This window comes from Morganella morganii H1r, from assembly GCF_000633515.1.
Taxonomy (GTDB): Bacteria; Pseudomonadota; Gammaproteobacteria; order Enterobacterales; family Enterobacteriaceae; genus Morganella; species Morganella morganii_B.
The window spans coordinates 1-57671 of sequence record NZ_AYMP01000021.1 but is presented as its reverse complement, the minus strand read 5'-3'; the positions used below and the strand labels follow the sequence as shown (position 1 = coordinate 57671).

The window sequence follows — 57671 nt, the reverse complement described above, 5'->3', positions numbered from 1 at the left end:
TCGGCGATATTCAGCGATTCCGGAAGGGCGATACGGTAAGTGCAGAACACTTTTCTCAGGTTCATGTCCACAACGATGGTGTCGAGCTGTAAATTTTTCGGGATGGAAAACCCGAGACCGGAGCTGATAAACACAAACAGGTTCTCCACCGGAACATAAAACAGCACATGCTGGCGTTCAATTTCAGTGGCGGAGACCAGACCGAACAGTTTCAGCGGCAGTTTATTACCGGCTTTAAGATGCGGAATTTGCAGTGTCGGGTGGGCACCGCACCAGTAATTGAGGTTATCCGGTGTCTGCGGCGGGAGTGATGATACCGGGTCATAATGACCGGCATACTCTGCCCGTTCCTGCCAGGTCCGGCCGAAAAAGCCGAAACCGTCCGGACGGAGTATCTGACTGATATGCTCTGCCGGGATATCAGGGGATTCTATCTGATGTGCCGGTAGTTGTGTTTTATCACACTGCGCCAGAAATTCCGCCGGATACCAGCCCATACCAATCGGGTTTGCCGGAGAGGTAAAAACGCGGTTACCGGTGCTGTATGTCCCGCCGGAGGCATATTCATAACGGATATCAAGATAACGGATAGGTTCAGATTTTGTCAGAAACCACTCGTTATCCTCTTTTATCCAGTAACGGGGGCCGAATATGCGCAGGACTTTCTGATATTTTCCGATCTGAATACCGACATCAAAAACCGGTACCGGATTATTCTCCGGTACAAATGCGGTGGCGTTAATAACAATATCGGTTTTCGGTTTATAAGGGGCTAAATCACTTTCATATTCAATACTGGTATCAACCATTTCACTGTAACTGATATCCGTATAATTCAGCATGGATTGTTCCGGGGATATCACCAGCTGACTCTGACCATCACGGTTATTTATCCGGATATCATACGTAATACGTGACGCAACAATATGAAATGTATCATTTTGCTGATTGTCGCTGTCAAAATTCAGTGCCGGAAAAATAGTATGATTGACAAAATTCATAACATTAGCCTTTATAACAGATAAAAAATCACAACAATACGTAATTTCCCTCAGGCTGATGTAATACAGGGCAGATAGAATAATCTCCTATGTATAAACACGGTATTTTTACGAATTCAGCCGGTTTTTAATACCGATTAATGTAACCTTTTTCCGGGAAAATAATATAAGAGTTAGCCGATATTCTTTTTATTATTTACGGGGTTTGGAGAGCAAGGAACAGTAAGCAAAGTTCAGTAGTCTTTTTATATAGTTATTGTTTTATTTATCAATAAATTATGTATCCTCACTGAACGTTCTCAGTTCCCCCTTACTGATGGATTTCGTAAAATAGCTATTATTCCGGAAATATTCGATGGTTTCCGTCCATGCTTTGGATAACGAATCAGCTACTGCCTTCCTGCATTCCGCTGCGGCATATAGGCTTTGGAAGCTTTCGTAATTCGAGATGAATTTTGATTTGTCCTTTTTTCGCTTTCGCGGAGATGCACGCAATTGCAGATTCAGCCTGGGCTCACACTGGTTGGCGACCCAGAGAACCTCATGAATTGAGTGACCTCCGTCGTAATTCAGAAACATGGTGATACCAAGCAATGCTGATTGCGGATCAATGTGTTTGCCCTCGTCCCGCAAGTGCGCAATGATGCCCAGCATAATATTTGTTGAACCGGAAACACCGTTCGCATAAGGAATACCATGTAATAGCGCTTGTTGTACCGGCATGGGAATATTGGCGGTTCGCGGACGAGTCTGCAAGGAGGGCCGGTTAGTCGTCGTCATCCACACTTCACTGACGGCTGCTGGTTGATGACGGAGTGTAATACCTGCCGTAGGTACAGGTATGACACTGTTATGATTATTCACCCTGATCCGACCGTTATTTTTGTGTATATGTGTCGAATAATTTTTATTCGTTTTGCATATCCAGTCCATGTTGATACCTGACTTCTTTAACGCATTGAATACTTTAACTGAAAGATAAGGTATAGCGATACACTGCTGTCCGTTTTCTACGTTGCTCCGCAAAAGTTTTTGGAGAAGCATATCGGAACCCGGCCATGTTGACCGGGCAAGCATATCGATACTATCTACTTTTCCAAACCAGAAGCGGGCATCATTCGCTACCTGCTTTTGCAGATAACGGATGACATTCTGCCGGATACGCAGAGGTAAACCAGCCACCAGGTCTGCTACACCGCCTCCTATTTTTTGCATGTTCGACAAAATATCTTCCGGTGGATTATCTACCAGGTTCGCGATCCAGCGAGACTCAAACACTCGTCCATAAATGTTATCGTGCAAGCGGGTCAGCGGGATACCCTGCACGGAAGCCGGTAGTTGACCAAGCAGGCTTTTCGATTTAGAAGCTGAATCGCTCCCGGGTCTGCAGGCAGCAACATCGGCCAGTTCTGAAAGCCCGTTACTGCGTAGTACATCGCTGTCACGTTGCAATGCATTTGTTGTAGCTTTAATCGTCAGGTTATGTTCCATCCACCGGGTTTGCTGCCCTTTGAGCAACCCCGTTATTAAGCTTCTGGCGGATTCGTCTGTTGTTGTGGTCATTGCTTCCTGCAACATGCTGATCCAATGTATGGTCACTTCTGTCGGTGTCCGGCAAATTTCGTCCCGTGACGCCATTGATGGCCCTAGTGCACGATATTTACTTTTTAACTCGTTTTCGAATGCGGATGTTGACATTCTCCGCAGATCAGCTGCCGTCACACCGGAATTCCCGCACAGCTCTTTGAGATAAGGTTTGAAAGCCGGGCACGTATTGATATAGTTAGTTGCGTTGGTTTCGCGCTCGCGTAACGCCGGCGTTGCTGTGACTTTGTCCTTTTTTTCCAGATAGAGAGCGCTTCCCGTCATGGTCGTTCGCATGAGCAGGACATCTGTATCTGACACGTTTCTGGTGAGCAAACAGCAAAGCCCGGCGACGGAGGGGGGTTCATCAGATAACCCATTGTGAGCTTCAACCTCGCGATGACTGATTACTTCAAGAGTGGTCCGTTGCACCACCGGATCTGGCATGATGGGCTCAATTGCCTGCTTGCTGAGGGCTAACTGTTGCTGGTTTGCACCAATGCAGGTAAGTATTGTATGGGCTGTTAAGCCATTGATGACCCGCCCCGGTTTACAGTGAAGTCCAAGCAGGAGACGCGCAGACTCAGCCTCGTATTCGCCAAGTCCGTCACGGATTGCATTGATGAACGCGGCGTTGGCTTCCTCGTTGTGATGCAATTCGTGCCTGGAAAACGCGCAATGCCGGAAGATCGGGATCCCCGCCAGATACGAGAGAATCTTTCCGCCGATGGAATAGGGCGTTGCAATAACACCTGATTCATTCAGCTGCTTTGATGATGTTGTGCTCAGCCGGACTGAAGGGCTGGCAGGAATAGACGAGAGTAAAGCAGTCATATCAATTCACAGCCTTTTCGTGTCAATTTTTTCACTGAACCGGCATACGGAATCACGTGCCCGTCTGATCTGCCCGGAGAACTGTTCCATTGCGGCGATGAGTTCCTCTGCAGTCCCGGCATGAGACCACCGTTGTAATATCAGCGATCTTGTCGTTTCCTCAACGGAGATTACGGGGAAATCTGACTTAACTGCGTTGAGGTTGGATATCAGGCAAGCCGCAAGCAGCCGTTCTGAAGTTTCATCCGGAAGCGAATCCACAAATCCGGTCAGTACGAAACCCTCACGTACCTCTTCAACCAGGACAACGGTCTCCCCAAACGTAAAAGTAAGACAACCTTCGTCAAAAGTCAGCCCTTCGAAGCCGGGCCGTGATCCCAACTCCGGGGCTATTTGGTGTAAGCGGGAGTCTGTTATTTTCTGATGCATGGTGATCCGGAATAGCTAACTATGTAAAAAGTATATTTTCCTGACGAAACCTTAGATTTCGGTAAGCAGCCGGGAATTAACTCAGTCTCCTCTTATTAATAGACCGAATACCAAACATAAACTATAAGATGAAAACCTGAGAGCTTAGATAACTGGTTGTGAAGCGACTCCGGGTAACGATACTGCAGGCAGTAAATAAGTGTTTATCAGGCAGAAAAATTGAGACAGGCCGCTCCCCGGGCGCCGCCGGAATCGCCGTAACGGGCTTTATGAATAGCAGGCAGTGAGGCAACACCGTAGAGGTACTGCGGCAGGTATTCCGGCAGCAGGCGGTAAATCTCCTCAAATTGTGATAATCCGCCGCCGATCACCAGTAAATCAGGATCAAAGACACTCAGTACATTCCCCAGATAGTGTGCGAGCAGCGACATATACCGCTCAACGTGCAATTTTGCATTATGCTCACCATCGTAGTAACGGGTGATAATATCAACCGCACTGAGTTTTTCACCGTAAAATGCCGTGAAAATCCGCTCAAATCCCGGGCCGGAAAGATAGGTTTCAAAACAGCCGGTTTTTCCGCAGCCGCAGAGGGTCTCCGGAACCTGATGGCCGAGAAGTTTATCCCCTTCCAGTGTCATATTGATGTGGCCGATTTCACCGGCAATCCCGTTTTTCCCCGGTAACACGGTGCCGTTAATCACAAAGCCGCCGCCGACACCGGTGCCGAGGATCAGTCCCAGTACTGTCGGGTAGTGGCGGAATGCCGGATCCCAGGCTTCGGAGAGTGCAAAGCAGTTGGCGTCATTTTCAATTTTTACCGGGCGCTGCAGTATCGTTTCCAGATCACGGCGCAGCGGCTGATACTGTGCGGCGGGCACATTGGTGGTAAATACCGTTCCTTTTTCATGATTCACAATACCGGGAACGCCGATGCCGATTTTTCCTTTGCATCCGAGTTCGGTATCCGCCTGTTCTGTCAGCTGCCGGAATGCCTCAAGCAGCGCGGCGTAGCTCTCTTTCGGTGTTGCGATACGCTTTTGCCAGACCGGTTCCAGTGCTTCATTAAAAACGGCAAGCTCAATTTTTGTCCCGCCCATATCAAAACCGTAATACATGATGATTCCGCCCTGTTCTGATCACTGTTGTGTTATCCCCAGCATAAAGCACCGGCGGCCGGATGAGAACCCGCTGCCTGATATAAGTCCGGCTTCTGAACAGCGGGGGATCATCAATAAATTCACTTGCACCGTTATTCATATTTTGTCAGGTTAAGTGTATTGCAAACGCAGTTCAGATGAGAATAAAAGGAAACATCACGATGAAAAATGTGGGATTTGCCGGCTGGCGCGGGATGGTGGGGTCGGTGCTGATGCAGCGCATGACAGAAGAGCGGGATTTTGACGGGATCCGTCCGGTATTTTTCTCAACCTCGCAGAGCGGCGGGGAAGCGCCGTCATTCGGCGGGCACCGCAGTACGTTACAGGATGCATTTGATATTGACGCACTGCGCTCACTCGACATTATTATCAGCTGTCAGGGCGGCGATTACACCAATGACGTCTATCCGAAGCTGCGTCAGAGCGGCTGGGATGGTTACTGGATTGATGCGGCATCAGCACTGCGGATGAATGATGACGCTATCATTATTCTCGACCCGGTGAACGGTAAGCATATAGAAGAAGGGCTGAACCGCGGGATTAAAACATTTGTCGGCGGTAACTGTACGGTCAGCCTGATGCTGATGTCACTGGGCGGCCTGTTTGAGGCGGATCTGGTGGAGTGGGCTTCTGTGGCGACCTACCAGGCGGCATCCGGTGCCGGCGCGCGCCATATGCGTGAGCTGCTGGTACAGATGGGGGCACTGAACGCCCATGTGGTGAAAGAGTTACAGGACCCGGCTTCCGCGATTCTGGATATTGAACGCAAAGTCACTGAGTTTACCCGCAGCGGGGCATTACCGGCAGAACAGTTCGGCGTACCGCTGGCCGGGAGCCTGATCCCGTGGATTGATAAGCAGCTGGATAACGGCCAGAGCCGTGAAGAATGGAAAGGGCAGGCAGAAACCAACAAAATCCTGTCCCGTGGCCAGAATATTATTCCGGTGGATGGCCTGTGTGTCCGTATCGGCGCACTGCGCTGCCACAGCCAGGCATTTACCCTGAAACTGAAGAAAGATCTGCCGGTTGCGGAGATTGAGTCTCTGCTGGCTGCCCATAATGAGTGGGTGCGTGTGGTGCCGAATGATCGCGATATTACCGTGCGTGAACTGACCCCGGCGGCGGTTACCGGCACACTGAAAACACCGGTCGGGCGTATCCGTAAACTGAATATGGGGCCGGATTATATCTCAGCATTCACGGTGGGTGACCAGCTTCTGTGGGGGGCTGCAGAGCCGTTACGCAGAATGCTGAATATTTTATTAAAATAATAATAATAATCTGATATTTAGTGTAAATTCAGACTCATGTGTTGGTTTTTTCACATGAGTCATTTTTTTTATTTGTGTTTTGCTTTTTTTGCAGTATCAGCATCTTCTTACTGACTAAACCGGTTAAACAACAGTCTGAATGTGTTTTTTACGGTTGAAAAACAGATATCAGACCTATATTGCCGGGATTATAGTTACATTCCGTTTATTGTTTGTTATTTGCACAAAATGTGCCGGTAACACTTTATTCCTCTCCCTTTTTTATTTTCCTGTTAAAACTGTACATATAATGTGTTGTACATTTCCGGTACCGTTTTATAGCGTTTATTTATTCTTTATGAAAACTAAAATCCGGGTTACCAGCCAAACAACCTGGCATCGTGTTTATATTCAGCGGTATGTTTTAAATGACCGGCTATATCTGTATCTTTCCTGCTTTTTTGTCTGTGATTCCCGATTTTGTAAAAGTAGCTTGATTCGGGTAGGAAAAAAAGACACCAATCTATGATCATCCTTATTACACTATTTTTCCGGTCATTCATTCTTTTTTTATTAATTTTATTCTGTGACGTGTTTATATAAAGATGTATTAATTTCACAAAAACGTAACGTAATAAATAAATGTTTCTTTTGTGTTAATCCTGATTTTTAATCAGTTCTATTTATTTATTACTATCGAAAAAAGACGAATAACATAAGAAATTGTAAATATTAACTCATTTTACAGATTTGAAAATTGTGTATTTCATAAGCTAATATACATAAGTTACTTCACTGAACGCACGGTTTTAAGCGGGTGTTTCTCTGTGTTCCCGCCATTATCCGCGAGCAGGATAACAATAGAGTTAATTAATTTTAACTATCAATAAGTGATCTGAGAAGGAGGTTTTATGTCTCTTCATGCGGTGAAAGGTAAAAATAGTTCAGAATTTATTGATATTTACGCATCAACGGACTCGGATGCAAAACTCCCTAAATACAAAATGCCGGAAGACAGCAGTGACCCGCGGATTATTTACAGTGTGGTCCGCGATGAATTACTGCTGGATGGTAACTCACGTCAGAATCTGGCGACATTTTGTACAACCTGGGTTGAGGATGAAGTCAAACAGCTGATGACAGACAGTGTCGATAAAAACATGATCGACAAAGACGAATATCCGCAAACCGCTGAAATTGAAAGCCGCTGCGTGCATATTATTGCTGACCTGTGGAATTCCCCGCAGGCACAGGAAACCATCGGCTGCTCTACCACCGGCTCCAGTGAGGCAGCAATGCTCGGCGGGCTGGCAATGAAATGGCGCTGGCGTAAAAACCGCGAAAAACAGGGGAAAGAGACCGGTAAACCGAACCTGGTAACCGGCCCGGTACAGGTGTGCTGGGAAAAATTTGCCCGCTATTTTGATGTTGAACTGCGTCAGATCCCGCTGGAAGGTGATGCCCTCGGTATGCAGCCGTCTGATCTGCGCAAATATTGCGATGAAAACACCATCGGCGTGGTGGCAACACTGGGGGTGACGTTTACCGGGATTTATGAGCCGGTGGCGGAACTGGCAAAAGAACTGGATGCAATACAACGGGATACCGGTCTTGATATTCCGCTGCATGTTGACGGTGCCAGCGGCGGGTTTATCGCGCCGTTTATCCAGCCGGAACTGGTGTGGGATTTCCGGATTGAGCGGGTGAAATCCATTAACAGCTCCGGACACAAATACGGCCTGTCACCGCTGGGTGTCGGCTGGGTGGTCTGGCGCAGCAAAGAAGACCTGCCGGAAGAGCTGGTTTTCAATGTCGATTATCTCGGCGGCAATATGCCGACATTTGCACTGAATTTTTCCCGTCCCGGCGGGCAAATCATTGCACAGTATTATAACTTCCTGCGTCTGGGACGAGCCGGTTATACCAAAATTCAGCAGGCGTGTGCAGATACTGCGCAATGGCTTGCGGATGAACTGAATAAGCTGGGGGTTTTCGACCTGGTGTATGACGGCCGCGGCGCACTGCCGGCGGTGGCTTACAAGCTGAAACCTGGCGTAACACAGTTTAATCTGTACGATCTTTCCGACCGCATCCGCACACGCGGCTGGCTGATAGCCTCGTATCCGCTTCCTGCGGACAGAGAGAAAACTGTTGTTCAGCGTATTATGGTCCGCCACGGTGTCAGCCGTGACCTGGCCGCACTGCTGCTGGATGATATCAAGCGGGCTATCGATCACTTCAGGCAAAATCCGGTGGTGAACTCCACGGCTAAAGCAACCTTCCATCACGGTTAATTAACAACGACCTCCGGCTGGCATCCGCAGCCGGAGGCTCTCACTCATTATCCTCCGGGGTGCTTTTATGACTGATACTTCAACCAAAAAACCGTCTTCCGGTGCAGCCAAACTGACTGTCGGCACACTTATCGTCATGAATATTGTGGCGGTGGTGAGCCTGCGTGGTTTGCCTGCCGAAGCGGAATACGGTCTCAGTGCGATTTTCTATTATCTGTTTGCGGCGGTGTTCTTTCTGATCCCCGTCTCTCTGGTTGCCGCTGAACTGGCTACCGGCTGGTCGGAGAAAGGCGGGGTGTTCCGCTGGGTCGGCGAGGCTTTCGGGCCGCGTCTGGCATTTCTGGCGATGGCAATGCTGTGGATTGAGGTGACGGTCTGGTTCCCGACCGGGCTGACATTCGGGGCGGTATCACTCGCCTTTATCAATCCGCATCAGGCATTTGATGAAGCGCTGGCGGCTAATAAATTCTTTGTGCTCGGTGTTGTCCTGTTTATTTACTGGCTGGCAACGTTTATTGCCTTTAAAGGGGTCGGCGCATTTGCCCGGGTATCAAAATGGGGCGGGATTATCGGGACGATTGTTCCGGCGATCATTCTGATTGTACTCGGTTTCTCCTATCTGTTCAGCGGCCAGACGCCGCAGATTGACCTGGCGTGGGATCAGGTTCTGCCGGATTTCTCAAATTTCGATAACATTGTGCTGGCGGCCAGTATTTTCCTGTTTTACGCTGGGATGGAAATGAACGCCATTCACGTGAAAGACATTGATAACCCAACCAAAAACTACCCGAAAGCCATCATTCTGGCTGCGGCGGGTACGGTGGCTATCTTTGTGCTGGGCACACTGGCGATCGCCTTCATTATCCCTCAGTCCGATATCAGCCTGACTCAGAGCCTGCTGGTGGCTTACGATGACATGTTCAAATGGGCACACATTCCGTGGATGGGGCCGATTGTTGCCGTCATGCTGGCTATCGGCGTGCTGGCGAGTGTCGTGACCTGGGTTGCCGGGCCGTCCTCCGGTCTTCTGGAAGTGGCGAAAGCAGGTTACCTGCCGCACTGGTTCCAGCATACCAACAAGAACGGGATGGCAACACATATCCTGCTGGTGCAGGCTGTGCTGGTCTCTCTGCTGGCGGTGCTGTTTGTGGTGCTGCCGTCCGTACAGGCGGCCTATCAGATCCTCAGTCAGCTGACGGTTATTCTCTATCTGATTATGTATATGCTGATGTTCAGCGCCGCAATTTACCTGCGCTTCAGTCAGCCGCAGCGTGCCCGCCCGTACCGTATTCCGGGTGGTAATGCGGGGATGATTATCCTCGGCGGTATGGGGCTGCTCGGTTCATTAACCGCGTTTCTGTTCAGCTTTATCCCGCCGGCACAGATTGCGGTCGGCAGCCCGGAAGTGTATGTGGGGGCGCTGATCGGACTGACCGTTCTGTTCGTTCTTCTTCCGTTTGTTGTTTATCAGATCCGTAAACCAGGCTGGCGTGATCCGGACAGTGATTTCGCACCGTTTACATGGGAAAACAAAGGAAAAGCATCATGACAGATTTAACAGCAATCAAGCAGGCGGTGACCAATGCCTGGCAGCAGTTTCATCAGGCTCCCGGCGGTGCGAATGCGGACTATATTCCGTTCCTGGCCAATATTCCGTCCGACCTGGCGGCAGTTGCGGTAGTCACTGTGCAGGGCGATGTGATCAGCAGTGGTGATGCTGATTACCGGTTTGCCATTGAGTCAATTTCCAAAGTCTGCACGCTGGCACTGGCGCTGGAGGATATCGGCCCGCAGGCCGTTCAGGATCAGATTGGTGCCGATCCGACCGGGCTGCCGTTTAACTCAGTGATGGCGCTGGAACTGCATAACGACAAGCCGTTGTCGCCGCTGGTGAACGCCGGTGCGATAGCGACCGTCAGTGCGGTAACCGCAAAAACCGCTGATGAACGCTGGCAGCGCATCCTGACGATGCAACGCCGTCTCGGGTCGGAGAATATTGCACTGTCGGATGAACTGAATCAGTCGGAGCAGACCACCAATTTCCATAACCGGGGCATATCCTGGTTGCTTTATGCGGCTCAAAACCTCTATTGTGATCCGATGGAGGCCTGTGATGTGTATACCCGTCAGTGCTCCACACTGCTGACCACCAAAGAGCTGGCCACAATGGGGGCGACACTGGCCGGACACGGCAAAAATCCGGTAACCGGTGAGCAGGTGCTGAATCCGGCGCATACTCCGTTTGTCCTGGCGGAAATGACCATGGAAGGGCTGTATGGCCGCTCCGGTGACTGGGCATACACGGTCGGGTTACCGGGCAAAAGCGGGGTCGGCGGGGGGATCCTCGCAGTGGTACCGGGTGTGATGGGTATCGCGGCATTTTCACCGCCGCTGGATGATGACGGAAACAGCGTCAGAGGCCAGAAAATGGTGGCGTCGGTTGCCGCCGCACTGGGATATAACCTTTACCGGTAATCCCGCTGACAATGATAACGCCCGGGCTTCCGGGCGTTATCAGCTATAAACTAACGCCGGTGGCTGCATCTATTTTGTTTCAGGAGTCGGGTATGAAGTCAGTGTCATCAGAAAAGCCGTTAACGCTGTTACAGGTTATTGCGCTGGGGATAGGCGCGATGGTCGGTGCCGGGATTTTTGCCCTGCTGGGGCAGACCGCGCTGATTATGCAGTCTGCAACATGGATTGCCTTTGCCTGCGGCGGTCTGGTTGCGTTATTTGCCGGTTATGCCTATGCCCGGTTATCTGCCTGCTATCCCTCGCCGGGCGGCATTATTGATTTCTTCCGGCTGTCATTTCCCGCTGTGCTGACGATTGCCTTATCCTTTTTGTATCTTGTCACGCTGATCCTGACAGTGGCGATGGTGGCAAGGGCGTTCGGGGCCTATGCCGTTCAGCTTTTTCATCAGGGAAATGAATCGGCCTTATTACCGGAAGTGTATACCGCGCTTATTATTATCGCAGTCGGTCTGATGAATATCACCGGCAGCCACGCTGTCGGTAAAGTTGAAGTCCTTCTGGTGGGCACCAAACTGGTGATTATTATCGCCCTGGTGGCGACGGGCGTATTTACCATGGATACAACACTGCTGAATATCAGCACGTTTTCCGGAGATACTCTTTTTTCCGCCGTCGGGCTGACCTTTTTCGCCTATGCCGGGTTCGGTATGATGGCAAATGCCTCAGATAAAGTGGCAGACCCCGGCCGGGTGATGCCGAGGGCATTTATGATCGCCATTTTATTTACGATTGTGCTGTATATCAGCCTGGCGCTGGTATTGCTCGGCAATCTCTCGCCATCTCAACTGGTGCGCTATGCCGATACCGCTGTGGCTCAGGTGGCTTACCCCGTATGGGGGAAAACCGGTTTTGTGATTGTGGCCGCCGCCGCGCTGCTGGCGACAACATCCGCCATTAATGCCACGCTGTTCTCCGCCTTCAATATCACCGACAGAATGTGCAGCACCGGTATTCTGCCGGATGCCTGGGGAAAAACAGTATTCCGGCAGGGAACAACAGTGAATATTCTGCTCATTCTGCTGACACTGTTGCTGGCGCTGTTCCTGAATCTCAGTGATCTGGCAAATGTCGCCAGTTTTACGTTCCTCCTGTGTTATCTGATGGTGCTGGTGGTGGCGTGGCGTCAGAGCGCGGTTATCCGGGCATCAAAACTCATTACCGGGACCGGGATTGTCCTTGTCACTGCGGTATTGGCCGGGTTTGTGGTGACGTTGCTGAGCGGAGGGTTTATTTCTGTCAGTGTGATTGCTGCGGCACTTATTCTCTGTCTGGCTGCCGGTTATCTGCGGAAACGGAGCCGGAAAGATGAATGAATGGCTCGATAATATTCTGCTCAATTATGTGACTTTTGTGTCGCTGTTCAGCCCTCCGGCAACCATCACTGCCGCCACGATTATCCTCGGCCGGATTGACCGGAACATATTGTGGCAAATCGCCTGGAAAATTGCGGCGGGATACACGCTGGTCATGCTGGTGGTTATCTGGCTGGGGAACTGGCTGCTGACGGCTCTCGGGCTGAGTGCGGATGCCCTGACCGTCACCGGTGGCATTGCGCTGCTGGCACAGGGATGGCCGATGCTTATCCGCGGGGTCAAAGAGGAGCACAGTGATATTCCGGTCAGTGTGACACCGCCGAAAGATATTATGCGGCTGGCAATGGTACCGCTGCTTTTTCCGCTGTCGATGGGCGGCGGCACGATAGCGGTCGGAATTTCGCTGGCCGGACACAGTGATTCCCTGTCCGGGCTGATACAGCTTTCTGTGGTGATCCTGTTGATGCTGCCCACTATTGCCCTGACTTTTCTGGCAACCGGGCCGCTGCACGGACGTTTATCCCCCGGGGTGATGGACACCCTGGCGCGGATCTCCGGTATTATTCTGGTCACACTGGCGATTCAGTTACTGGTCTCGGGAATGGTCGGTCTTGTTACCACAAATCTGAAGCATCTTACGGGGTGATTTGACCAGTCCTTATGTATATTTAATCAGGTCTGTAACCTCAGTGAACTTGCCATATAATAATGCATCAATGATGTCATATTGCTAACCATTGTAATTAAGTACTAATCACTAATGCAGTTATATGTTGGGTTTTCTTATTTACTTAATGTGTTTTTTTTGTATCCTGTTCATAGGAAAATATATATGGAGGATATATGAATAATATAATTAAGTCAGGTGATGATTACTTTATCATAGAAAAAATAGTACCAAATGCAATTGTATCATTACCATTTGCAGCAACGTCATATCAAATATATCGGGTCGTTTATAATGTATCATCTGAGCATGAGCTTTATATAGATGATGAAAGAGTCGACTCACTATCTCCAACATTTAAACAAAAATTAAAATATATTTTAGGATACGAGCCAACAAGCAAAGAAACAAAAAAATAAAATTAGTTTTTGCTGGCTATTACACATCACTTATCGCCATGCCAAAGTCCGCAATAATACCCATTCCGGACATTTTAACAAAACCAAGAATCCTTGTCTTAGAGATGTTAAATTATGGAGATGACGACATAGAGAATATAAAACTCTACGGTAATAGTAGTATTACATTTTATTCTACAAATGGCGGGCTTGATGATCCAATAGCAATGGCTCGTTATAATAAGAAAACAAAAAAACTAACTCAGATAAGTAGTCCGGGTGAATTTTCAGAATTAATGAGAGTAATTTCAGGGCAACTATAAAATGATAAAATATAAAAAGGAAGTTTTTGTTTTCATAGTTTTATCAGTTATACTGTTCTTTGTGAATATGAGTTATTTCAATGAAATGGTCTTGTTTTCAAAAAATGCAACTCAAATATATTATACAAATGAAAATAATGTATTTAATTTTACGATGTTGAATTCATTATCATTTTCATTGATTTCAATTTTCGTATTTATAATTTTACTTAAATTGACGAAACTAACTATAAGCAGGGTTATATTGTTTTATATTGCTGCTTATTTTATTTTGCTTATAACGCTATCCATTAAAAAAATAACAACAGCAAGCTCTGTTGATTTTTATATTGAAAAGTATCCACTGTACCTGATGTTTACTTATCTGTTCTGTTTTATTATCTCATCACTTGTTATTATAATAATAAATTCAGCTAAATATAAAAAAATAACAGATAGCATGGATATGCGTCTTAAATATTTTATTATTCTTTTGTTTCAATTTATTTGGTATATACCGGTTCTTTTTCTTTTCCATGATAGTTCATTAATCCTTCTTTTTATTTTTATACTACCGATAATATTCTACAACATAGCATGCTTAAATCATTTCAATAAAAATAAAATGATAGTACTTTGGATTTTCATCCCTTTCATTGCCATATTTATTCCTTTTTTCCTAAGGAAATAATAATCACATCAATAGGATATGAAACTTTGTTAAATGAGATAGTTGAAGCTGGTGTGACTATTCTGAATGAACCGACCGAAATGTTCCGTGTCATAAAAAATAAAGCCCGGAAAACCGGGCTTTATGGGGTCTCAGAGAGAGGAAAAAATTATACGTCGATGTTTGCTGCTTTCAGGGCGTTCTCTTCGATAAAGGCACGGCGCGGTTCAACATCATCACCCATCAGTGTGGTGAATAACTGATCCGTTGCAATCGCATCTTTCACCGTAACCTGCAACATACGGCGGGTTTCCGGGTTCATGGTGGTTTCCCACAGCTGTTCCGGGTTCATTTCACCCAGCCCTTTATAGCGCTGCACAGCCAGACCACGGCGTGATTCTTTCATCAGCCAGTCAAGGGCCTGTTCAAAGTTGCTGACATTCTGACGGCGCTCACCACGGACAACATAAGCACCTTCTTCAATCAGACCACGGATAAGCTCACCCAGTTTGGAGATACGGGCATATTCGCTGCCGTGAACAAAATCGAAATCCAGATTGTAGTCAGTATCAACACCGTGGGTACGGATAGTCAGTACCGGCTCAAACAGCTGGCGCTCTTTGTTTTCCGCAATGCGGTAGCTGTAGGTGCTGCCGTGCTCTTCATGACGGGTCAGGCGCTCAGTCAGGCTCTGTGCCCAGGCTTCAACCTCGGTTTTGTTCAGCAGCGCGGATTCTTCCAGTTTCGGCTGGTAGACCAGGCTGTTTAACAGTGCCAGCGGATAGAGACGCTCCAGGCGGCGGATAATTTTGTGTGCGCCGTTGTATTCGTGCAGCAGTTTTTCCAGATGTTCGCCCTGAATCGGCGCTGCAGTTTCGTTTACATACAGTGCCGCGCCATCCAGCGCGATAGAGACCTGATACTGCTCCATCGCTTCGTCATCTTTAATATACTGTTCCTGCTTGCCTTTTTTCACTTTATACAGCGGTGGCTGTGCGATATACACATAACCGCGCTCAATGATTTCCGGCATCTGACGGTAGAAGAAGGTCAGTAACAGGGTACGGATGTGTGAGCCATCGACGTCGGCATCGGTCATGATGATGATGCTGTGATAGCGCAGTTTGTCCGGGTTGTATTCGTCGCGGCCGATACCGCAGCCGAGTGCGGTGATCAGGGTGGCAACTTCCTGAGAAGCCAGCATTTTATCAAAACGCGCCTTCTCAACGTTCAGGATTTTACCTTTCAGCGGTAAGATTGCCTGGTTCTTACGGTTACGCCCCTGTTTTGCAGAGCCGCCCGCAGAGTCCCCTTCCACTAAGTACAGTTCGGAGAATGCAGGGTCGCGTTCCTGGCAGTCCGCCAGTTTACCCGGCAGACCGGCTAAATCCAGCGCGCCTTTACGGCGGGTCATTTCACGGGCGCGGCGTGCGGCTTCACGGGCACGTGCGGCATCAATAATTTTGCCGACAATGATTTTGGTGTCGTTCGGGTTCTCATCCAGATATTCAGACAGCTTTTCGTTCATCAGGGTTTCAACCGCCGTTTTCACTTCGGAAGAGACCAGCTTGTCTTTGGTCTGAGAGGAGAATTTCGGATCCGGCACTTTGACGGAAATGACTGCCACCAGCCCTTCACGGGCATCATCCCCGGTGGTGCTGACTTTGGATTTTTTATTCAGCCCTTCTTTCTCAATATAACTGTTGAGGGTACGGGTCATGGCGGCGCGGAAACCGGCGAGGTGAGCACCACCGTCGCGCTGCGGAATATTGTTGGTGAAGCAGTACACGTTTTCCTGGAAAGAGTCATTCCACTGCATGGAGACTTCCACGCCGATATCGTCTTTCTCGGTGGAGAAATAGAAAACGTTGTTATGAATCGAGGTTTTGGCGCGGCTTAAATATTCCACGAATGCTTTGATACCGCCTTCGTAGTGGAAGTGATCTTCTTTGCCGTCGCGTTTATCGATCAGACGGATCGATACACCGGAGTTCAGGAAGGAGAGTTCGCGCAGGCGTTTTGCCAGAATGTCGTACTGGAATTCAGTCTCGCCTTTGAAGGTGTCCATGCTCGGCCAGAAACGCACGCGCGTCCCGGTTTTGTCAGTTTCACCGACAATGGTCAGGCGATCCTGCGGTTCACCGTGGCGGTAGATCTGCTCGTGAACTTTGCCGTCACGGCGGATAACCAGTTCCAGTTTTTCAGACAGGGCGTTAACAACAGAGACCCCGACGCCGTGCAGGCCGCCTGAGACTTTATAGGAGTTATCATCGAACTTCCCGCCGGCGTGCAGAACAGTCATGATAACTTCTGCGGCGGAGACGCCTTCTTCTTCATGGATCCCGGTCGGGATCCCGCGGCCGTCATCCTGTACGGAGACTGAATTATCATTGTGAATGGTCACAACGATGTCTTTACAGTAACCGGCGAGGGCTTCGTCGATAGCGTTGTCAACAACCTCGAAGACCATGTGGTGTAAACCGGTTCCGTCATCGGTATCACCAATGTACATTCCCGGGCGTTTACGCACTGCGTCCAGCCCTTTTAATACTTTGATACTTGAGGAGTCATAGGTATTCGACATCAACGTTTCCCGCTCATCTAATCCTGATTATTGAACCTGTATTTTACCTTTTTCCACGACAAAGAGGCGACTGTTTTCATCCGCCATATCACTGACCTGTTCAGGGGTGATGGCACTGACAAAAACCTGTGCCTGTGTGGCTTTCAGCCGGTGAGCCAGTAAAAGACGGCGTCCGGCATCCAGTTCGGAGGCAAAATCATCAAGCAGATACAGGCATTGCTGCCCGCTCTGACGGGTGAAATATTCACCCTGTGCTAACCGCAGCGCACACATCAGCAGTTTTAACTGACCACGTGAAAGTAAATCTTCCACCGGCACCCCGTCCGCCCTGATCCGTAAATCCGCTTTATGCGGGCCGGAGGCGGTGTAGGTCAGTGCGCGATCCCGTTCAAACTGGCGCTGCAGAAGCTCTGAATAATCGGTCTCTTTATCCCATCCGCGCTGGAAAGAGACACTCAGCGAAAATTCAGGTAAAAACTGCTGACAGGTCTGCTCAATATCCTGAGCAATTGCTGTCACATAATGCTCCCGCCACTGACTGACCTGTTCAGCAACCGGAATCAGCTGCTGATCCCAGTGGCGGATCTGACCGTAATTCGATACCTGGCGGAGGGCGGCATTGCGCTGTCTCACCAGACGTTTTAAATCACTCCACAGCGCAAAAAATTGCGGCTCATTGTGGAAACAGCCCCAGTCAATATAAGCGCGGCGGAATTTCGGCCCGCCGTTGAGCAGGGTAAAACCTTCCGGAGTGATAAGCTGCATCGGCAGTAATTTTGCCAGCTCGGCAATTTTATGGCCGTCGGTGCCGTCAATGCGGACCTTGCTGTCACCCTGGCGGTTTTTACTCAGGCCGACGCTGGTGGCCCGGTCTGTCTGTTCCTGCCCGAGTTTGCCGTGCAGGATAAATTCGTCGTTATCATGGCGGATAACACGCCCCGCCTGTACTGAGCGGAATGCCCGGCCGTGGCCGAGTGTGTAAATGGCTTCCAGAACACTGGTTTTACCGCTGCCGTTCGGGCCGACCAGAAAGTTAAACCCGGCGGCCAGCGGTAAATCCGCATTTTCGATATTGCGAAAATCACGGATAAGTAAACGCGAGAGGATCATCGTGTTACAGGCGCATCGGCATCACAACGTAAGCGGCTGCATCACTGGCGTCATCTTCAATCTGCACGCTGGAGGTGGCATCGGTCAGTTTCACCGAGACATCTTCACACTTCAGTGTGTTAAGAACATCAAGGACATAGCTGACGTTGAAACCGATTTCCATGTCCGTTCCGTCATAGGTGACGTCCACGATCTCTTCGGCTTCTTCCTGCTCCGGGTTATTGGCGGTAATTCTGAGCTGATTGTTGCTCAGGTAAATCCGCACGCCGCGGAATTTCTCGTTCGATAAAATCGCCGCACGGGAAAAAGCCTGCTTCAGCATATCACAATTTGCCGTCAGCGTTTTGTCCGGGTTTTTCGGCAGGACACGGCGGTAGTCCGGGAAGCGGCCATCCACCAGCTTGGAGGTGAAAATAAACCCGCCGACATGGGCGCGGATATTATTGCTGCCGATTTCCAGTTTCAGCAGGGCATCGCCGCCGTCAAGCAGGCGCATCAGTTCGATAACCCCTTTACGCGGCACGATCACCGAATGGTCCGGCAGCGCCTGTCCGATATCCAGCGAGCAGACCGCCAGGCGGTGCCCGTCGGTGGCGACGGTGCGCAGCACAGAGCCGCTGGTTTCAAACAGCATGCCGTTTAAGTAGTAGCGGACATCCTGATGTGCCATGGAGAACTGGGTGGATTCAATCAGGCGTTTCAATGTTGCCTGCGGCAGGGAGAAAGTGACATCACTCTGCCAGTCATCCAGATTCGGGAAATCCGAGGCCGGTAACGTGGACAGCGAGAAGCGGCTGCGCCCGGAGCGGACCAGAAGGCGGTCACCGTCAAGCTCAACACTGATTTGCGCGCCGTCCGGCAGACCCCGCCAGATATCCAGGAACTTCCGTGCCGGTACCGTGGTTTCGCCGTTTTCATGCGGCTGATCCAGCGGAACGGCGGCCATCATCTCCATCTCAAGGTCTGTCCCTGTGAGATGCAGTACGCCATCAGAGACTTTCAGCAGTAAGTTACCCAGAATCGGTAGGGTCGGGCGACCGCCCAACGGACTGCTGACCTGTTGTAAGGGTTTTAACAATTGCTCACGTTCAATGATAAATTTCATAGCGCTATGATGATAATGTCCGGATTAAGTTAGAAAAATCTTCTTTGATGTCGTGGCTTTCCTCACGCAGCTGCTCGATCTTACGGCAGGCGTGCAGAACGGTCGTGTGGTCACGGCCGCCAAAAGCATCCCCGATTTCTGGCAAACTGTGGTTTGTCAGCTCTTTTGCCAGTGCCATCGCCATCTGGCGCGGCCGGGCGACAGAGCGCGAACGGCGTTTGGAGAGCAGATCAGCCACTTTAATTTTATAATACTCAGCAACCGTTTTCTGAATATTATCGATGGTGACCAGTTTCTCCTGCAGCGCCAGCAGATCGCGCAGCGCTTCACGCACAAAATCGATGGTAATCGCCCGCCCGGTAAAGTTGGCGTTGGCAATCACCCGGTTCAGTGCACCTTCCAGTTCACGGACATTGGAGCGCAGACGTTTCGCAATAAAGAAAGCCACTTCATCCGGCAGGCGGATGTTGTTTTCATCGGCTTTCTTCATCAGGATGGCGACCCGCGTTTCCAGTTCCGGCGGTTCAATGGCAACGGTTAATCCCCAGCCGAACCGCGATTTCAGGCGATCTTCCACCCCGTTAATTTCTTTCGGGTAGCGGTCGGAGGTCAGGATTATCTGCTGATTACCTTCGAGTAAGGCATTAAAGGTATGAAAAAATTCTTCCTGAGAACGCTCTTTGTTGGCAAAGAACTGAATATCATCTATCAGTAAGGCATCGACAGAACGGTAGTAACGTTTGAACTCTTCAATCGCATTGTTCTGTAAGGCTTTGACCATATCCTGCACAAAACGTTCTGAGTGCATATAGACCACTTTGGCGTTGGCTTTGCTTTCCATAATGCTGTTGCCGACGGCATGTAATAAGTGGGTTTTACCCAGACCGGTTCCGCCGTATAAGAACAGCGGATTGTATGCGCCACCCGGGTTATCCGCCACCTGACGGGCGGCTGCGCGTGCCAGCTGGTTAGATTTACCTTCCACAAAGCTGTCAAAGGTGTGCTTCGGGTTGACGTTGGAACGGTAAGCCACATCCGGCTCCGCACTGTTATCATGCCAGCTCGGGCGTAGTGCGGGGGCTTTTTCCCGCGAAGGCGGCTGTTTCATCGTCCGTGACGGGGGAATACTTCTTTCCGGTGTGCTGACCGCACCGGCCGGTTTATTACCGACCTCAAAGCGCAGCTGCGGAATGTCATTGCCGCAGAAATCGGACAGGAGCGCATTAATGTTATTAATGTACTTCTCCCGTACCCAGTCGAGCACAAACCGGTTTGGGGCATAGAGCGCCAGAGTGTCATCACTCAGCTCAGCCTGAAGGGGGCGTATCCACATACTGAATTCTGTGGCAGGTAATTCATCCTGCAAACGGGCAAGACATTGCTGCCAAAGCGAAAGAGACACGGTGAACTCCCCTAAACAAGACCAGTCAAAGAAACAGAATAAGATTTTTCACGCAGACACAGCACATACAGACGTATTGTCCTCTGCATGTTTCAACGGACACTTCCGTGTACAAAAGTGAGGCTGTGTTATGGACGATCATTCCCTGCACCGGCGATCACCGCACGGGTGAAAATGATCGTGACGACGGATCATATCGCAAAAGCGGGACAAGATCCTCATCCTTTTACACAGTTTTCCGGGTTTTTATCCACAGGGGCTGCCAGCCCGTCCGGAGCGGGATTCAGGCCGGAGTATAACGAATCCCGGCGGGAGAATACAGCGGGAAGATCCCGTTTGGGGATAAGTTTTGGTGAATTATCCTCAGGCAGAAAAACGGCACTCAGGATCCGGTGTGCGATCGAATATTCACGGATCGCGGATCGATCCTTGCGCTTTGCCGGGGAGTCCGTATAATCTTGCACCCTGTGCGCGTTATCTGTGTTTTGATACGGTGATGTGTGCAGGCAGGTTATGGGTAAATGCAATTATGTGCAGAAATCTGTGTTATCGCGCCATCTTTGATTGACGGACAGGCCCGGATTTTATTACAATCTCGCATCTTTCCATATTGATGTTGCGATAAGGCACAGAGGTCAGCCACTTTCCGTGATGGCCCTTTCAGCAGAAAGATGAGAATCCGCCGCTGAATTTACTGTTTGCCGATGCGTTTACTGAATCAGTAATAATTTAAAGTTTAGGTAGAAACCGCTATGAAACGCACTTTTCAACCGTCCGTACTGAAGCGTAACCGTTCCCATGGTTTCCGCGCTCGTATGGCCACTAAAAATGGTCGTCAGGTTCTGGCTCGCCGTCGTGCTAAAGGCCGCGCTCGTCTGACCGTTTCTAAGTAATAAAGCTAACCATACGTGGTTAAGCTCGCTTTTCCGAGGGAGTTACGTTTGTTAACTCCCGAGCATTTCAACTTTGTCTTCCGGCAACCACAACGGGCAAGTACTCCTGAAATAACACTTCTGGGACGCCGTAATGAGCTGGAACATCCCCGCATTGGTCTTACCGTTGCTAAAAAAAATGTTAAACGGGCTCATGAGCGCAACCGCATCAAACGGTTAGCGCGTGAATACTTTCGTCTGCACCAACATGAGTTGCCCGATATGGATTTCGTGCTTCTGGTAAGAAAAGGGGTATCGGAGTTGAGTAATCGCGAGATTACGGAAGCATTGGGTAAGTTATGGCGTCGTCACAGTCGCTTGGCGCACGCTTCCTGATCCTGTTAATCAGAGGTTACCAGCTGGTGATAAGTCCGCTGCTGGGACCACGTTGCCGCTTCACACCAACATGCTCGCAATACGGAATTGAGGCATTGCGCAGGTTTGGTATGATAAAAGGCGGTTGGTTAACGGTGAAACGCGTATTAAAATGCCACCCTTTACACGAAGGTGGTGATGATCCTGTCCCACCTAAAAATGATGATAACAGAGAACATTAACGATGGATTCGCAACGTAATCTTCTATTCATCGCTTTGCTACTCGTATCCTTCTTTGCATGGCAGACGTGGGAAAGTGATAAGACACAAGCACTTAACGCGGCTGTTCAGGCAACGCAGCAGACGACAACGCCAAGTGGTGAAAGCAGCGGGCAGAACAAATATATTACGGTCAAAACAGATGTGCTGTCACTGAACATCAATCTGCGCGGCGGTGATATTGATGAAGCTGACCTTTTGGCTTACCCGGCAACCTTAAAATCCGCAGATCCGTTCCGTTTACTGGAAACAACTCCTGAATTTGCCTACCAGGCAATCAGTGGTTTAACCGGTGTGAATGGCCCGGATAACCCGAATAATTACAAAGATCGCCCGCTGTATACCACTGAACGCGATACTTTTGTGCTGCCGGAAGGCCAGGATGAACTGCGTGTTCCTCTGACTTTCGTTCAGGATGGTGTCACTTATGTGAAAACCTATATCCTGAAGCGCAAAGACTATGCCATCAGTGTTGATTACACCATCAAAAACGACACCTCCGCTCCGCTGGAAATGGCGTTTTTCGGTCAGTTAAAACAATCTGTGAATTTACCGGAACGTCTTAACAACGGCAGCAGCAACTTTGCGCTGCATACCTACCGTGGTGCGGCGTACTCGTCTGAAGACACCAACTACAAAAAATACAGCTTCAGTGATATCGAAGATAAACCACTGAACATCAACACCAATGTTGGCTGGGTGGCGATGTTACAGCAGTATTTTGCGACAGCGTGGGTTCCTGAGAAAGGCACCACCAATAATTTCTATACGCTGTACAGTGCCAAAACCGGCGATGCATTCATCGGCTATAAGAGTGATGCAATCCGTATCGGGGCAAACAGCGAAGCGAAATATAACGCAACACTGTGGGTCGGCCCTGAACTGCAGAACGAAATGGAAGCCGTGGCACCGCATCTGGACTTAACCGTTGATTACGGCTGGTTATGGTTCATTTCTCAGCCGCTGTTCAAGTTACTGAAGTTTATCCACAGCTTCATCGGTAACTGGGGCTTCTCCATCATCGTTATTACCTTTATCGTCCGCGGTATCATGTATCCGCTGACCCGTGCGCAATACACCTCTATGGCGAAAATGCGTATGCTTCAGCCGAAGCTGAAAGCAATGCGTGAGCGCATCGGTGATGACAAACAGCGCATGAGTCAGGAAATGATGGCGCTGTACAAAGAAGAGAAAGTGAACCCGCTGGGTGGCTGCTTACCGCTGATTATCCAGATGCCTATCTTCCTGGCACTGTATTACATGCTGATGGGCTCAGTGGAACTGCGTCACGCGCCGTTTATCGGCTGGATCCATGACTTATCCGCACAGGATCCGTACTACATCCTGCCGATTCTGATGGGTGCAACGATGTTTGTGATCCAGAAACTGTCTCCGACAGCGGTCACCGACCCGTTACAGCAGAAGATTTTCACCTTTATGCCGGTGATCTTCACCGTCTTCTTCCTGTGGTTCCCGTCAGGTCTGGTGCTGTACTATATCGTCAGTAACTTGGTGACAATTCTCCAGCAGCAGATTATCTATCGCGGCCTGGAAAAACGTGGTCTTCACAGCCGCGACAAAAAATAAGCCCGTGACCGGCGGGGAATCTCTGCCGGTCTTATAGTATTATTTAAAGGCGGTCATATTGACCGCCTTTATTGTTTATCACACGGTGAGAAAGAGAGACATGGTCATGAATAACGCTGAAATTCAGAGCACCGATACCATTGTGGCACAGGCAACCCCGCCGGGACGCGGCGGAGTCGGTATTTTGCGTGTGTCCGGCCCGCAGGCGGCACAGGTGGCTCAGATTGTACTGGGGAAACTCCCGAAAGCGCGTTATGCCGATTATCTGCCTTTCCGTGATGAAACCGGCAAAGTGCTGGATCAGGGGATTGCGATTTTCTTCCCCGGCCCGAACTCCTTTACCGGTGAGGATGTGCTGGAACTCCAGGGACACGGCGGGCCGGTTATCCTCGATTTATTGTTAAAACGTATTCTGCTTATCGGTAATATCCGTATCGCCAATCCCGGTGAGTTTTCCGAGCGTGCATTCCTCAATGACAAACTGGATCTGGCGCAGGCGGAAGCCATTGCTGACCTGATTGATGCCAGTTCGGAACAGGCCGCCCGTTCTGCGATGAACTCATTACAGGGCGCTTTCTCCGGCGAAGTGCACCAGATGGTGGAAGCACTCACTAACCTGCGGATTTATGTGGAAGCAGCAATCGACTTCCCGGATGAGGAAATCGATTTTCTCTCGGATGGTGTGATTGAAGCCAAACTCGATACTGTGATTACTGACCTGGAACGGGTTCGTTCCCAGGCGCGTCAGGGCAGCCTGCTGCGTGAAGGGATGAAAGTGGTGATTGCCGGTCGTCCGAATGCCGGAAAATCCAGCCTGCTGAATGCGCTGGCCGGCCGCGAAGCCGCGATTGTCACCGATATTGCCGGGACCACCCGTGATGTGCTGCGTGAACATATTCATATCGACGGTATGCCGCTGCATATCATTGATACCGCCGGGCTGCGCGAAGCCGGGGATGAAGTGGAGCGGATCGGTATTGAACGCGCCTGGCAGGAAATTGCACAGGCAGACCGCGTCCTGTTTATGGTTGACGGTACCACGGTGGATGAACAGACCCCCGAACAAATCTGGCCGGAATTTATGTCCCGCTTACCGGCCGGTATTCCGGTCACGATCATCCGCAATAAAACTGATATCACCGGGGAAACCACCGGAATCACAGAGCGGAACGGCGATACACTGATTAAACTCTCTGCCCGCGAAGGCCACGGTATTGATTTGCTGCGCGATCACCTGAAAACCACCATGGGATTTGAAGGCAACACCGAAGGCGGATTCCTCGCCCGCCGCCGTCACTTACAGGCACTGAACACCGCTGCAGAGCATCTGATTTCCGGCCACGAGCAGTTAGTGGTTGCCCGCTCCGGTGAGTTATTGGCAGAAGAACTGCGCCTCGCCCAGCAGGCACTGAGCGAAATCACCGGGGAATTCACCTCCGACGATCTGCTGGGACGTATTTTCTCGAGTTTTTGTATCGGGAAGTGATGGCTTCTGGTTTTTGTCCGGATTAATGGATTATTTTAGATGGATCTTTTCTCTCGTTTATATAAATACCAATCCACAGATAAACGCAGCCAACTGGAAAATTTTTGTACGGAAGGTTTCTGTGACATTCTTAACCGGATGACAAAAGAACAGCAGCACAATTTTTTAATAAAAATGGGTGTTTGCGCTGATTCAGATACAAAAATTAAATGGCAAACACAATATACGATTACGGATGCAGAAGGGAAATCCCGTTATCCGGATTTAGTGGGATTGGTTGATAATTTTGTCAGGTATTTGATTGAAGTAAAAATTAATGCGTGTTTTACACAAGGCGTAGATATTAACGGAAATTCATTATCCCAGCTTCAAATTTATGATCGCTGGTTATCTGCACATTCGCCGGATGCCTCTGCCGGTACGTTAATTTTACTGACTGATAAAACGATGCCGGAGCAAAGTTTTAAAGATATTTCATCTTCTGACTTCGGTATAAAAAACAGAAAATTATGGTATTGGCAGTCTGTTTTTGAGCAACTTACAATGGTTTCAGATATTCCTCATGTTGAAGACTATAAACAATTTTTATCAAATCAGGGATTAGCAATGGATTTACCTACAAGGCAGGATTTTGCTGTCATGGAACTCCTGTACAGCGGAGCCGGAAGACGGCTGGACGGTTTAACAAAGAGTGTATTTGACAGAATAAAACAAAAGTATTCAGCGGAAACTCTGTTTAACTGGGGCGCTGAAGATAAATACAGACATGGTGGCAGCAGTGCAAACTGGCAGGGTGCCATATGCTGGAGTTGGGTTATGTTACGGCGGGAACCCTATCGCTATTTCTATTGGGGGATTCAGTTCCCTGAATATAATGAATGGGATAACGGAGAATGCCATCCTCAGAGTAAAAAAAGTACATCTCCTTGCCTGGTTTTTGGTTATATGGCGATGAATATAGAGTATTGTAAACGGGCTATTGTTCAGTTTTCTGAAAATTTTGGCAGCGATTATTGCCCCGGAAAGCTTCCTCCCAATAATAATACAGAAGTTATTATTTTTAATCAGACGTTACCCCTGAGCCACTTACTGGACAATAATTATAATCTGGACATGATTGTTGACTGGCTTTGCGAAAAAATTGATAATGCACTGAATATCATTAAGAAATTAAAATAATATTCAGCGCAATGTGTCATTCCGGTTGTGGGCTGTGACCATTATTTACTGCACTTAATATCGCCGCCTTACGCCGGGCAGGCAGTGTAATACAGACCAGACAGGTGAAAATCAGTGCGACTCCGGCCCAGCCTGCGGTGGTGAGTTGTTCGCCGACAATAATGGCGGCGAGTGCGGCGGCAACAACCGGTTCCAGCAGCGTGATAGTGGTGGCGGTGCTGGCGGGAATACGTGCCAGCGCATAACCGAAACAGACATAGCCGAGAAACATCGGTACACAAGCCATGTAAATGCCGACCGCTGCGTTTTGCCACGAGTCCAGGAATGGCGCGCCGTAAAGTGCTAACACCGGCATCAGCAGTAATCCCCCGATCCCGAAAATACCGCCCATGGCTGCCCGTGACGGAATGTTGCGCTGCATCAGGCGGCGCGCGGCCCAGGAATAAAGCGCATAAGTAAAGGCGGCGAGTAATCCCAGTATGATACCGGTCAGAGTGGCGGATGTATCCGCTGCGGCAATCTGTTCCGTGCCGCCGGACAGGGAAAGCAGCGCAATACCTGTCAGGCCGAGTACGGCGCCGCTCAGCCAGCGCAGTGTCATGCGGGCACCGTCCATAATAATTTCAATGATTGCCGATAAAACCGGTGCCGTACCGATAGATACCACGGTGCCGATAGTTACCCCGGCCAGTCGCATTGAGCCGTAAAAGGCGAGCGGATATACGGCAACAGCAATGGCACCCAATAACAGCAAACGCCATTGCTGCCGGAAAGTGCCGAGGCTGCGGCGGATCGGTGTGATGGCAATCGCGGCCTGGAGCAACCCGCCGAAACCCATGGCGGCCGCACCGATCGCAACAGGACTGACATCCGGTGCGAAGGTGGCAGAAACCCCGGTGGTTCCCCATAAGAAGGAGGCCAGGATGATGACGGCAATACCGGTAAAGTGGCCTTTGGGGGTCCGGATCACAGCGCCTCCAGCATGGTTTTTGCCATGGCGGCAGCCTGTAATACCCGTGCCCCGTGTTCTTCCAGCCCGGCGAGTACAATAGCGCCCTCCAGTAAAAACGCCAGGTGTGCAGTCAGCTGCTCTGCTTTCGCGGTGTCTTCCGGCAGCAGCTGATAAAGATTTTTGCGTATAATATCAGCCACTTCAGATTTGTGAGCACACACTTCGCGGCGTTCCTCACTGCCGGCCGGAAACTCAGCGGCTGCGTTCAGCAGGCCGCATCCCCGGAATCCCCGTTCATAAGCAAACTCAGCATGGTCGTGATAAGCATCAAATACCGCGAGGATCCGCTGTGCCGGGGTTGTTGCCTGTTGCAGACGGACATCATATAACGCCAGCCATTCTTCATGCCGCAGCCGGATGTAAGTAGTCACTAACTCAGCTTTGGAGCTGAAATTGTTATACAGACTTTTTTTGGCGACACCGGCCTTTTTGGTAATTGTATCAATACCGGTTGCCGCAATGCCCTCGTTGTAAAACAAGATGCCTGCGGCTTCCAGTAAACGGTCTCTGGCACTGAGCCGGGTCTGTGTTGTGTCGGTGTCCTTCATCCGGAAAATCTCTTGTGACTAATAGGTAGGTAGACCAGTATACCTATTAATCCGGTATGCACAAGAAACAATCACTATTGCTAATACACACCGCCGCTAAAACCCCTTATTCAGCTGAAAACGTAATGAAAATGTCACCTTCCGCTTTGCACCCGGCGGCGGCGTACCGACAGCAGCAACCCTGATGACGGCATCCATTGCGGCGTTATCCAGTAATTCATAACCGGAAGAGCGGGTAACCACCGGTGCAAACGGTTTGCCGTTATCGTCGAGTGAAAATGAGATAGTGCTGATCCCCCGTTGGCCGGCGCTGCGGGCCCGGCGGGGGTAATGTTTTTGCTCCTCAATTTTTTGCCGCAGCAGGTTAAAGTAATCCTCCTGTGCTTTCCGGTTATCGGCTCCTGCGGTGGCAGAGTTTGTCGGGGATACAGCCTGTCCGCCGGACTGCTGCTGTGTGGTTTTATCCTCTCCGGTATCTGCGGTGGTTGCTGTGGTAACCGGTTCTGATTTCTCCGCCTTTTTGTTCACGGTTTTTACGGCCGGTTTTGCTGATGGTGGTTTGGTTATTTTCTCCGGTGTTGTCCGGCGGGCGGTTGCCAGTTCTGCCTGAGACGGAGATTCCTGTGGTGGTGGTAATTGTTCCGCTTCCGGTTCTGTTTCCTGATATGCCGGTGCTGCACTCATCTGAATGGTGACAGCCGCCGCCGGGATTTGTCCCCGGTTATCCATCTGATGCTGTTGCGGGGTGGTCACCCGGGGGCTGCCCGTGATGAGCAGCCCGGCGACGGAGAAACACACACCGATCGCAGCAACAGAAACCATCTGCTGCCACGTTCCGGTTCTTTCCCGGGAAAACAGGAAAGCCGGATGCGGTAATGCTATTGCGCCGTACATAAATCAGAACCTCGCAGAGACATTGAATTTTACGGCCCGGCCCGGTGCAGGCATCATCGAACGGGTGAGCGGGTCGAGGTAATATTCATTGGTCAGGTTGGTAGCGGTCACCTCCAGGGCAACATCCGGAGTGATTTTATATTTGGCGTAAGCATCCACGGTCAGTACCGAATTCCAGCGCATCGGGTAATTATTAAAATTGCTGTATTGGTCAGGGATAATCGTCATCAGATGTTTTTCCTGGCTGTTTTCCACCGCACTGTGGTAGAGCCAGCGGCTGCCGATTTCTAATGACTCCTGCAATAAACGTCCGCCGAGGTTAAAGGTCACAGAATAGTGCGGCTGGATTTGAGTACGCAGGAACCCGCCCGGATAACCGCCGTCAATGCATGACGGGATATCTTTCAGCCCGGTCGGATCCATAAAGGCATGGGATGTTTCATCACAGACTTTATTGGTGAGGTTATAGGTCACCCCCAGATCACTGAAGATCCAGCCATGATCATAGCGGGCCTGGATTTCAATCCCTTTCAGGCTCTGTTTATCCATCTGTGTAAAACGGAAATAATTATCACGATCAAAAACATTAAGGATATCCGTATGGAAATAATTCAGCCGGATATCTGCGTGACGGTCGGCGCTGAGCAGTGATTTTCCGTTAAAAACCACACCGTATTCCCGGGTTACCGCGCGTTCCGGTTTATAACGGTAGCCGATATGCGGGGCAGAGGAACCGGAGAACCCGACAGTATCTTCAAACAGGCTCGGCATACGTACGGTTTCCGCATAGCGGCCATACAGACGCAGATCATCGGTCAGATGAACCGAGGCAGACAGCATCGGTGTCCAGGCGCTGGCCTGGCGGCGGGGTTTTTCTTTCCAGGTGTGGGTGACAGGTTGCACTTCTCTGTCACCATGCTGAATAGGATAAGGGCCATATTCATAGAGATATGTTTCCTGCCCGGTATAGGGATCAATACCCCGTAATGCGGTATCAATATCCGGCCGGTCTTTCTGTTTCAGGCGTCCGTCACTGGTATCCACTGGCCAGAATGCCCGTTCATGTACCATTGGCCGGTCTTTTCGGTTATCAAGATAATCACGACGCCATTGGGGATATACAGAATAAAATTTTTTTTGCGATACTATTTTTCTTTCTTCCGGGGTCATTTCGTGCAACATACCCTGTTGCCGCTTTTTATAAACCTGTGATTCTGTTTCGGTCATATTCCGGTAATAATTCAGGTAATAACCGGTAACTTCATAGTCTTGTTTACAGTAAGGGTCTTTACGGGCGGCGCACTCATTGGAGAGATCATCGACACTCCAGTATACGGTTTGTCTGCCGCCGGCACTGAGTGACAGCCAGGAGATCGGCTGCCAGTCCAGACTGACGGATTGCTGATATTCAAAGCGGCGGCCTTTACGGGCGGGAACAGCGAACATAAAGAGTTTATAGTTTTCCAGGCTGGTATTGCTGTCCAGATGCTCAAACTGCATATTGGCGGCCAGGGTTACCGACAGTTCCGGGGTAAAGGCAAACTTATTGCTGAAATCCAGCCCGTAGCGCTGATTCTGTACATTCAGGGCAGCGGTGTTAATCAGTGTTCCATCGATTGCCGGGTTGATGGTGCTGATATCCCCCTGTTTATAGCCGTAGTCCATATTTTTCGGGTAGCGCGGCCAGCCGCCGCCGGAGTTAGTGTTGCTGGTGGTCAGGGTGGTCCACAGGCGGATATCAGCATCAATATAGGCAAGATGTGCCGGTTGGGATTTCAGGTGAAGATAACCGGCCTGTGCATGCAGGTCAGCCAGCGGCCACTGCGGAATGATATTATCCTCAGCGCGGATCCAGCCCAGCCGGGAAGGCATAATATCGCCGAAATCCGAGCGGGTATCGCGCCAGCTGAGTTGCAGCGCGTGGTCATCATTCAGATACCAGGTATTTTTTATCAGCCAGGATTCCGTTTTTGCCGATGTGTTGGGAACTTCATTGCCTTTACGGTAAATACGGGACACAAACGGCATATACGGGTCATAGGTTTTGTTGGATGTTTGCAGAATACCGATATCACTGTCAGACATTTCGTCATTATAGTTTTCGCTGTGGCGTTTACCGGCAAAATAGTTTCCCCGGTCGCGGTAAGCATAAGCCAGTAACAGATCCATATTTTCCTGACGGGTACCCACTGCCAGACGCCAGGCGTAATCACTGTTATTCAGTGCGGGGGCATTATCACGATTTTCCGGGGTTAAATGGGTGCCGGGGTCGTCAATAATAAGCCAATCGAACTGCATATTATCCACAAGGCGGTAATCTTCCCCGATCCCCAGATTGGGTATCCGGGCTTTGGTGGTGTTACTGCTGTTTTCCAGCATCAGTGCAGCACCAAACTGGTCACCGTTTTTCACCACGTCATTGATGGTGAGTGTTTTCATGGCAACACCGCCGCCTACCGACGTTTTCAGGAGCGGATTAAGGGACGGGCCTTTTTCAATCTCAATTTCACTGATCAGCATCGGGTCAAGGTAGTTACGGTTATTGGCACCGTTATAACCCCGGTACACCGTCACGGCCTGTTCGGTACCATCGATGGTGACCGGTACACGGCCCGGCCCCTGTATTCCGCGGATATTGACATCCAGCGCGTTGCCGTTGCGGGCGTCACCGCTGAATACCCCGTTGGCGCCTTTAAGAATATCGGCGGCGGAGGCGCCTTTATAGCGCTCTATTTCTTCTTTGGTGAGGATCAGGGTGGAGACATTTTTGTCATAGATTTTATCTTTGGCGCTGTCAGCAGCGGCCTGTTCATTACGGAGCGTAATGTCGCCAAGTTGCTGATTTTTTTCCTCTGTCGCCAGTCCCGGCAGCGGGATAAATAACACGGGCAGAAGCAGTGTGATTGTTTTATATGGATGACCAGATAATGGTAAATGCGAAGACATAACGATTCCCGGATGATAAAAAATAAATAATCAGAAAGGGTTAAAACAGCCGTTCAAAACGCAGCATGATTTCAGTCTGCCGGTAGCTATAAAGCCACGGTACAGAACTGCGGTTACGGGTGTGGATCAGTGAAAGCTGAGGTGAAATCTGCGCGAATGACGGCGGGTAGAGTGCGAGTGTTGTGCTGTACTGTCGGGTGAGATCCTCCCTGGCCTGGCGGTGTAACGGATGTGTATGGTGATAACGTTTACGGGTGTAAACGGCATGAACAGACTGGGACACAGACGGGTGCCACAGGTAGGTCAGGCCGGTATGCAGGGCCGCTGTCCGGTAATGTTTATAGGGATCATTTTTTTTGTGAATGGTGGTTTCTGCCTGTAAATACAGCGTGGCTGCCGGATGCGGATGCCAGGTTATCTGCGGCATCAACTGGTATTCAGTGCCGTTATGTGAATGCAGATAAGGCTGATAACGGTGCTGTCGCAGTGCAGCCAGTCCGCCAAGAGACCACTCCGGGCTGAGTTGCTGATTCAGATATGTTTGTAAGCCGTAAGCAGAGGAAAAACGGCGTCCGGTGGAAAAATGTTGTTCCAGCAGCGGGGTCAGTTGCCATAAAGTATGGCGATCCTGATAGTGATAACCCGTTTTAGCGGTCAGCGTTACGGTATTGGCTACCTGATTCGCGGCATCATACCGCGTTGATACCCGGTAGTACTGCGTCAGAAAATGCGAGCCGGACAGCGGTGTCAGCCTGCGTAAATCCCAGTCACTGCGCCATTGTAAGACGGCATGGGGGATCTGCGGGATAAGGCTGGCATAACAGGAACCATCGGGGCTGTAGTGCAGGCAGTGTGCTTTCGGCAGCGGGGTCTGATAATAATTATCCGTGTAATGGCTGCCGGCGCTGAGCAGTAATGACCAACTGAGTGCCCGGGTGAGTTCGGTAATGGTACGGGTAATTTCCGGATAGTGGGGAGAGGTCACCGGCAGGCGCTGACTCAGTTCCCGGAACAAAAGCAAGGCGTTCCCGATCTGACGATCGGCCCGGTAGCTGCGGGCCAGTTCCAGTTGTGCGGCAAAGAAATGGGGTTTCTGTTGCAGAATGGTGTTATATAATCCGATAGCAACCCCGGGGCGCTGGTTTAAATAGGCCAGTTTTGCCCGGCTGAAGATAATCAGTAACGGGTCAGCCTGATGTTCCTGCTGATAAACAGATAAGTAATGATAAATCGCTTTGAGATTATTTTTCTTTAGTGAGAGATATAAATTACGTGCAGTATTATTGTCTTCTGAATGATTGTTTTTTTGTATAATTGCAGATGCCGGTAATGAAAAAACAAGTAATAATAAAAAAAGAATAAATCCGTAAATTAACTTTATCTGCGACGACATAATTATATCCGCTAAACATCAGGAACAGATTATCTGTTCCTGATGAAATGTATCAATAATGAATCAGGACTTGGTTCCGCCGAACGCGATATTCTTCGCTTTATCGCTGCTGAATTCAGCATAACCGGCAATCTGCTGTGCATTGTCACCAAAGAAATGCCCGCTGGTCGTACCGCTGACAGTTGTGGTATCAGTACCGGTGGTGCTGACAGATGCAGATCCGTTAAAGGCTGAACCGCTGACAGCGCCGCTCAGGCTGTAGCTGAGATCGGTTGAGCTGAGAGAGCCGGTAAAGGTATTAGCATCAAAATTGGTGCTGAATGTGCCGCTGATCTGTTCACCGCTGCTGTAGCCGCTGAGTCCTTTAATGCTGTACTGTGCCGTCCCTTCGGATGGCATAGCCGCAGTGATATCTTTCCCTGCGTAATACGCCATATGGGAATCATCGCTGAAATCCGTACCGGAAACCCATTCACCGTAATAAATATCGGCATCGGCTATTTTGGCAAAGTTAAAAGAGCCCATATTGCGGTGTGACTGCGGAGTGGAGGTGATAACAGAAACACCGTTATCGTTTGGTGCTGCACGGTTGGGTCCCTGCAGCCCGGCAAAGCTGACTTTGGTTCCGTTGTGCATGCCGGAATAACCGATTCCCGGCTCTCCGCCCGGTGACGGATGTCCCTGACGCTCTGATGCAGCGGTTACGCCGACAGATATATAGTTACTTAAGCCTTCGGCAGATGATGCTCCATAGCCCGCATCAGCCTGAGCCTGTACTGCGGAGAATGCGGCACACAGGGTGACCAGTGTTGCCAGCGGGGTTTTCATATTAAATGTCTTCATAAACTAAACTCCTTGTAATTTAATGAATGACAGGGTGAATGAAGTGTTTTTTTCCGGTGTGATTACCGGAAGACAAATAAACGATAAAGGAGAATGAATTATCTGTAAATGAGAATTATTATCATTTGTTTGCAATGAGAATAATTTGATTAGAATGCTAATTAAATAACGAATTAAAAAATCACTCTTTTTTATTTTTTGTGACAGATTTATTTAAAATATAAGAGTGAAAATATGTGATGCACATTCAGAGTTTTTCTGTGCGGTAAACAACGTTACTAATTCATTAATATTATTAAAAGTGATGAGTTATTTTTTTCTTTTATTGATAAGGTGATTTTAAACGCAATAATAATGCGTTCAATTAACGGCTGTTATCGCATTTGATTTGGTATTTCTGTTTCATACTGTCCGGTGTTTTGAGCTGAACGGATAATCTGATAATGAAACAAATGCTGATGTTTTTGTTGTTAACGGTGCTGACCTGCGGATCCGCATCGGCCACATGGCCGCAAATCGGGAGAAGTGATTTTTCTGAGCGTTATGAGGTGATGACTCTGACACCGGATATGCCGGTGCCCGGTGCGGCGGATAATGACCCGGCAACAAAAGGTCTGCGGCTGATCGGCCTGCGGCGTGACGGCAACGGGGAGTACTCTGAGGTCACCCGGCAGTTTTCTCCGGGAGCCACAAAACATATCCGCTATAAAGGGCGGCAGTACCGGGTGGTCGGGGATGTTTACCGGGCGGATAATCTGTCAGATACCGGACGCTGGGATAAAGGGCAGTCAGTGGTGACGGAAGAGTATTATGAAATTCTGGATAAAAACGGAGAACGGACAGGAAAGGGATTTTATTTTTCGTCGCACCGCCGCTGATATGTAAGTATAAATAGGGTATCAGCAATAAAGGTTGTATTAAGTTTTTTGCCCGGAAAACCGGTAACATACCGGCAATCACCCCGATTAGCGGAGAAGTACATGTCATCAGTCCGGATCCTCAGTGTCGCACAGTGTCATGAATCGTTGCTGAACAGCGCGGAAGCTCTGGTTGCGGAACAATGGCCGTTGTTTATGTTAGCCAGTCCGGTTTCTGACCAGTACTGGGATACACTTTATCTTGAGGAAAATTTGCCTTTTCAGCAGGTTGCGGTTGCAACCATTGCCGGAGAAGAGCTGGTTGTCGGGCTTCTGAGTGCGATTCCGTTTTATTTTCCGGAAGATGTACCGCTGTCTGATCTGCCGGATGAGGGCTGGGATGCGGTGCTGACGCAGGGGGCAACCGATACCCGGAAACCGACATTTGTATCCGCTCTGTCGGTGACCGTTGACCCGGATTTTCGCGGGCGCGGTATCCCTGCCCTGCTTATCACCGCACTGAAAGCGGCCACTGCACAGGCCGGGCTGAAGGGCGTGGTGGTACCGGTGCGGCCAACGCTCAAAGCACAGTATCCGTTACAGGATTTCGCGGAATATTGTCAGTGGCAGACCCCGCAGGGCGAGCCGTTCGACCCGTGGATCCGCACACATATCCGGCTGGGCGGGCAGATTATCAAACCGGCTATGCGTTCGGTGGATATTACATCCTCCGTTGATAACTGGTCTGAATGGACCGGGATGGCCTTTCCGCACGCCGGTCAGTACATTGTGCCCGGGGCACTGGTACCGGTTCAGGCCGATCCTGAAACGGATCGGGTCATTTACCATGAGCCGAATCTGTGGATATATCATCCGCTGGCTGAATAGTCAGGGGATCAGCCGTTCAGGGTGGGTATAGATGGTAGCCCGCCCTTTTTTACAGAACCCGGCCAGTGTCAGGCGGCAGCGTTTGGCAGTTTCAATCGCCAGCGTGGTCGGGGCGGAAACCGCAAACAGAATTTCCGCGCCGCACTGCGCACTTTTCTGCACCATCTCATAGCTGGCGCGGCTGGAGACCAGCACCGCGCCGTCTGTCCACTGTGCTTTTGCCCGCATACCCAGCAGTTTATCGAGCGCCACATGGCGGCCGACATCTTCACAACCGCCCAGTAATTCACCCTGCGGGGAAATCCAGCCTGCGGCATGGGTGCAGCCGGTCAGTTTTCCGATTTCCTGTACCTGTGGAAGCTGGCTGAGTGCCTCATCGAGGTGGCTGAGAGAAAAGGTCTGTGTGGAATCCAGCGGTGTGATTGGCCGGAAAATCTCGCTGATCTGCTCGGTACCGCAGATACCGCAGCCGGTGCGCCCGGCCATATTGCGGCGGCGCTCTTTCAGCCCGGCAAAACGGCGGGCGGATAATTCAACGTGGACTTCAAAGCCGCCGTGGCAGGCATCCGTAATATCAATCCCGCGGATTTCATCAGCGGATTCAATAATGCCTTCGGAAAGGGAAAAACCGACCGCAAAATCGCCGAGGTTTTTCGGGCTGGCCATCATCACCACATGGGAGATGCCGTTGTACACCAGGGCAACCGGCGTCTCTTCCGCGACCCAGTCATTTTCATTATGCCCGGGCTTGCTTTTTTGTTGCACATTTGTGAGATGCGCACCGCGAATTAGGCAATTATGTAACGACTCTATGGAATAAATGTCATCCATCAGATGAATTCCTGCGCTTAATAATACATAATAATAGTATGGGTAAAAGTTTACACCATTCCACCAGGCAATGAACCTGATCGCACGCACCACTGTGCAGATAAAAAGAAAGTTCGCTGTGGCTTATCTTGCAGCGGCATAAGAGCAATGTAATAAGGAGATCTCCATGCAAGTCAGCAGAAGGCAGTTCTTTAAGATCTGCGCTGGCGGTATGGCGGGTACAACGGCAGCGGCTCTGGGGTTTGCCCCGGCGGTCGCCATTGCCGGTTCACGTCAGTATAAGCTGTTGCGCGCACGTGAAACCCGTAATACCTGCACATACTGTTCCGTCGGCTGCGGGCTGTTAATGTACAGTCTGGGTGACGGGGCAAAAAACGCCAAAGAATCTGTTTTCCACATTGAAGGGGATCCGGATCATCCGGTAAACCGTGGCGCATTGTGTCCGAAAGGCGCAGGTCTGATTGATTTTATCCACAGCGAAAGCCGTCTTAAATATCCTGAAGTCCGCGAGCCGGGCACCAACGAGTGGAAACGGATCTCGTGGAATGAGGCGTTTGATCGTATCGCCCGCCTGGTCAAAGATGACCGCGACAGTAACTTTATTGAAAAAAACAGCGATGGCGTGACTGTCAACCGCTGGTTAACCACCGGGATGTTATGCGCGTCTGCCGCCAGTAACGAAACCGGCTTTGTCACCCAGAAATTTTCCCGCGCCCTCGGCATGCTTGCCGTGGATAACCAGGCGCGTGTCTGACACGGACCTACGGTAGCAAGTCTTGCTCCGACATTTGGTCGCGGTGCCATGACCAACCACTGGGTTGATATTAAAAATGCCAACCTTATTGTTGTGATGGGCGGAAATGCTGCGGAAGCTCACCCTGTCGGGTTCCGCTGGGCGATGGAAGCCAAAATTCATAACAATGCCAAACTGATCGTGATTGATCCGCGCTTCACCCGTACTGCGGCTGTGGCGGATTTCTATACGCCTATCCGTTCCGGTACGGATATTGCGTTCCTGTCAGGTGTGATTAAGTACCTGATGGAAAATGAAAAAATTAACCGTGAATATGTTGAGGCGTATACCAACGCCAGCCTGATTGTGCGTGAAGATTATGCGTTCGATAATGGCTTGTTCAGCGGCTATGATGCGGAAAAACGTCAGTACGATAAAACCACCTGGAACTACGAGCTGGATGAAAATGGTTTCGCCAGACGCGATACCACATTACAGCATCCGCGTTGTGTCTGGAATTTACTGAAAGAGCACGTCAGCCGCTATACCCCGGATGTGGTGACCAATATCTGCGGGACGCCGAAAGACGACTTCCTGAAAGTCTGTGAATATATCGGTGAAACCTGCGCGAAAGATAAAACCGCCTCATTCCTGTATGCACTGGGCTGGACACAGCATACTGTCGGCGCACAGAACATCCGTACCATGGCCATGATCCAGCTGCTGCTGGGTAACATGGGGATGCTGGGCGGCGGCGTGAACGCGCTGCGCGGTCACTCCAATATCCAGGGCTTAACTGACCTGGGTCTGCTGTCACAGAGCCTGCCGGGCTACCTGACGCTGCCGTCTGACAAACAGACAACACTGGAAAGTTATCTGGCTGCCAACACACCAAAACCAACGGTGCCGGGCCAGGTCAACTACTGGGGCAACTATCCGAAGTTCTTTGTCAGCCTGATGAAAACCTTCTACGGTGACAAAGCGCAGAAAGAGAATAACTGGGGCTTTGACTGGCTGCCGAAGTGGGACAAAGGTTACGATGTCCTGCGTTATTTCGACATGATGGATAAAGGGGAAGTCAACGGCTATATCTGCCAGGGCTTTAACCCGTTAGCCTCATTCCCGAATAAAAACAAAGTGGTGAAGGCGCTTTCAAAACTGAAGTTCCTGATCACCGTTGACCCGCTGAATACCGAAACATCGAACTTCTGGCAGAATCACGGCGAGATGAACGATGTGGATCCGTCTCAGATTCAGACCACGGTGTTCCGCCTGCCGTCCTGCTGTTTTGCGGAAGAGAACGGTTCTATCGTTAACTCCGCCCGCTGGTTACAGTGGCACTGGAAAGGCGCGGATGCCCCGGGCGAAGCTATCAGTGACGGCGAAATCCTCTCCGGTATTTTCCACCGTGTCCGCAAACTGTATGAATCGGAAGGCGGTAAAGTCCCTGAGCAGGTGCTGAACATGACCTGGAACTACTTCGACCGCGATAATCCGACCCCGGAAGAAGTCGCGCAGGAGAGTAACGGTCTGGCGCTGGTCGATCTGAAAGATGCTGACGGCAATGTGATTGTGAAGAAAGGTGAGCAGCTCACTTCATTCGCACAGTTGCGTGATGATGGTACCACGGCAAGCGGATGCTGGATTTTCGCCGGCAGCTGGACACCGCAGGGTAACCAGATGGCGCGCCGTGATAACGCTGACCCGACCGGGCTGGGTAACACCCTTGGCTGGGCGTGGGCATGGCCGCTGAACCGCCGCGTGATTTATAACCGTGCGTCTGCGGACCCGGCGGGTAAACCGTGGGATCCGAAACGCCAGATTCTGGAATGGAACGGCAGCAAGTGGATCGGTATGGATGTGCCGGACTACAGCAACGCCGCGCCGGATTCGGATGTCGGGCCGTTTATCATGCAGCCGGAAGGGATGGGCCGCCTGTTTGCTATCGATAAGATGGCGGAAGGGCCGTTCCCTGAGCACTACGAGCCGATTGAAACCCCGCTCGGTACTAACCCGCTGCACCCGGATGTGGTCTCCAACCCGGCAGCCCGTATCTTTAAGGACGACTGGGCGCAGATGGGTAAAGCAGCGGAATTCCCGTATGTCGGTACAACTTACCGCCTGACGGAGCATTTCCACTACTGGACCAAACACGCACGGTTAAATGCCATTATTCAGCCGCAGCAGTTTATCGAAATTGGTGAGCGTCTTGCGAATGAGAAGGGTATTTCCCAGGGTGATACGGTAAAAGTCAGTTCCAAACGCGGCTATATCAAAGCCAAAGCAGTGGTGACCAAACGCATCCGGACGCTGGACGTGAATGGTCAGAAAGTGGATACCATCGGTATTCCGATTCACTGGGGTTTTGAGGGTGTGGCGGTGAAAGGCTTTATCACCAATACACTGACACCGTTTGTCGGGGATGCGAATACCCAGACGCCTGAATTTAAAGCCTTCCTGGTTAATGTGGAAAAGGTGTAAGGAGATAAATTATGTCAATGCAATCACAGGACATTATTCGTCGCTCTGCCACCAATTCCCTGACCCCCGCACCTCAGGTGCGGGATTTTAAGGAAGAAGTGGCGAAGCTGATTGACGTGACCACCTGTATCGGCTGTAAAGCCTGTCAGGTGGCCTGTTCGGAGTGGAACGACATCCGTGACAAAATCGGTACCAACGTGGGGGTGTATGATAACCCGCAGGATCTGACCGCCAAGTCATGGACTGTCATGCGTTTCTCCGAAGTGGAAGAGAACGGTAAATTTGAGTGGTTGATCCGTAAAGACGGCTGTATGCACTGTGCGGATCCGGGCTGTCTCAAAGCCTGCCCGGCGGAAGGCGCGATTATTCAGTATGCCAACGGGATTGTCGACTTCCAGTCAGAGCACTGCATCGGCTGCGGTTATTGTATCGCGGGTTGTCCGTTTAATGTGCCGCGTATCAACGAAGAAGATAACCGCGCTTATAAATGCACACTGTGTGTTGACCGCGTGGACGTGGGTCAGGAACCGGCGTGTGTGAAAACCTGTCCGACAGGCGCGATTCATTTCGGCTCGAAAGAGGATATGAAAGCGCTGGCCGGTGATCGTGTGACTGAGCTGCAAAGCCGTGGTTACGCCAAGGCCGGTCTGTATGACCCGCAGGGTGTCGGCGGTACGCACGTGATGTATGTGCTGCACCACGCTGATAAGCCGCAGTTATATCACGGCCTGCCGGAGAACCCGGAAATCAGTGCTGCGGTGAAATTCTGGAAAGGTGCATGGAAACCACTGGCAGCAGTCGGTTTTGCGGCGACCTTTGCGGCGGCAATCTTCCATTACGTGGGTATCGGCCCGAACCGGGTATCAAAACGCGAGGAAGAAGAGGCCCTGAAAGATATTCAGGATGTTCCGGCAAAGACTGAGCAATCAGCAGGTCAGGAGGAGCAGAAATAATGCAACAGGATGATCGCGAAAAAATTATCCGCCACAAACCCATTGCGCGTATCAATCACTGGGCTGTGGTCATTTGTTTTCTGTTTACGGCCATCAGCGGGCTCGGGTTTTTCTTCCCGTCGCTTAACTGGTTTATGAACATTCTGGGTACCCCGCAGTTATCACGTCTGCTGCATCCGTTTACCGGTGTGGTGATGTTCTTACTGTTTGTGTTTATGTTTTTCCGTTACTTTAAACACAACTTTATCAACCGTGATGATATCGAGTGGGCGAAGCAGATCGGCAAAATCATGAAAAATGAGGAAGCCGGTGATGTCGGTCAGTATAACCTCGGTCAGAAAGGGGTGTACTGGGCGGCCAGTATCTGCCTGTTCCTGCTGTTGCTGAGCGGTATTGTTATCTGGCGTCCTTACTTTGCGGAGTATTTCTCCATTCCGGTGATCCGCATTGCGCTGCTGGTACACTCAATTTCTGCTATCGGGCTGATTATCACCATTATTGTTCATGCGTATGCGGCAATCTGGGTGAAAGGATCAGTGCGTGCGATGACGGAAGGCTGGGTAACGCGCGGCTGGGCGAAGAAACATCACCCGCGCTGGTACCGTCAGATTGTGGCAAAAGAGCGCGAAGAGGATAAAAAAGGTCAGTGACCGTTTTTAATCTTCTTGTGTGACTATTCAGAAGGCAGGGATCTCCCTGCCTTTTCGACATTTTAAGGCAGCCGGTTCATAATAGGGTTTTATTTGCCGGACCGGCTTATCCTCTCCATATCAGAAGAAGAGCAAGATCATGAGTATCCGAATTGTATCCAAAGAAGAGCTGGGACAGGCTCAGAAAAATGAAAAAGGGATTGGCTTTATCCCGGCGGTGCTGTTTCCTAATCTGAAGAATCTGTATCAGCGCCGCGCCGAACGTTTTGATGAACTGGCCAAAGATAACCCGTTTGCGGATTACCTGGAATTTGCGGCGGAAATCACCCGCGCCCAGCAGAAAGCCCTGTATGACAATCCGCTTGAAATGGATATGGATGCCCTGATGGCGGCGAATACGCCGGGCAAAGCGTTGCTCGACTGCCGCACCTTTCAGCGCACGGAACACTGGCGCAAACTGCTGAAAAGCATTATTGCTGAGCTGTTGCCGGTTGCGCCTGATCATGCCCGTCCGACCCTGGAAAACCTGGACAAAGCCTCTGAAAATGAGCTGGAAGACATGGCAACGGCGTTGTTTAATCAGGAATTTTCTGCTGTATCACCGGATAAGTCCGTATTTATCTGGGCAGCGTTATCCCTGTACTGGGCGCAGATGGCGTCGATGATCCCGGGTAAAGGCCGCGAAGAGCACGGTGAACACCGCCAGTTCTGCCCGGTCTGTGCGGCGATGCCGGTTTCCGGTGTGATCCAGATCGGCACCACGCAGGGATTGCGCTATCTGCACTGCGGATTATGTGAAACCGAATGGCATGTGGTCCGTATTAAGTGTACCAACTGCGAGCAGACCCGTGATCTGAATTACTGGTCACTGGAAAGTGAACAGGCAGCGGTGAAAGCAGAAAGCTGTGGTGATTGCGGCAGTTACCTGAAAATCCTGTCACAGGAAAAAGACGCGAAAGTGGATACCGTGGCGGATGACCTGGCAACCCTGATCCTGGATGCCCGGATGGAAGAAGAAGGTTTTGCCCGCAGCAGTATCAACCCGTTCCTGTTCCCGAACGAATAAGTCAGTGAAGTGAGTCCGCTATGAACGAACGTGCATTATACAGTCAGATACCTGCCATTGACGGGTTATTACATGAAACACCGGTTGCCGCACTGACAGAACAGTACGGACAGACCTGTATCGTCAGTATGCTGCGGGAGATGCAGGATGATGCACGTGACGCGATCCGTGAGCGGCAGCAGCTGCCGGACTGGCACGATTGCTGGGCGGATGAACTGTCCCGCCGTCTGGACAGCGAGCGGGAAGCACTGCGGCCGGTCATTAACCTGACCGGTACCGTGCTGCACACCAATCTCGGCCGGGCATTACAGGCGGAAGCGGCTATTGAGGCGGTGACTAATGCCATGCGCTGGCCGGTTACGCTCGAATATTCTCTTGATGATGCCGGGCGCGGTCACCGCGACAGCATTGTTGCGGAGCGCCTGTGTCAGCTGACCGGTGCGGAAGCGGCCTGTATCGTCAATAATAATGCGGCGGCGGTATTGCTGGTGCTGGCAACGATGGCGGCCGGGCGGGAAGTGATTGTTTCCCGTGGTGAGCTGGTGGAAATCGGCGGTGCCTTCCGCGTGCCGGAAGTGATGAGCCAGGCGGGCTGCCGTCTGGTTGAGGTCGGTACCACGAACCGGACCCATCTGCATGATTATAAAAATGCCGTCAGTGAGCAGACCGCGCTGCTGATGAAAGTCCACACCAGTAATTATCATATTGAAGGTTTCACGGCGGAGGTCTCCGGGCAGGAACTGGCGGCACTCGGCCGGGAACTGACTATCCCGTCGGTGATTGATCTCGGCAGCGGTGCTTTGATTGATATGACGCAGTGGGGACTGCCGGAAGAGCCGATGCCGCAGCGCTATCTGGCGCAGGGCATTGATATTGTGACTTTCTCCGGCGATAAACTGCTCGGCGGACCGCAGGCGGGGATTATTCTCGGCAAAAAAGCGTGGATTGAGGCGATACAGCGCCATCCGCTCAAACGCGCCCTGCGGGCAGATAAAATGACCCTTGCGGCACTGGATGCCACGCTGCGTCTGTACCGCTATCCGGAAAAACTGGCGCAGACACTGCCGTCACTGCGTCTGCTGACCCGGTCTGCTGACGATATTTATGATATGGCACAACGGCTTGTACCGAAAATTCAGGCATATTACGGTGATGAATGGGTGATCCGCGCAGAGCCCTGCTCCTCGCAGATTGGCAGCGGATCCCTGCCGGTGGAACGCCTGCCCGGCTGGGCAGTGACGTTTACCCCGCAAAACGGAAAAGGCAGCGCCTTAGCCACCCTGACGCAATCTCACCGTCAGCTGACCATTCCGGTGATCGGGCGGGTGAGTGACGGGCGTTTGTGGTGGGATCTGCGTTGCCTTGAAGATGAAAACCGACTTTTACAGGCACTGTTACCATGATTTTTGCTACAGCCGGCCATGTTGACCACGGAAAAACGGCCCTTATTCAGGCGGTAACCGGTGTGGATACCACCCACCTGCCGGAAGAAAAAAAACGCGGAATGACCATCGACCTGGGCTATGCTTACTGGCCGCAGGATGATGATACGGTTATCGGTTTTGTCGATGTGCCCGGCCATGAAAAGTTTCTCGGCAATATGCTGGCGGGTATCGGCGGGATCCGCCATGTGCTGCTGATTATAGCCTGTGATGACGGGGTGATGGCACAAACCCGCGAGCACCTGGCGATACTGCGCCTGGCGGGACGCCCGCAGATCTCCGTAGTCCTGACCAAAGCCGATCGCGTCCCGGCGGAGCGGGTTGAGGAAGTCCGTCAGCAGATCACAGAACTGCTGTTATCTGACGGCTGGCCGGAAAGTCCGGTGTTTGTCACCTCATCTCATAGCGGCGAAGGGCTGGATGTACTGCGGGCGCATCTGCGTCTGCACCATCAGCAGCAATCCTCAGATAGCCGGACAGAAAAACGTTTCCGGATGGCGATTGACCGTGTTTTCAGTGTCAAAGGGGCGGGGCTGGTGGTGACCGGTACCGCACTGGCCGGGCGTGTCAGCACCGGTGACACATTATGGGTGACCGGCAGTGACAAATCCGTCCGTGTGCGCGGCATTCATGCCCAGAACCGTCAGCAGGAACAGGCTCAGGCCGGTGACCGCGTGGCGATCAACCTGAGCGGTGATATCAGCAAAGAGACGGTTTCCCGCGGCGACTGGCTGCTGAGTGAAAAACCGGTGCAGTCCGCACACCGCATTCTGGCGGAAATTGAAACAGATGAAGGTCTGAAAAGCTGGCAGCCGGTGCATATCCACCACGGTGCCAGCCATATCACCGGGCGGGTCTCCCTCCTGAGTGACGATAACACCCGTCCGCTGCTGGCGGAAATTACCCTTGATACTCCGCTCTGGCTGGCGGAAGAAGACCGGCTGATCCTGCGTGATATCAGTGCACAGCGCACACTGGCGGGTGCCCGGGTGCTGAATTTATCTTCCCCGCGACGCGGAAAACGGCGTCCGGAATTTCTGGCGTGGTTATCAGAACGGGCGGCGGCACAGGATGATCGTGATGTTCTGCTGTGCGAACTGCCGCGCGGGGAGGTTTCCCTGCCGGTATTTGCCTGGGCGCGGCAACTGACAGCAGAAAAACTGGCGGAATGTACTGCCGGACTGAATCTGCTGATCAATGACGGTTATGCCCTTTCGGCACAACGGGTTGAAACGGCAAAAGCCATTCTGCTGGCCACCCTGGCGGATTATCATCAGTCACACAGCGACCAGATGGGCGTCGGCCGTGACAGGCTGAAACGGATGGCATTACCGGTGCTTTCTGATTCCATCGTATTTCCGGTTATTGCACAATTACTGGATGAAAAGCAGATTGTCAGAACCAGGGGCTGGCTCCATCTCCCGGGATTCGGTCTGGCCTTCGATCCGGCTCAGGGCGCGCTCTGGCACAGTACGGAACCGCTGTTTCAGCAGGAACCGTGGTGGGTTCGTGATCTGGCTGCCAAACTCGGTATTGATGAAACAACTGCCCGCCAGTTTCTGAAAAAAGCCGCGCAGCTGGGGCATATTATGGCGATTGTGCCTGACCGTTATTATCACCGGTCACAAATTACGGAATTCGCGCAGGTTATCCGTGAATATAATCAGTCACATGAAGAAGGTATCGGTGCGGCACAATTCAGGGATAAATACGGCATGGGGCGTAAGCTGGCCGTACAGATTCTGGAATTTTTTGACAGGACCGGTTTTACCCGCCGCAGAGGGGACAAACATATTTTGCGGGATGAGGGGCTATTTTAATTTTCTTCAAAAAGGATTTAAGGCATGAAAATTGATTTGGAAAATTTTGTCAGTGAATTTAATAAGGATAAATTTCCCAGCTATTATGTTAAAAATGCAAAAATATATAGCTGGGAGATCGCTTTTGTGGAGATTGAAACCGGGGCATTTAAAGTTGCACTCGATATCGATTTAAGGGGAAATGTCTGGCTGGCATTCAGGGATTATGAATCTCTGAATCTTTTTCAGAAAAGCCTCAAATATGATTTTGATTATAAAACATTAATTTATGATGGGCGGAATAAAAAATATGAATTCAGCCGGATCCCGCTGGATGAAACGGATATTGTATCGATAGTCCGCGGAATTACCAATGAGATCGTCAGTTTTTATAATGACATAGCTGCCGATTTTTATGCCCGCAAACAGACGAAGCTGATCTGCGCTATTGAATCTCATCAGTACCGTGATCTGCTGAATAAAACGCTGGATGACATGTGTCATTTCTTTAAAGGAAAGCGTTTATCTGCGCTGGAAACGGTACGGCGGCTAAAAGAGCAGCAGTGCGGTTTTACCCGTTATGATAATGACGAAATCATGCTGATGCAGGAAAAAAGCGTTTATTATCAGAAAGAAAATAAAATGCTGATGCATGAATTACGGAATATCGGCACCGGTAATTACAATACACTGGTGTGTTTTCCGGGGATGCAGACTGAGAGCGATTCATGGCTTAAATTCTGGTCTCAGTACTGGTTTCTGACAAAATATTATTTTGATCAACCGGTTTACGGTGATACCTGTGCCACGACTCAGGACGGTTTTTATCAGTTTGGCAAAAAACTGACGAATGCCTGGATGGATATCTGGGCTGGTAAAAACATCTGCATTGTGGCGGTGGAAAATGTGGTGCCGGATCCTGATCATTTCCTGTTTTCAAATACAGGGAATAAAGAGGTAATCCGGGTAAAAGACACGGATGCTTATAACGATATTGATCCGCTGACCGAACAGTGTCTGATGAAAAAAGATATTGATCTCTTTCTGATTGCGGCGGGCCCGACAGGTACGGTGCTATCCGCAAGGCTGGCAAACAACGGTAAAACAGCGCTGGATATCGGTAATCTGGTCAGCAGTTATAATGCGGTTTACCCTGAACAGCTTCAGGCGGGGTAATGACCGGCTGATAACACAAAGCAGGAAAAAACCACGTTTTATCCTGCTTTATCAGCAATCTCACAGGCCACATTTGCGGCCTGTTTTGCACTGTATGCCGGAATCAGGCTTTAGTGGCTAAAATAACACTGGAGGCTTTTATCAGTGCGACAATTTCATTACCTTCATGTAATTCCATTTCATCGCGGCTTTCATTGGTAATAACGGCTGTCAGCGGCAGCCCTTTTTCGGTTCTCAGATGAATTGTGCTGTTGACCGCACCGTTCACCATTTTGCTGATTTTACCGCGGAACTGGTTACGGGCGGAAAAACGCAGACCGCAATCCGGATTTGCCAGTACCACCCACGGCGCTTTAATAATCGCGACAGCGTCTTTTCCTTCGCGGATCCCTAATACGTCACAGCTCTCTTTGGTGATGACAGTTGTCAGAATTTCACCATGCTCAAGTGTTAATTCCACTTCATTATTAACAGCGCCGGCAACAACGCGGGATACTTTACCGGTGAGCTGGTTACGTGCGGAAATTTTCATTGTGTGACCTCTTCCCTTTTAGTGATTAACTGAAATGGTTAATCTTCCTGTTGTATCACACGATATACGCAGCGGCGAGAGTCTGTGAGTAAATATTCGACCCGTTCCACATTTGCATTTAAAACTGTCTGAAAGAGCTCCAGCTCGGCGCGGCAGAATCCCTGACACATGCTGGCGGCGGAGCAGATAGGGCAGTGGTTTTCAATAATCAGCCAGCTTCCTTCCGGTTCTTTTTCCCATTGCGCCATATAGCCTTCCTCTGTGCGGATGGCAACGAGGCGGATAATGCGTTCTTCCAGGGTTTCCGCACCCTGAAGTTTATCAAAATAGTCGCGGCGGGCTTCGTTTTCACGGGCGGTAATAATTTTGCCGATAGCATCCTCGCCGAGTTCGCGGCGGATAGTGGTCAGAATTTTGACCGTCAGCTCCGCATGACAATCCGGAAAGCGTTTATTGCCCAGCGCGGTCAGATGCCAGCGCTGCACCGGACGACCAACTCCCCGGCATTCGGAATGCGCCTCAACCATGCCGTCGCGGGCAAGTTTGGTAAACTGCTGACGGGCGGCTTCCCCGGTGGTGCCCAGATGCTCCCCGGCCTCGGATGCCTGCATCGGGCCATGCTTTTTCAGGAGAATAAGCAGTTTTTCCCCGACCGATTGTGCGGAACTGAGGTTGCTTTCCAGGTTAGTTCTTGACATATTCTCGTGCCCGGTATTTATTTATCCAAGTTAATTCTTGTTTAATTTATCGCATTCAGCAAAGTATCACAAGACTAAAGGATGGTTTCTATGTTGCCCGATGACAGCCGCTGGCGTGATCTCTTCTCAGGGAAAAACGCTGCGATTTCAATCGCTCTTTCGTTCGGTGTTGTTATCCACGCCGTTAATATCTTAATGGCGACCACCATTTTGCCATCCGTTGTTGCTGATATCGGCGGCCTGAATCTGTATGCCTGGAATACCACGCTGTTTGTGGCGGCTTCCATTATCGGTTCTGTACTCTCCGCCCGGCTGCTGGCCGTATACGGTGCCCGTATCGCCTACCTTATCTCTGTGGTGGCCTTTTTCGCCGGCAGCCTGGCCTGTGCACTGGCACCCCGGATGGAAATTATGCTGCTGGGACGCACTATTCAGGGCTTCGGCGGCGGCGTTATGTTCGCACTGTCTTATGCCATGATCAATTTAGTGTATGTTCCGGCCCTGTGGCCGAGAGCCATGGCACTGATTTCCGGGATGTGGGGTGTTGCCACATTAGTCGGTCCGGCAGTCGGGGGTATTTTTGCCCAGTTAAACGCCTGGCGTTTTGCTTTTGGTGTGATGTTGCCGCTGATGGTTATCTATGGGCTCTTTTTGCTTACGATTATGCCGAAAAAGCAGAAAGATGACGGTATCCGGCCGCGTCTTCCCCTGATCCAGCTGACATTACTGACTGCCGCTGTGCTGGTGGTCTCCGCCGGGAGCCTCAGCCCGGATGTGTTCCTCAATGTGGGCGGCGTGGTGGTTTCGCTGCTGTTACTGATTGTGCTCGCGCTGATTGAGCAGCGCAGCCGCATCCGGTTACTGCCGGAAAATACCTTCCGGTGCGGCAGCCATCATGCCGCGCTGTATATCACTATCTCTCTGCTGGCGATCGGGATGACCTGTGAAGTGTTCGTGCCGTACTTCCTGCAGAGCCTGCACGGTCAGTCGCCGCTGGCATCCGGTTATATGAGTGCGCTGATGGCGCTGGGCTGGACTGTCAGTGAAATTATCAGTGCCGGCTGGAAAGGAGCGAAAATGCGCGCCAGTATTCTGCTCGGGCCGGTTTTTGTGCTGGCGGGGCTGGTTCTGCTGGCACTGACGCTCTCTGTACCGTCTGCCGGTACATGGGGCATCATGTCGCCGATCCTGCTGGGGTTATCCCTGGTCGGGTTCGGGATCGGGTTCGGCTGGCCGCATCTGCTGACCCGGATTTTACAGGTTGCCGCGCCTGCGGATAAAGAGATCGCCGCCGCCTCCATCACCACCGTACAGCTTTTTGCCACAGCGCTGGGTGCGGCACTGGCGGGTATGATTGTTAACGTCAATGGTTTCAATGACGGCACATTGACGGGTGTGATGTCATCGGCCTACTGGCTGATGATGTTACTGGCCATTGCGCCGCTGATTGCGATTTTCACCGCCCGCCGCTGTGCGGCCATTTCTTACTGCTGATTATCCCGTTTCTGATAATAGTGTATGCCGGAATAAGGACTGTATCCTGTTCCGGCGTTTTTTTACACTGACCGGATGTTTTCTGTCAGGGTAATGTCCGTTATGTCTCAGTATCATCTCGAATTTGAAAAACCAATCATTGAGCTGGAAGAAAAAATCGCCGCATTGCAGTCATTTAAAGAGCACAGCAGCGATTTGGGGTTTGATCCGGATGATGAAATTGCCTGTCTGCGGAAAAAATGCGAAAAACTGACCCAATCGATTTATGCGGATCTCGGCGCATGGGAAATTGTCCGGCTGGCCCGTCATCCGCTGCGGCCCTATACCCTGGATTATATCAGTCTTATTTTTACGGATTTTCAGGCACTTGCCGATGATCGTGCCTTTGCGGATGATAAGGCGATTGTCGGCGGGCTGGCACGCCTTGAAGGCCGTCCGGTGATGGTTATCGGTCACCAGAAAGGGCGGGATACCAAAGAAAAGTTACTGCGGAATTTCGGGATGCCGTCACCGGAAGGCTATCGTAAGGCACTGCGCCTGATGAAAATGGCCGAACGTTTTCATATGCCGGTGCTGATGTTTATTGATTCCGCCGGTGCCTATCCCGGTGTGGGCGCGGAAGAGCGCGGACAGGCGGAGGCGATTGCCCGTAACCTGCTGGAGCTGTCGCGGCTGAAAACGCCGGTGATCTGCTCCATTACCGGCGAAGGCTGTTCCGGCGGGGCGCTGGGGATTGGTGTCGGCGATCGTATCAATATGCTGCAATACAGTACCTATGCGGCGATTTCGCCGGAAGGGTGTGCCTCTATTTTGTGGAAAAGCGCGGACAAAGCGCCGCAGGCTGCCGAAACCATGGGGATGACCGCCCCGCGCCTGAAGGCGCTCGGTATTATCGATACCATTATTCCCGAACCGGCGGGCGGTGCTCACCGCAACTATCAGCAGGCGGCGGATAACCTGCGTGAGCAGCTGCTGCAGGATCTGGCGGCGTTATCAGCGTTGCCGGAAGACGAATTACTGGCGCAGCGCTATCAGAAATTAATGTCTTTCGGCTATTGCTGAGGACAGATTAACCTGTTTGTGATAACAATAGGGATGAATATCTCTCACAACGGGGACGCTGTCATGGCGGTCGATCTGAATTTGCTGCCGGTTTTTCTGGCGGTGGCGGAGCAGGGCAGTTTTACCGGTGCGGCTACCCGGCTGGGGATGCCGTCATCCAATGTCAGCAGAGCCATCAGGCAACTGGAAACCCAGGCCGGCTGCCGCCTGATCGAACGGACAACCCGGCGTATGCGCCTGACAGCACAGGGGCAGCAGTTGTATCAGTGCGCCGGAAAAACGGACGCCATGCTGCGTGAAACCTTTTCACAGATCCGTAATGACGATGTGCTGACCGGCTGTTTCCGGCTGACGGTACCCGGTGAAGGCTGCGGGGAAATGCTGGCGCCGGTGCTGGCCCGGTTTGCCGCGCTGCATCCGGATTTGCAGATCCGGTGTGACACCCGGCTGACTCCGGCGGATATTATCAGTGATGATATCGATCTGTTGCTGACCTATCAGCGCGGAGAGATGGCTGACAGCAGTTATCACAGCCGTCTGATTCAGTCATGGTCGTGTGTGGTGGTGGCAGCGCCGTCATTACTGACGCAGACCGGCATCCCGGTTTCTGCCGCTGAGCTGACCCGGCTGCCCTGTATTTCCAGCCTGAGTGCTCTGAACGGTCAGCCGTGGGTTTTTCGTAAGCCGGACGGCGGGTGGCTGACCGTGCGCATTAACAGCCGCTATCAGGTTAACGGTGCGGCACTGGCAGCGGCGGCAGCCGTTGAAGGTCTGGGTTTTGCGATTCTGACCAAACATTTGTGTCAGCAGGCTTTCCGTGACGGCACATTGCAGGCTGTCCGGCTGAATGAAGAACCGGCTCCCATCGAACTGAGAGCCGTTTATGCCAGCCGCCGTGAAGTTTCACCGGTTGTCGACAAATTCCTGCATTTTCTTGAACGTTCGCTGCGGGATCAGGATAAAAATCAATAGCTGCGGAATACGGTCTGTTTTCCGTCCGCATCATAGGCGATCACATCATATGGCTCTTTCATATCCTTGTATTCCATGCCGAGGCTGCCGACCGGCATCCCCGGGACAGAAATTCCTTTGGCACTTTCCGGCAGCGTATCAATGGCATCCAGGCTGTCCGCCGGGACGTGACCAATCACATACTTACCGTTCAGTGTGGCGAGGTGACAGCTCATGAGATTCTGGGTGGCACCGGAACTGAGCATCATTTTTTCCAGTTGTGCCTGCGGGATAACATTGGTTTTCACATCATAACCGGCTTTTTCCACACCTTCCGCCCACTGGCCGCAACAGCCGCAGGTCGGGGATTTATACACGGTGACGGTTCCTTTCGCCGCCATGGCGCCGGCAGAGAGTGTGGTTAATAATAAAGATAACGCCCAAACGGATTTTTTCATCGGTATGCCCTGTAGTGAGTCGGATAATAATGATGAGATTAATGGTTTACCTTAGGGGAAGGTCAATACAGGCAACGTATAGTTATGCGGAGAAGTGTAAAAGCTTAAACGGAGGTCATAATGACAACGCATCTGACATTACAGATAACAGGAACAGAAACCCGGATTTTTTCTGCTGAGGCTGATGTGCGGCTTCCGCTCGGTGACAGTGTGATTGACGGGTTTGTTTTTCAGCATTCGCCGGTGACCGCGTATGAAGCGGAGGTGGCGATCGAACATATTGAAAACCGGATTATCCCGGCACGGGCGGCATTACCGGCGGGAGACCTGGCTTTGCATTGTCCGGATCCGCGGCTGAACTATTTACTGACCGCTGATAAAGCGGATTTCTTATCCACAGAGGAAATAGAACGTGCATTTAATGAGATTGTTAATGTCATCAGCGGCAGCCCGGTATCATCAACATCACTCCCTTCAGACAAACAATTCACGGCGTTTTTACTGATTATCCGTGAGATCACCCATCACTGGGGGCTGGCAGGTCTGATTCCGGAAGTCACCGGAAAAAATGATGTGATTTAACATGCATACAAAATGACTCTTATCAAAATAAATTATAAAATTTGTATTATTATTTAGTCCCCGGGGCTGCTGCTCCGGCGATTGTATGATGACAGAGCAGAACAGATATGAGCATTACACTGATAAATAAGATTAAATCCGTTTCTTCCCGGTTTTCAGCCGGGTATTTCGGCATGGTTCTGGGGCTTATCGGCACCGGGATGGCGTGGCGCTATGCCGCAGCTGAGCAGGGCTATCCGGCAATCATCGGTGAGGTGATTATTGGTGCCGGTTGTGCGGTCTGGCTGGTGCTGATCTCTCTGTTTATTATCCGCAGTTTCTGTTTCCCGGAAAAAATGACTGATGAGTTCCGTCATCCGGTCGCCAGCGGGTTTTCCAGCCTGTTACCGGCAACCACTGTGCTGGTGGCGATGGGGCTGACGCCTTATTTTCCGCTGTTTTCCACCGGATTGTTTGCTCTTGGTGCAGTCGCGCAACTCTCTTATGCCGCGTGGCTGGTCGGCTCCCAGTGGAAGGGGGAATACCCTAAAGCGGCAACCACACCGGTACTTTATCTGCCGACCGTTGCTAATAATTTTATCTGTGCCATGGCATGTGGTGCGCTCGGGTTTACTGACCTTGGTATTCTCTTTTTCGGTGCCGGGGTTTTCTCCTGGCTGAGCCTGGAACCGGCGATTCTGAAACGGATCCGCAGTGACGGGCTGATGGATGAAAAATCGCGCCTCTCTTTTGGTATTCAGCTGGCGCCGGCACTGGTGGCATGCAGCGCCTATCTGGCGGTAAACCAGAACCACATTGATTTCTTTGCCAAAATGTTGCTCGGCTACGGGTTACTGCAACTGGTGTTTATGATCCGGCTGATCCCCTGGTTTACCCGGCAGTCATTTACCTTATCATTCTGGAGCTTTTCATTCGGCGTGTCGGCGCTGGCAAAATCCTCTCTGAATATCAGTATGTCTTCAGATAATGAATTTATTCATCTGCTGGCATTCACTCTGTTTATCTTTTCCAACGCCTTTATTTTGTTGCTGGTGGTAAATTCGCTGCGTCTGCTGGTCAGAAAGCAAATCACCCGCGCCCGTATCCGCGAAGAAAATTAATATTCAGTCGCCGGTTATCAATTTGATTATTTATTAATCATTATTCTCATAATGATATCTGCACTGAAAAACCCCGCTGCCGTGAGATGTTCAGTACAAATAGTGAACAGTTTCACAAAGTGATCAAAAACGCCGTTATTAATCACATTTTATAACCCTTTTCCCCGCTAATACGTCCTCCTGGTGTGGTTATTGCTTTATCTGTTGATACAGATGGCATAACAGCCGTCTGTTCTCCACAAGAGTCCTAAATAAAACAGATAGTTATTAACAGAGTCAGATAGTCAAATTCACGTACAGGAGAGAAGAGATGTCTGATCAACAAAACACAGCATCTGATCTTATTTACCAGCTCGAAGATAAACCCCCGTTTTTACAGGCAATTATTGGTGCCGTGACCCATCTGCTGGCCATTTTCGTTCCGATGGTCACACCGGCGCTGATTGTCGGTACAGCCTTACAGTTATCGCCTGAGACCAATGCGTATCTTGTTTCCATGGCCATGATAGCCTCCGGTGTCGGCACCTGGCTGCAGGTAAACCGCTACGGCATGGTCGGCTCGGGGTTATTATCGATTCAGTCCGTTAACTTTTCATTTGTAACAGTGATGATTGCCATCGGAACCAGCATGCGGGCTGATGGTGTTGATGAAGAGCTGTTACTGTCCACTATCTTTGGTATCTCATTTGCCGGTGCATTCTTAGTTGTGGGATCGTCTTTTATCCTGCCCTATCTGCGCCGTGTCATCACTCCGACCGTCAGCGGTATTGTGGTTCTGATGATCGGGCTGAGTCTGATAAAAGTCGGGATTATCGATTTCGGCGGCGGCTTCTCCGCCAAGTCTTCCGGCACTTTCGGTGATTATCAGAATATCGGTGTCGGGTTACTGGTTCTGCTGGTTGTTATCGGGTTTAACTGCTGCAAAAGCCCGCTGCTGCGTATGGGCGGGATAGCTATCGGGCTGATTGTCGGTTATATCTGCGCCCTGTTCCTGGGGATGGTGGATTTCAGCCAGATGAGCAAAGCCGCGTTTATCACGATCCCGGTGCCGTTCAAATACGGTTTCTCGTTTAACTTCGCTCACTTTCTGGTGGTCGCCATTATTTATCTGCTCAGTGTGCTGGAGGCGGTCGGTGACCTGACAGCAACCGCGCTTGTGTCCGGGCAGAAAATTCAGGGGCCGGAATTTCAGTCCCGTCTGAAAGGCGGGGTAATGGCGGATGGTCTGGTCTCTGTGGCGGCTTCCGCGATGAGTTCTCTGCCGCTGACCACCTTTGCCCAGAACAACGGGGTTATTCAGATGACCGGGGTGGCTTCCCGGCATGTCGGGAAAATCATTGCGGTTATCCTGGTGATCCTGGGGCTGTTTCCGGGGATCGGCTGGTTCTTTACGACGATTCCGGCACCGGTGCTGGGTGGTGCGATGACACTGATGTTCTCCATGATCGCCATTGCCGGGATCCGCATTATTTTGTCAAACGGTCTGCGCCGCCGCGAAACCCTGATTGTGGCAACCTCGCTGGGGCTTGGACTGGGTGTCTCTTATGACCCGGCGGTTTTCCACGTCCTGCCGACATCCCTTTATGCACTGGCAGAAAACCCGATCTGTATGGGCGGCGTGACAGCCATTATTCTGAATTTAATTATCCCGGTCAGTAAGGAAAAAGAACCGGATGATATTGAAGAATCTGTGAGGGAAGAGGAAGTTTAATTAAAGTCGTCTGACAGCCCGCGTATTTCAGCGGGCTGTCAGTATTCGGACTTACCGGTGACTGAGTGCCAGCTTTACGGCAAAAAACATAAAAAGTCCGCCGGTCAGGCGATCCGTCCACCGGATAAAGCACCGGGATTTCAGCAGGCGTGAGGCGTAACCGGTCACCATAATCAGAGTCAATGACCAGAGCGTACCGATAACCACATGAATAGTGACGAGCAGAAATATCCGGGCTATCAGTGGTTGCCCGGCAGGAATAAACTGCGGCAGGAAAGAGACATAAAATATCCCCATTTTCGGGTTCAGCACATTACCCAGCATTCCCCGGATAAACCAGTTACTTTGCGGGGCAGAAGCATTCTCTTGTGTTGTGCTGAATGATTGACGGGGGTGCAGAATTAACTGAATACCCAGCCATAGCAGATAAAGTGCCCCGCACCATTTAACGATATCGTAAGCCGTGGCAGACGCGGCAAGCAGCGCGCCGAGACCCAGTGCCACGAAAAGCCCCCGGATAAAACAACCCGCATCAATACCGAGAGCCGCCTGAAAGGCTTTTTTCCGCCTTCGGCAGCTGCGGTGCGTAATATCAGTGCGGTATCAAGACCCGGAGTCAGGGTTAACAGTAAAGCAGCGAGAGAGTAAGCAAGAAGGGCATCAGTTGCGGACATTTTTTCAGCTCCGGAAGCACACTACCGTAGGGAAAAAACGGATCCGGATCAAGTGCCGGATTAGTGTATTTCTCCGGTAACACCTGTCTCCCGGAAAGAGTTAAAAAAGCGGTTTAACGATATTTTCCCAATAAGTATCAACTATCACGATAAGAGAAACGGCAAAGAAAAAATACGCTACCATGATTTTCCATACTTTTTTGAAGACAGTAACTGATTTGCCAAATTTCCTGTTTTTCTGAACATCAGAGAGTTCTTTATACAAGTTTTCTTTTTCTTTATCTGACATTTTTTCACTGCGGATTTTTTGCAGCAAGCGTGTTTCAGTTTTTGTTGTATAACTGCTTTTTCCGGCTATTACGGCAAATTTTTCTATAAAAAATGCGGCCCCGATAAGAAACCCGATAAGCCGGAAATGCACATCGGGGATACCCCAGCAAGCCAGTGTTAATAATAAAGTCCATTCCCCGACTCTGGTTCTCTGTAAAGAATCCCACCAGTCAAACATCTCTTTTTTGTATGAAACAATGGCGTCCATTAATTCAGTATATTGCGGAGAGTGCTTATGGCTGTTCATTTTGTCCTCATGAGTACCATTGAATATTGTTCTGACAATAAAAAAACCGGCAGATACAGAGCATCAGCCGGCTTATGGATGTGTACTGAGTTACTGTGAAGTGTTACTCAATGTTCTGAATCTGAATGTTGATTCATTGACAAAAAATCAATTTAAACAATAGGTTGATAGAATCTATTTTGGATTAAAAGATTGATGCTCCCCACTATGCTCCCCAGAGAAATTTAAACCTTTATATGCCAAAAAGGGATAGGAAAAATTTTTTTATAACCTAAATTCATTTATCCATACTAGCTCTTATAATTTCGTTGCTCTCGGTGTAAGATTATTGAAAATAACATACATTTAACTGGAATAACTATGGATGTATTCAGTGTAATTACCGATAAAGAGTATCCTATAAAATTAACTCAGAATAAATATGATGAGATTACTAAGCGAATTTCTCCATATATTCAAAAGAGAAACGGAGTAAATGTAAGCTATGCAATATGTCCTTGTTGCAAAAACCCTGTTAGCTTGGTAAATAAATATTTCAAGAAAACGCAATCTGAAATTCTATATGCAAAACATACCGGATATACAGTGAATGGCATTGCTATTCATGACCAAAATGAATATGAAAGTTGTGACTTTAGAAATCCTAATAAAATGGATAAAGATAAATTATTAAAGAGAGGTTCAGGTAATCTTTCCGACAATATAAAGAATAAATTAAAAGAAAACTTTGATCTGCTTGTGGTGATTATAAAAATAAAGACGAAAATAAATTTCACAGATTATGTTATATTAAATATGTTGAAATCATTTAAATTGAACGAAGGTTATAAATATCAGTGTGTTACACTCTTTAACCTTCCTTCTAGTTTTATTTTTATGACGGATGCGCAAAGTATATTATAT

48 protein-coding genes and 2 pseudogenes (1 of these 50 running past the window's edge) are annotated in these 57671 nt (G+C 50.4%); 30 read left to right on the top strand and 20 right to left on the bottom strand.

The genetic code is table 11. From position 1 onward, the window contains the following. From U868_RS0113125 to nagK, 4 genes are all read right to left on the bottom strand, one after another. Positions 1-1001: the 5' portion of a DUF2169 family type VI secretion system accessory protein gene (locus U868_RS0113125; RefSeq protein WP_025153696.1), read on the bottom strand. Its footprint begins 40 nt before the window's first position; only the first 1001 of its 1041 coding nucleotides appear in the window; its start codon is at positions 999-1001; the stop codon falls past the left edge of the window. 276 nt (positions 1002-1277) lie between these two features. Further along, positions 1278-3419, bottom strand: coding sequence for a hypothetical protein (locus tag U868_RS0113120; protein ID WP_025153695.1), 2142 nt, complete (start codon positions 3417-3419; stop codon positions 1278-1280). 6 nt (positions 3420-3425) lie between these two features. After that, positions 3426-3848 carry a type III secretion system chaperone gene (locus U868_RS0113115; RefSeq protein WP_025153694.1) on the bottom strand — a complete coding sequence of 141 codons (423 nt, stop codon included), beginning with the start codon at positions 3846-3848 and terminating at the stop codon, positions 3426-3428. Between the two features lie 206 nt (positions 3849-4054). Further along, the gene (nagK, locus tag U868_RS0113110; RefSeq protein ID WP_025153693.1) at positions 4055-4966 is read right to left on the bottom strand and encodes an N-acetylglucosamine kinase; all 912 of its coding nucleotides are present in this window, start codon (positions 4964-4966) and stop codon (positions 4055-4057) included. Between the two features lie 203 nt (positions 4967-5169). On the opposite strand from nagK, the gene asd reads away from it, so the two are divergent. The 8 genes from asd to U868_RS0113070 all read left to right on the top strand — a co-directional run bounded on the left by asd (position 5170) and on the right by U868_RS0113070 (position 13788). Further along, positions 5170-6279, top strand: coding sequence for an aspartate-semialdehyde dehydrogenase (gene asd / locus U868_RS0113100; RefSeq protein WP_025153692.1), 1110 nt, complete (start codon positions 5170-5172; stop codon positions 6277-6279). A gap of 890 nt (positions 6280-7169) precedes the next feature. Next, positions 7170-8552 carry a glutamate decarboxylase gene (locus U868_RS0113095; RefSeq protein ID WP_025153691.1) on the top strand — a complete coding sequence of 461 codons (1383 nt, stop codon included), beginning with the start codon at positions 7170-7172 and terminating at the stop codon, positions 8550-8552. 67 nt (positions 8553-8619) lie between these two features. Further along, a complete protein-coding gene (gene gadC / locus U868_RS0113090) occupies positions 8620-10101 on the top strand; it encodes a putative glutamine/gamma-aminobutyrate antiporter GadC (protein ID WP_025153690.1) in 1482 nt (493 codons plus the stop codon). Continuing rightward, a complete protein-coding gene (glsA, locus tag U868_RS0113085) occupies positions 10098-11027 on the top strand; it encodes a glutaminase A (protein ID WP_025153689.1) in 930 nt (309 codons plus the stop codon). Before gadC ends, glsA begins: the two co-directional genes overlap by 4 nt. Before the next feature lie 92 nt (positions 11028-11119). Beyond that, the gene (locus tag U868_RS0113080) at positions 11120-12400 is read left to right on the top strand and encodes an APC family permease (protein ID WP_025153688.1); all 1281 of its coding nucleotides are present in this window, start codon (positions 11120-11122) and stop codon (positions 12398-12400) included. Beyond that, positions 12393-13046, top strand: coding sequence for a MarC family protein (locus U868_RS0113075; protein WP_025153687.1), 654 nt, complete (start codon positions 12393-12395; stop codon positions 13044-13046). The genes U868_RS0113080 and U868_RS0113075 overlap by 8 nt, the downstream gene beginning before the upstream one ends. Positions 13047-13243: 197 nt before the next feature. Further along, positions 13244-13486: a hypothetical protein gene (locus U868_RS25525; protein WP_162817237.1), complete on the top strand. Its 243-nt coding sequence runs from the start codon at positions 13244-13246 to the stop codon at positions 13484-13486. Between the two features lie 38 nt (positions 13487-13524). After that, on the top strand, positions 13525-13788 hold the full coding sequence (locus U868_RS0113070) for a hypothetical protein (protein ID WP_162817236.1): 264 nt from the start codon (positions 13525-13527) through the stop codon (positions 13786-13788). 818 nt (positions 13789-14606) lie between these two features. Here the strand turns inward: U868_RS0113070 and gyrB are convergent. From gyrB to dnaA, 4 genes are read right to left on the bottom strand one after another with little or no spacing between them, the layout of a single operon-like run. Then, positions 14607-17021, bottom strand: a complete 2415-nt coding sequence (gene gyrB, locus U868_RS0113060) for a DNA topoisomerase (ATP-hydrolyzing) subunit B (RefSeq protein WP_025153685.1) — start codon at positions 17019-17021, stop codon at positions 14607-14609. Between the two features lie 27 nt (positions 17022-17048). Continuing rightward, positions 17049-18131 carry a DNA replication/repair protein RecF gene (gene recF, locus U868_RS0113055; RefSeq protein WP_025153684.1) on the bottom strand — a complete coding sequence of 361 codons (1083 nt, stop codon included), beginning with the start codon at positions 18129-18131 and terminating at the stop codon, positions 17049-17051. A gap of 4 nt (positions 18132-18135) precedes the next feature. Continuing rightward, entirely contained in the window at positions 18136-19236 is a 1101-nt protein-coding gene (gene dnaN, locus U868_RS0113050; protein WP_025153683.1) for a DNA polymerase III subunit beta, read from the bottom strand. Positions 19237-19240: 4 nt separating this feature from the next. Continuing rightward, positions 19241-20638 carry a chromosomal replication initiator protein DnaA gene (gene dnaA, locus U868_RS0113045; protein WP_025153682.1) on the bottom strand — a complete coding sequence of 466 codons (1398 nt, stop codon included), beginning with the start codon at positions 20636-20638 and terminating at the stop codon, positions 19241-19243. 752 nt (positions 20639-21390) lie between these two features. Here dnaA and rpmH point away from each other — a divergent pair. From rpmH to U868_RS0113025, 6 genes are all read left to right on the top strand, one after another. Then, positions 21391-21531, top strand: a complete 141-nt coding sequence (gene rpmH, locus U868_RS24585; RefSeq protein WP_000831330.1) for a 50S ribosomal protein L34 — start codon at positions 21391-21393, stop codon at positions 21529-21531. Positions 21532-21546: 15 nt separating this feature from the next. Continuing rightward, the gene (gene rnpA, locus U868_RS24580; RefSeq protein WP_071592722.1) at positions 21547-21906 is read left to right on the top strand and encodes a ribonuclease P protein component; all 360 of its coding nucleotides are present in this window, start codon (positions 21547-21549) and stop codon (positions 21904-21906) included. Beyond that, complete coding sequence (gene yidD, locus U868_RS24575; RefSeq protein WP_015422368.1) at positions 21870-22127, top strand: membrane protein insertion efficiency factor YidD; 258 nt, start codon at positions 21870-21872, stop codon at positions 22125-22127. Before rnpA ends, yidD begins: the two co-directional genes overlap by 37 nt. A gap of 2 nt (positions 22128-22129) precedes the next feature. Continuing rightward, positions 22130-23752, top strand: a complete 1623-nt coding sequence (gene yidC, locus U868_RS0113035) for a membrane protein insertase YidC (protein WP_025153680.1) — start codon at positions 22130-22132, stop codon at positions 23750-23752. Positions 23753-23873: 121 nt separating this feature from the next. Further along, complete coding sequence (gene mnmE, locus U868_RS0113030; RefSeq protein WP_025153679.1) at positions 23874-25238, top strand: tRNA uridine-5-carboxymethylaminomethyl(34) synthesis GTPase MnmE; 1365 nt, start codon at positions 23874-23876, stop codon at positions 25236-25238. A gap of 39 nt (positions 25239-25277) precedes the next feature. Next, entirely contained in the window at positions 25278-26417 is a 1140-nt protein-coding gene (locus U868_RS0113025; RefSeq protein ID WP_025153678.1) for a hypothetical protein, read from the top strand. 16 nt (positions 26418-26433) lie between these two features. Here U868_RS0113025 and U868_RS0113020 read toward each other — a convergent pair whose 3' ends face one another. The 6 genes from U868_RS0113020 to U868_RS0112995 all read right to left on the bottom strand — a co-directional run bounded on the left by U868_RS0113020 (position 26434) and on the right by U868_RS0112995 (position 34053). Next, positions 26434-27387 (bottom strand): DMT family transporter, encoded by a 954-nt coding sequence (locus U868_RS0113020; RefSeq protein ID WP_025153677.1) that lies wholly within the window; start codon positions 27385-27387, stop codon positions 26434-26436. After that, a complete protein-coding gene (locus tag U868_RS0113015; protein WP_025153676.1) occupies positions 27384-27977 on the bottom strand; it encodes a TetR/AcrR family transcriptional regulator in 594 nt (197 codons plus the stop codon). The genes U868_RS0113020 and U868_RS0113015 overlap by 4 nt, the downstream gene beginning before the upstream one ends. A 96-nt stretch (positions 27978-28073) precedes the next feature. Continuing rightward, positions 28074-28871: an energy transducer TonB gene (locus U868_RS0113010; RefSeq protein ID WP_025153675.1), complete on the bottom strand. Its 798-nt coding sequence runs from the start codon at positions 28869-28871 to the stop codon at positions 28074-28076. Positions 28872-28874: 3 nt separating this feature from the next. Further along, entirely contained in the window at positions 28875-31817 is a 2943-nt protein-coding gene (locus tag U868_RS0113005) for a TonB-dependent receptor domain-containing protein (RefSeq protein ID WP_025153674.1), read from the bottom strand. 40 nt (positions 31818-31857) lie between these two features. After that, positions 31858-33210 (bottom strand): surface lipoprotein assembly modifier, encoded by a 1353-nt coding sequence (locus U868_RS0113000; protein ID WP_025153673.1) that lies wholly within the window; start codon positions 33208-33210, stop codon positions 31858-31860. Positions 33211-33273: 63 nt separating this feature from the next. Continuing rightward, positions 33274-34053, bottom strand: a complete 780-nt coding sequence (locus tag U868_RS0112995; protein WP_025153672.1) for a Slam-dependent surface lipoprotein — start codon at positions 34051-34053, stop codon at positions 33274-33276. A gap of 443 nt (positions 34054-34496) precedes the next feature. On the opposite strand from U868_RS0112995, the gene umoA reads away from it, so the two are divergent. Then, on the top strand, positions 34497-34931 hold the full coding sequence (umoA, locus tag U868_RS0112990) for a UmoA family flagellar biogenesis regulator (protein ID WP_025153671.1): 435 nt from the start codon (positions 34497-34499) through the stop codon (positions 34929-34931). 102 nt (positions 34932-35033) lie between these two features. Continuing rightward, entirely contained in the window at positions 35034-35798 is a 765-nt protein-coding gene (locus U868_RS0112985) for a hypothetical protein (RefSeq protein WP_025153670.1), read from the top strand. Here the strand turns inward: U868_RS0112985 and fdhD are convergent, their stop codons facing one another. Then, complete coding sequence (fdhD, locus tag U868_RS0112980; RefSeq protein WP_025153669.1) at positions 35799-36629, bottom strand: formate dehydrogenase accessory sulfurtransferase FdhD; 831 nt, start codon at positions 36627-36629, stop codon at positions 35799-35801. It lies immediately after the preceding gene. Between the two features lie 166 nt (positions 36630-36795). On the opposite strand from fdhD, the gene fdnG reads away from it, so the two are divergent. From fdnG to U868_RS25985, 7 genes are all read left to right on the top strand, one after another. Continuing rightward, the gene (gene fdnG / locus U868_RS0112970; protein WP_080694363.1) at positions 36796-39843 is read left to right on the top strand and encodes a formate dehydrogenase-N subunit alpha; all 3048 of its coding nucleotides are present in this window, start codon (positions 36796-36798) and stop codon (positions 39841-39843) included. Positions 39844-39854: 11 nt separating this feature from the next. Further along, positions 39855-40796 (top strand): formate dehydrogenase subunit beta, encoded by a 942-nt coding sequence (gene fdxH / locus U868_RS0112965; protein ID WP_025153666.1) that lies wholly within the window; start codon positions 39855-39857, stop codon positions 40794-40796. After that, positions 40796-41446, top strand: coding sequence for a formate dehydrogenase cytochrome b556 subunit (gene fdoI / locus U868_RS0112960; RefSeq protein ID WP_004236693.1), 651 nt, complete (start codon positions 40796-40798; stop codon positions 41444-41446). The genes fdxH and fdoI overlap by 1 nt, the downstream gene beginning before the upstream one ends. A 139-nt stretch (positions 41447-41585) precedes the next feature. Next, complete coding sequence (gene fdhE / locus U868_RS0112955) at positions 41586-42512, top strand: formate dehydrogenase accessory protein FdhE (protein WP_025153665.1); 927 nt, start codon at positions 41586-41588, stop codon at positions 42510-42512. A gap of 20 nt (positions 42513-42532) precedes the next feature. Then, positions 42533-43915 carry an L-seryl-tRNA(Sec) selenium transferase gene (gene selA / locus U868_RS0112950; RefSeq protein ID WP_025153664.1) on the top strand — a complete coding sequence of 461 codons (1383 nt, stop codon included), beginning with the start codon at positions 42533-42535 and terminating at the stop codon, positions 43913-43915. Beyond that, the gene (selB, locus tag U868_RS0112945) at positions 43912-45774 is read left to right on the top strand and encodes a selenocysteine-specific translation elongation factor (protein WP_025153663.1); all 1863 of its coding nucleotides are present in this window, start codon (positions 43912-43914) and stop codon (positions 45772-45774) included. The genes selA and selB overlap by 4 nt, the downstream gene beginning before the upstream one ends. 24 nt (positions 45775-45798) lie before the next feature. Beyond that, positions 45799-46929, top strand: coding sequence for a GT-D fold domain-containing glycosyltransferase (locus U868_RS25985; RefSeq protein WP_240182720.1), 1131 nt, complete (start codon positions 45799-45801; stop codon positions 46927-46929). A 103-nt stretch (positions 46930-47032) separates the two neighbouring features. Here the strand turns inward: U868_RS25985 and U868_RS0112925 are convergent, their stop codons facing one another. Both U868_RS0112925 and U868_RS0112920 read right to left on the bottom strand, forming a co-directional pair. Continuing rightward, positions 47033-47461: a TOBE domain-containing protein gene (locus U868_RS0112925; RefSeq protein ID WP_025153660.1), complete on the bottom strand. Its 429-nt coding sequence runs from the start codon at positions 47459-47461 to the stop codon at positions 47033-47035. Between the two features lie 38 nt (positions 47462-47499). Continuing rightward, a complete protein-coding gene (locus tag U868_RS0112920) occupies positions 47500-48159 on the bottom strand; it encodes a helix-turn-helix transcriptional regulator (RefSeq protein ID WP_025153659.1) in 660 nt (219 codons plus the stop codon). 90 nt (positions 48160-48249) lie between these two features. On the opposite strand from U868_RS0112920, the gene U868_RS0112915 reads away from it, so the two are divergent. The 3 genes from U868_RS0112915 to U868_RS0112905 all read left to right on the top strand — a co-directional run bounded on the left by U868_RS0112915 (position 48250) and on the right by U868_RS0112905 (position 51687). Further along, positions 48250-49653 (top strand): MFS transporter, encoded by a 1404-nt coding sequence (locus U868_RS0112915; RefSeq protein ID WP_025153658.1) that lies wholly within the window; start codon positions 48250-48252, stop codon positions 49651-49653. A gap of 102 nt (positions 49654-49755) precedes the next feature. Further along, the gene (accA, locus tag U868_RS0112910; RefSeq protein ID WP_025153657.1) at positions 49756-50715 is read left to right on the top strand and encodes an acetyl-CoA carboxylase carboxyl transferase subunit alpha; all 960 of its coding nucleotides are present in this window, start codon (positions 49756-49758) and stop codon (positions 50713-50715) included. Between the two features lie 63 nt (positions 50716-50778). Then, the gene (locus U868_RS0112905; protein WP_025153656.1) at positions 50779-51687 is read left to right on the top strand and encodes a LysR family transcriptional regulator; all 909 of its coding nucleotides are present in this window, start codon (positions 50779-50781) and stop codon (positions 51685-51687) included. Here the strand turns inward: U868_RS0112905 and U868_RS0112900 are convergent. Beyond that, entirely contained in the window at positions 51681-52124 is a 444-nt protein-coding gene (locus U868_RS0112900) for a DUF411 domain-containing protein (RefSeq protein ID WP_025153655.1), read from the bottom strand. The genes U868_RS0112905 and U868_RS0112900 overlap by 7 nt on opposite strands. A gap of 120 nt (positions 52125-52244) precedes the next feature. Here U868_RS0112900 and U868_RS0112895 point away from each other — a divergent pair, with 120 nt between their 5' ends. The 3 genes from U868_RS0112895 (at position 52245) to U868_RS0112880 (ending at position 55517) form a co-directional block, all read left to right on the top strand. Continuing rightward, entirely contained in the window at positions 52245-52706 is a 462-nt protein-coding gene (locus tag U868_RS0112895; protein WP_025153654.1) for a hypothetical protein, read from the top strand. A gap of 107 nt (positions 52707-52813) precedes the next feature. Beyond that, positions 52814-53806 (top strand): dicarboxylate transporter/tellurite-resistance protein TehA, encoded by a 993-nt coding sequence (tehA, locus tag U868_RS0112890; RefSeq protein ID WP_029991139.1) that lies wholly within the window; start codon positions 52814-52816, stop codon positions 53804-53806. A gap of 310 nt (positions 53807-54116) precedes the next feature. Further along, entirely contained in the window at positions 54117-55517 is a 1401-nt protein-coding gene (locus U868_RS0112880; protein ID WP_025153652.1) for a nucleobase:cation symporter-2 family protein, read from the top strand. A 51-nt stretch (positions 55518-55568) separates the two neighbouring features. Here the strand turns inward: U868_RS0112880 and U868_RS0112875 are convergent. Beyond that, positions 55569-56191 (bottom strand): annotated as a pseudogene (locus U868_RS0112875) (LysE family translocator). 100 nt (positions 56192-56291) lie between these two features. Then, positions 56292-56768 (bottom strand): hypothetical protein, encoded by a 477-nt coding sequence (locus U868_RS25980; protein WP_025153651.1) that lies wholly within the window; start codon positions 56766-56768, stop codon positions 56292-56294. Positions 56769-57128: 360 nt separating this feature from the next. Here U868_RS25980 and U868_RS0112860 point away from each other — a divergent pair. Beyond that, positions 57129-57671: pseudogene (locus tag U868_RS0112860) on the top strand (hypothetical protein); the annotation flags it as partial.

Coding starts and splice junctions, on each gene's coding strand:
- U868_RS0113120 (WP_025153695.1), bottom strand. CDS start 3,419: ATGACTGCTTTACTCTCGTCTATTCCTGCCAGCCCTTCAGTCCGGCTG.
- U868_RS0113115 (WP_025153694.1), bottom strand. CDS start 3,848: ATGCATCAGAAAATAACAGACTCCCGCTTACACCAAATAGCCCCGGAG.
- nagK (WP_025153693.1), bottom strand. CDS start 4,966: ATGTATTACGGTTTTGATATGGGCGGGACAAAAATTGAGCTTGCCGTT.
- asd (WP_025153692.1), top strand. CDS start 5,170: ATGAAAAATGTGGGATTTGCCGGCTGGCGCGGGATGGTGGGGTCGGTG.
- U868_RS0113095 (WP_025153691.1), top strand. CDS start 7,170: ATGTCTCTTCATGCGGTGAAAGGTAAAAATAGTTCAGAATTTATTGAT.
- gadC (WP_025153690.1), top strand. CDS start 8,620: ATGACTGATACTTCAACCAAAAAACCGTCTTCCGGTGCAGCCAAACTG.
- glsA (WP_025153689.1), top strand. CDS start 10,098: ATGACAGATTTAACAGCAATCAAGCAGGCGGTGACCAATGCCTGGCAG.
- U868_RS0113080 (WP_025153688.1), top strand. CDS start 11,120: ATGAAGTCAGTGTCATCAGAAAAGCCGTTAACGCTGTTACAGGTTATT.
- U868_RS0113075 (WP_025153687.1), top strand. CDS start 12,393: ATGAATGAATGGCTCGATAATATTCTGCTCAATTATGTGACTTTTGTG.
- U868_RS25525 (WP_162817237.1), top strand. CDS start 13,244: ATGAATAATATAATTAAGTCAGGTGATGATTACTTTATCATAGAAAAA.
- U868_RS0113070 (WP_162817236.1), top strand. CDS start 13,525: ATGCCAAAGTCCGCAATAATACCCATTCCGGACATTTTAACAAAACCA.
- gyrB (WP_025153685.1), bottom strand. CDS start 17,021: ATGTCGAATACCTATGACTCCTCAAGTATCAAAGTATTAAAAGGGCTG.
- recF (WP_025153684.1), bottom strand. CDS start 18,131: ATGATCCTCTCGCGTTTACTTATCCGTGATTTTCGCAATATCGAAAAT.
- dnaN (WP_025153683.1), bottom strand. CDS start 19,236: ATGAAATTTATCATTGAACGTGAGCAATTGTTAAAACCCTTACAACAG.
- rpmH (WP_000831330.1), top strand. CDS start 21,391: ATGAAACGCACTTTTCAACCGTCCGTACTGAAGCGTAACCGTTCCCAT.
- yidD (WP_015422368.1), top strand. CDS start 21,870: ATGGCGTCGTCACAGTCGCTTGGCGCACGCTTCCTGATCCTGTTAATC.
- yidC (WP_025153680.1), top strand. CDS start 22,130: ATGGATTCGCAACGTAATCTTCTATTCATCGCTTTGCTACTCGTATCC.
- U868_RS0113025 (WP_025153678.1), top strand. CDS start 25,278: ATGGATCTTTTCTCTCGTTTATATAAATACCAATCCACAGATAAACGC.
- U868_RS0113015 (WP_025153676.1), bottom strand. CDS start 27,977: ATGAAGGACACCGACACAACACAGACCCGGCTCAGTGCCAGAGACCGT.
- U868_RS0113010 (WP_025153675.1), bottom strand. CDS start 28,871: ATGTACGGCGCAATAGCATTACCGCATCCGGCTTTCCTGTTTTCCCGG.
- U868_RS0113005 (WP_025153674.1), bottom strand. CDS start 31,817: ATGTCTTCGCATTTACCATTATCTGGTCATCCATATAAAACAATCACA.
- U868_RS0113000 (WP_025153673.1), bottom strand. CDS start 33,210: ATGTCGTCGCAGATAAAGTTAATTTACGGATTTATTCTTTTTTTATTA.
- U868_RS0112995 (WP_025153672.1), bottom strand. CDS start 34,053: ATGAAGACATTTAATATGAAAACCCCGCTGGCAACACTGGTCACCCTG.
- umoA (WP_025153671.1), top strand. CDS start 34,497: ATGAAACAAATGCTGATGTTTTTGTTGTTAACGGTGCTGACCTGCGGA.
- U868_RS0112985 (WP_025153670.1), top strand. CDS start 35,034: ATGTCATCAGTCCGGATCCTCAGTGTCGCACAGTGTCATGAATCGTTG.
- fdhD (WP_025153669.1), bottom strand. CDS start 36,629: ATGGATGACATTTATTCCATAGAGTCGTTACATAATTGCCTAATTCGC.
- fdxH (WP_025153666.1), top strand. CDS start 39,855: ATGTCAATGCAATCACAGGACATTATTCGTCGCTCTGCCACCAATTCC.
- fdoI (WP_004236693.1), top strand. CDS start 40,796: ATGCAACAGGATGATCGCGAAAAAATTATCCGCCACAAACCCATTGCG.
- fdhE (WP_025153665.1), top strand. CDS start 41,586: ATGAGTATCCGAATTGTATCCAAAGAAGAGCTGGGACAGGCTCAGAAA.
- selA (WP_025153664.1), top strand. CDS start 42,533: ATGAACGAACGTGCATTATACAGTCAGATACCTGCCATTGACGGGTTA.
- selB (WP_025153663.1), top strand. CDS start 43,912: ATGATTTTTGCTACAGCCGGCCATGTTGACCACGGAAAAACGGCCCTT.
- U868_RS25985 (WP_240182720.1), top strand. CDS start 45,799: ATGAAAATTGATTTGGAAAATTTTGTCAGTGAATTTAATAAGGATAAA.
- U868_RS0112925 (WP_025153660.1), bottom strand. CDS start 47,461: ATGAAAATTTCCGCACGTAACCAGCTCACCGGTAAAGTATCCCGCGTT.
- U868_RS0112920 (WP_025153659.1), bottom strand. CDS start 48,159: ATGTCAAGAACTAACCTGGAAAGCAACCTCAGTTCCGCACAATCGGTC.
- U868_RS0112915 (WP_025153658.1), top strand. CDS start 48,250: ATGTTGCCCGATGACAGCCGCTGGCGTGATCTCTTCTCAGGGAAAAAC.
- accA (WP_025153657.1), top strand. CDS start 49,756: ATGTCTCAGTATCATCTCGAATTTGAAAAACCAATCATTGAGCTGGAA.
- U868_RS0112905 (WP_025153656.1), top strand. CDS start 50,779: ATGGCGGTCGATCTGAATTTGCTGCCGGTTTTTCTGGCGGTGGCGGAG.
- U868_RS0112900 (WP_025153655.1), bottom strand. CDS start 52,124: ATGAAAAAATCCGTTTGGGCGTTATCTTTATTATTAACCACACTCTCT.
- U868_RS0112895 (WP_025153654.1), top strand. CDS start 52,245: ATGACAACGCATCTGACATTACAGATAACAGGAACAGAAACCCGGATT.
- tehA (WP_029991139.1), top strand. CDS start 52,814: ATGAGCATTACACTGATAAATAAGATTAAATCCGTTTCTTCCCGGTTT.
- U868_RS0112880 (WP_025153652.1), top strand. CDS start 54,117: ATGTCTGATCAACAAAACACAGCATCTGATCTTATTTACCAGCTCGAA.
- U868_RS25980 (WP_025153651.1), bottom strand. CDS start 56,768: ATGAACAGCCATAAGCACTCTCCGCAATATACTGAATTAATGGACGCC.